This is a genomic window from Treponema berlinense (assembly GCF_052273165.1).
Classification (GTDB): domain Bacteria; phylum Spirochaetota; class Spirochaetia; order Treponematales; family Treponemataceae; genus Treponema_D; species Treponema_D berlinense_A.
On sequence record NZ_DAVZIU010000014.1, the window covers coordinates 10,995 to 57,737 of the forward strand.

Here is a 46,743-nt window from a genome sequence, read left to right on the forward strand (position 1 = left end):
AATCGAGAGCGCAGATGAAGTTGAACCGGTTGAGGAAGTCGAGAACGCAGACGAAGTTGAATCGGTTGAGGAAGCTGAAAACGCAGACGAAATTGAATCAGTTGATGAAGCCGAGAGCGTAGACGAAATTGAATTGGTAGATGAAATCGAAAACGCAGACGAAATTGAACCAGTTGAGGAAGCTGAAAACGCAGACGAAATTGAACCAGTAGATGAAATCGAGAGCGCAGACGGAATTGAATCGGTAGATGAAATCGAGAACGCAGACGAAATTGAACCAGTTGAGGAAGTCGAAAACGTAGACGAAATTGAATCGGTTGATGAGACTGAGGACGACACTGAAATTCAATTTGCTGATGGTGAAAAACTGGAGTTTAGCAGTCCAAAACCAAAAAAATTGGATTTTGATGAAGACTTTGAGTTTGCAGAAGATTTTAAAGTTGGTAAAATAGATTTTTCATTTTTGGACGAAGACGAGGATAATAGCGAAGAAGAACAAAAAATGCAAAAGCCAGAAGACGAAATTGTAGAACAGCAGAAAAAAACTGACTTTATAGAAATATCAGAAGATTCTCATGATTTGCCAGAAACTGAAGAAGTTGAAGAACTAGAAACTTTAGAAACTCTTTCTAATCAAGAAGCGACACGTCCGTTTATGTTTGCTGGATTTGCTCAGTCAAAAGATAATATTACCGACTTAACTTCGATAAGTTCAAAGGCTATTGTTGAAAGTGAAGACGGAACGTTCCATATAGAAGGCGAACCAGAAAAAACAGATTACGTTCTCGACAGAAATTTGGAAGAACTTGTTGAATCCGTGATTGGAAAAAAATAAAATTCGGACACTGTGAAGTTCTTTCTGGTTTAAGTACAAGGCTGAAAATTAAGTGGCTCTGGATGTTTAACAGCGATTGTAGTTACAATTATCATCGGTATAATTATTTATTTTGCAGTTATGATGATCTCTTTTCATACAACTTATTCTACAAAATTTTTCATTACCCAGATTTTATGACAGACTCTTGGGGAGCGACCGAACTTTAATCCATCTGTTGCAGTTCTATTGCAATTTCTTCCATTTCGCGGTCTGTCATGGCAATTGTTTCGGCAACGCGGAACAGTTCTCTGCGCACGCTTTCTGGAACCTTTGTCGAGGTTTTGTAGTGCAGTTCATGTTCAAGACTTGCCCAAAAATCCATTGCAATTGTGCGGAGTTGGATTTCGACTTTTACTTTGTGAGTTGTTTCCGAAAGATAAACTGGAACCTCAACAACAAGATGAAGGCTTCTGTAGCCGCTTTCTTTTGGAGCCTTTATGTAATCTTTTTCTTCAATTAAGTTTATGTCCGGTTGTTTTAAAAGAATGTCGCGGACTTTATAAATGTCGGAAATATAAGGGCAGATTACTCTAATTCCTGCAATGTCGTTGAGATTTTTTGTCATTGATTCAAAGTTGAACGGCAGATGCTTTTTTTCGAGTTTGCCAGCTATGCTCTGTGGACTTTTGATTCGAGTTTTTACGGTTTCGATTGGATTTCTGCGACCAGTAACTTTATTTTCTTTATTTAGAATGTCGAGTTTTGTTTCAAGTTGCTTTGTGGCGCTTTCGTAAATCATCATTATCTGCTGAAACTGGATTGCGATTTTGTAAACATCTTCCGGATTCGACAGAGTTTTTTCTATTATTTCGGGAAGTTTAATTTCTTCCTCAGTTACATTTTGCATTATTTTACCTTTTTTTAAGCTTTAACTCTAAAATAAAATATAATGATGAAAGTTACTTAAAGACAAGTTTTTTGCCTAATAAATTTTTTCCCCAGATTTTGCATCTTTTTTAAAGTCCTAAAAGTTCTTTTGCTGTTCCAAATGCCGTATTCTGTTCGAGTTTTGCTCCAGTTTTCTGAAAAAGAGGGATAAGACTGTCCGTAATTTTTTTATTTTGCTCGAAAACTTTTTCGTTTTTTGAACCGTAAACGAGAGTCAAAATTAAAAAAACTAGGGGAGTTATGTTTGAAGTTTCTGTTTTTTCTGTCATCTGTGGTTTTGCAATTTCTGGAAAATCATTCAAAAACATTTCGAGTGTATTCCAGCTATGAAAACTTATTAGCCTGTAAATGAACGTGTTTGGAATTGAAGTCTGAACTTTTGTTCCGTCTTTTTTTGTAAATGAAAAATCTGCACGTCCATTTGCCTTGTTTGTGGCAGCGCCTTTTTGAATTAACTTTTTTGCAGTTTCTACATCATCTGTTTCGGCGGCGAGATAAAGCGCGGTGTTTGACATTTTTGCGCCAGAATTGATTTTGAATTCATCTGGATTTTTTGTTGAGTCGATTATAAAGTCAATTATTTTGTTCAATTCGTTAAGTTTTGATTTAATTTCCTCGTCACGGCAATAATATGCATAGAACATGATTTTTCCAAGTCCAGATTCTATGTATGTTTGCTTCATGCTGTGGCTTACCGTCAAAAATGCTTCTTCCAGCCGTTCTTTGCTTGCGCGGCTTAGATCAAAACTTGAAAGCAACTGGTTTGTTCGGAAATCGGCCATTCCTTTTGCATAAGAACTGCTTCCGCCTTTTATTGTTGATTTTGTCTGGATTGCAAAGTAGAGCGGAGATATTCCTTCGATTAGGCGAGTGTTCAAATTTTCGCTTTTTGCCGCTGTTTTAAATTTTTTTAAGTCAGGATTTTGAATTGCTGATAAAAGCTTGTTTTTTGTGTTTGGCTTGTAGTCGGCAATTGCTTTTTCTTCTGCCAGTTTTTCGTTTTTAAACATTTTTGGCGCAAACTGAGTCCAAAACTGCTCTTTTTCGTTAAAATTTTTGAAGAAATTTTCGTCCAAAGGAGCGACCATTCTTTTAGAAACTCCGTATTCCCAGACTTTTAGAGCCTGCTTTTTATTTTCCGTGTACATAAAAAAGGTAAATGCCTGCTGGACAAATCTGCCTGTATATTCTTCTGCTTGAGAAACTGAATCGAATGCGTTTTTGTAAAATTCTGTGGCAGCGTTAAAGTCGAGTTCTGCTGTTGCGACAAAAGCCTTTAACCAGTTTACAAAAAAATCTGAACGTGCAGGCGCAATTTCTTTTGTCTGTTCATAAAATTTCTGCATGTCCTGGTTTTTGTAAATGTATTCTTGCATGACAGAGCGCCAGATATAAACAAGAGTCTGTTCTTTTGCAAGTTTGTATTCAAATGAATTTTCGATTTTTTCCGAATTTGAATTTTTGTTCTGGTTTTCGGTGTTTTTTTCAGTTTTTGTCATTTTGCTACCTATTCTTGTAAACTTCTAAAAAATGAGTTTTTTAGAGATACATTTTATTTTTTTTCTGTAACTTCTTTTGCGCGGTTTAATGCGGCTTCAATATTGTCAAAAATATTTTCACGACCGATTTTGTCTGCCATGCCAGTTTTTTCGCAGAGCATGTAAGGCTGTGTGTGAATTCCTGAGAGAATTATCTGAATTCCCTTTCTGTCGCAGGCCGCTTTTGCCTGTGTAAGAGCACGAATTCCACCAGCGTCGAGATAGAGAGTATTTCTCATTCTAAAAATAATTGCCTTGACGTCTGCTCCGGCTCTTTCCATTGCAAATTCAAATTTTCGTACTGTTCCAAAGAATAAAGGTCCGTCAATTTCGTAAACCATTACGCCTTTTGGAAGCTCAATATGTTCTTCGCTGCCGTTTCCCTTGATTCCTACGACAACTGTGCGACTTCCTGACTGCACTTCCGATAAATCAATCATCTTTTTGATAAAGAAGAATGCCGCAAACATAAGTCCGACACCGATTGCATAAGTCAGGTCGACAAAAACTGTAAGAAGGAAGGTTACTGCAAGAACGGTAATGTCTGATTTTTGGCCTTTTATGAGCGAACGGATTGCTGGAATTCCTGCCATGTTCCACGCTACCTGCATTAAAACTGCTGCAAGAGCCGCCATAGGAATATATTCAACATATTTTCCAAAGCAAACCATAATCAGAAGAAGAACAACCGCATGAACCATTCCTGCAACTGGAGTTCGTCCACCGTTGTTGATGTTTGTTGCTGTTCTAGCGATTGCTCCAGTAGCTGGAAGTCCCCCAAAAAGCGGACTGAAAATATTTGCAATTCCCTGACCGATAAGTTCGTTGTTTGAGTCGTGTTTTGAGCCAATCATTCCGTCTGCAACAACTGCAGAAAGAAGGGATTCAATTGCTGCCAGTACCGCAATCGAAACTGCCGTAGGAAAAACTGTTTTTATCGTTATTAAGTCAAGGGCTGGAAGTTTTGGAGATGGAAGTCCTGAAGGAATCTTATATCTGTCGCCGATTAAAACTGTCTGTAAACCGAAGTTTTTGTTCAGAAAAATATGGATTACGGTTGCAAGAATAATCACGATTAAGCTTCCAGGAACTTTTTTTGTAACTTTTGGCCACAAGAATATTGCTACAAGGCTTACGGCAGCCATTATAAAGGAATACCAGTTTATTGTGCTGAGAGAAGCCGCGTAAACAAGAATTTTTCCGGAAAAGGTTCCAGGCATTTTTGTGTATTCGTTTCCCAAAACCGTCATTGGAAATTCCGGAGAAAGTCCAAGAAAGTCGCCTATTTGGCCCGTTGCGATTGTGACTGCAATTCCTGCTGTAAAACCGACAACAATCGTATACGGAATGAATTTTACAAGTCCGCCGAGTTTAAAAGCTCCGAGAAGAATAAGAAGAATTCCTGCTAAAACTGTCGCGGTTGCGAGTCCTGAAAATCCAAGTTGCGGATTATTTACGATTGCATAGATGATTACGGTGAATGCGCCTGTCGGACCGCCAATTTGAACTTTTGTTCCGCCAAATGCTGCAATACAAAATCCAGCAATGATTGCCGTATAAAGTCCAGTTTCTGGACTGCATCCTGAAGCAATTGCAAAAGCGATTGAAAGAGGAAGTGCTACGATTCCAACGATGATTCCTGCAATAAAATCCTGCGAGAATTTTTTGAGCGAATAGCCTTTTAGAGAGTAAAGCAACTCTGGTTTGTACATCTTTTTCTCCGTGAATAAAAGTCAATGGTTTACGGGGGCATCTCCAAAAAAATAAAAAAATGGCGGTTCCCTTGGTTTGATTGAGATTTATTGAATGAATTTGTTTGTGAAAAATATAGAACATTATTGCGTTTTTTGCGTTTATTTTCAATTCATTGCAATTTTTTACAGTTTTTGTGCGGTTTTGAAAAATTGCAATTTTCAAATCTTCCCAGTACAATTTTTTCGTTATGAAAAGTTGTGCAGAGTTTTTTTTATTTTCAATTTTCTGTTTTTCTTCAATTTTTTCCGGCTGCAAAAAATATCCTGAAATGACGCTTGAAGAAATTGATGCCTTTCGCTCAAGTGCTTCCATCGGAATCCTCTCAAAAACAATCAGTAAACCTTTTAAGGATGAAAGTTGGAAAATCGGTAAGAGCGGTGGAGTCTGGAACGGAACGATTTCTGCCGATCCAAAAAGTTTTAATCTTTTGATTGCAGAACGTGATGCTGCAACTTCTGGAATTTTAAGTTATCTTACGGACAGCCTTGTCGATTACAATTATGTAAAACGTGAATGGCAGTCCAGGCTTGCAGATTTTGAAATTTCAACTGACGAAAAAAATGGAACTCTCGACGTAATCTACACTTTGCGAGATGATATTTTCTGGAGCTTCTACGGAAATTCTCAGCAAAAAGTAAAAGTTACCAGCGATGATGTTGTTTTTTGGTACGATGAAATTTACGGTGATGAAGAATGTGCTTCGTCGGCGTACAATTCGCGTTTTATGGCTATGCCAGACGGAAGCGAAAAAGAAATTACGATTGAAAAAATTGATTCACGAAAATTTATTTTTCATTTTCCGAGAATTGTGGCGGAGCCGATTTTAGCAACTAATATGAGTTTTGGTCCTGCGTTTATTTACAAAAAGGCAAAGGACAGTGGCGGAGTTTCTGCTTTAAGGCAGATTTTTAGCGTGGCGGACGATCCAAAGAAAATTCCTTCATGCGGAAAGTATTTTTTGACACAATATACGCCTGGACAGAGAATTGTCTATGAAAAAAATCCTGATTATTGGGAAAAAGATGCCGAAGGCAAGTCGATTGTTTATCCAGACAAAAAAATCTGTCAGATTGTGGCGGACAACAATACTTCGTATCTTTTATTTAAGCAGGGAAAAATTGAAGAATATGCGCCAGCTCCTGAGCAGCTTGAAAATCTTGTAAATGGAGCGGACAATTTTGGTGAAAACGGATATTCTGTTTTTTCGAGTGCGGGAAATCTTGACGCTGCGTTTTGGACTTTTAATCAAAATCCCCAGAATTCTGACAAAAAATACTACGAATGGTTTACAAAGAAAGAATTCCGGCAGGCAATGAGTTGTCTTTTAAATCGAGAACGAATTATAAGTCAAACTTACCGTGGGCTTGCTGAGCCAAAGTATTCATTTTTTCCAGTAGCGAATAAATTTTATAACGAGGAAATTTTCCTTCAATATAGATTTAGTCACGCTCATGCACAAAAACTTTTGGAAAGTGCTGGCTTTAAAAAGAAAGATGACGGTTTTTTGTATGATCAGAACGGAAATAAAGTTGAATTTGATTTGACGATTGTTTCTTCGAGCAACACTTTGTCGGATATTGCGCAAATAATTGTAGATGAGTGCAAAAAAGAAGGAATTGAAGTGAATGTGCGTCAGACGGATTTTCAGCGTCTTGTCGAGCAGCTTACAGCAACTTATGACTGGCAGAGCCTGATTATTGGTTTGAGTGGCGGAACAATCTTTCCAACTCAAGGCTCGAATGTCTGGCTTAGCGGCGGAAACCTTCATATGTGGTATCCTCTTCAAAAAACGCCTGCAACCGACTGGGAAAAACGAATTGACTGGCTTTACAACGAAGCGTCTTGTATTGTTGACGAAAAAAAAGCAAAGCCGTACTGGGACGAATACCAGAAAATTATTCTTGAGCAGTGTCCTGTAATTTATCTTGTGCGCGGACGTTCGTTTTATGCGCTGAATAACCGCTGGGATATGAGCAATGTTTATTTTGACAATGTTGGCGGTGCCGAAACAACGCATATTTTTTTGAAATGATTGACAGAACTGATTGTCAAAATAATGACGAAATGGATTTTTACAGATATACTGATTCTGTTTTAATTTTTTTGCATTTTTAAGGAGATGCACCTATGTTTAAAATTTTGATTACGGTTATAAAAATTTTTGCCTGGATGTTAAAACGGGAAAAACTTCGGCATCAGTGTTTAAAACTCGAAAAACAGGGAAAAATCGCAGAAATGGATGCGATTCTAGCGGATATTGTGCCGCAGTGGGCGCGTTTTATCTGCGAAATTACAGGAACTAAGGTTGTCATAAATGGACTTGAAAAACTTCCTGAAGATTCGGCTGTGGTTTTTATTGCGAATCATCAGGGATATATGGATATTCCTTCGATTTATGGTTATATTCCAAAATTTATTTCGTTTGTTTCAAAAAAAGAAATTGGTTCAATTCCGCTGATAAAAGACTGGATGCGCTTTTTGCACTGTACTTTGATGGATAGAAAAAGTCCGCGCGCTTCGGTCAAGGCTATTCGCGATGCTGCGGAAAATGTAAAAAAGGGATATTCGCAGGTGATTTTTCCGGAAGGAACCCGTTCAAAAGGAGGTCTTCATCATGAATTTAAGGCAGGAAGTTTTAAACTTGCCTTTTTGTCGCAGTCGCCGATTGTGCCTTTGACAATTGAAGGCTCATATAAGGTTTTTGAAGAAAAAAAGACGATAAGCCGCGGAAATACGATTTATATAACCGTACATGATCCAATTCCGACCGCGGAGCTTTCGCGCGAACAGCAGGCTGCACTTCCAGAAAAAATTGAAAAGATTATTTGCGAACAGCTTAAGCCTGCAGAAAAACTTTATATCGAATCCCAGTCTAAATAGATTGAGTTTTGGCGGGAGATTTTTGTGAAAAAATTAAAAGTTTTTTTTGAAGCTGCATATTCTTTAAAAGCAAAATTTCCGCTCGGTTCTTTTATTTTAACGCGTCTGGTTACAATGCTTGTAATTCTTTTTTTGCTTGGCTGGGCGCTTTTTGCGTTAATGGTCCTTGCGCCAGGCGATATTGTCGATCAGATGATGCAACAGCAGATTATGAGCCAGACTTCTGGAACTGGCGGAGCAAGCACTGCAAACAACAAAGTTTTTAATGAAGATCAGATGGCGATTTTGCGCTCGGAAATGGGGCTGGATCAACCTTTTACGATTCAATATTTTAAATGGCTAAAACGCGTTATTGTAAATCATGACCTTGGAGTAAGCCTTATAAGCCGCGCTCCGGTGAGTTTTTTGATAAAAAGCAGAATTGTAAATTCGATTACATTGAATTTGATTTCGCTCGTCTTTATTACGATTTTTTCGTTTTTGCTCGGAGTTTATTTTTCGAGCAAGGCAGGTACTAAAACGGACGTTGCGGCGACTTTTTTTGCGCTGTTTTTTCACGCTTTTCCAGGAATTCTTCTTTTGATTTTGTTTCAGCTTTTTGCGTCGGCAACTTCGCTTTTTCCAGTAACTGCCTATCCAGACTTTCCTTTTTCCGACGCTCCTGGAAAATTTGTTTTTAGCTATGTTCATCATATTTTTTTGCCGCTTCTGGCTTCGTTTTTGGGCGGAGTTGGCGGAACTATGCGCACAATTCGTTCGACAATGCTCGATCAGATGGGACTTCCTTACATTATGGCAATCCGCGCCCGTGGAATTTCTGAGAGACGTGTTTTTCTTGCCCATGCTTTTAGAAATACGCTCAATCCCTACATAACTGGAAGCGCAAACCTTCTGGCTGGACTTTTTTCTGGTTCTCTCGTCCTTGAAATTATTTTTTCTTATCCTGGAATCGGTCGTCTTATGTACGAAGCGGTCATGCAACAGGACGTAAATTTGGTTTTGGCAAACAGTATGTTTATTTCGGCTCTTGTTTTGGTCGGAATGGTAATAAGCGATATTTTGCTTGCTGTCGTTGATCCTAGAATCCGTTATGGAAAAGAATGATGAAAAAACTTTTTGATTACATAAAAGTCCGCCCTCTCGCCCTTGTTTCCGTGATTTTTATTTTGATTTTGTATCTTTTTATGATTTTTGCGGAATTTATTGCTCCTTATACACCTTCAAAGAGTTTTGAAGAAGGAACTTTTCATCCTGCAAATGTTGAATTTTCAAAAAAAGGTCTTGTTGCACGTGAATTCCGCGTTTTAAATCCGTCTTCGTGGCAGTACGCAAAAGTAAAGGGAATAAATCACAAAATTCAATTTTTTGTTAAGGGTGAAAAATACCGTCTTTTGGGAATTTTTCCGACAGAACGCCACCTTTTTGGAGTTCAGTCTGATGAATTGACCGGCGAAACTTATCCTGTTTTTTTGTTTGGAGCAGACAATCTTGGACGTGACATGTTCAGCCGGATTGTTTACGGAAGCCGAATATCTCTTACAATCGGTTTTGTTGCGAGCGCAATAAGCCTTTTTCTGGCGATTGTTTTTGGCGGTTTTGCAGGATTTTTTGGAGGAATTGTCGACTGGACGGTAATGCGCTTTTCGGAATTTTTTATGCTTATTCCGAGTCTTTATTTGATTTTGTTTTTGCGTTCACTTTTAAACGGAAGTATGGATTCTGGTCAGAGTTATATGATAATCACTTTGATTTTAAGCCTTGTCGGCTGGCCAGGCAGCGCACGCACTCTTAGAGGAATGGTTCATTCGATAAAACGTGAAGAATTTGTTCAGAACGCCCAACTTGAAAAAATTCCTTCGATAATAATTATTTTTAAGTACATAATTCCTCAAATTTCGAGTCTTTTGATTGTAAGTACAACTCTTTCGATTCCAGGTTTTATTATGAGCGAAACAACTCTTTCTTATCTTGGGCTTGGAATTTCAGATCCTGCTGTAAGTTGGGGCTCGATGATAAACCGCGAAATTTCAACACTGTCAAATCTTAAAAATTTTCCGTGGCTTTTGATTCCTGTTTTTTTGCTTTTGGGCGTAACACTTGCATTCAATTTTTTTGGAGACGCGCTGCGGGATTATTTTGATCCGTACAGTGTTGTTTTTAAGAGAAGAAAAATTCGTTCGGAAAAATCGAAAGAAAACGGACAAAAAAATGAATTTTTTAAGGGCGATGAAAAAAATCTACTCAGCGTGCGGAATCTGTGGGTTGAATTTTTAATTCAGCGTGGAAAGCAAAAAGTGAATGTTCAGTCTGTGCGCGGAGTTTCGTTTGACGTAAAAAAAGGCGAAATCTTAGGGATTGTAGGCGAATCTGGTTCTGGAAAATCTGTTTCTACAACCGCAATTACGGGGCTTTTGCCTTTAAATGCCAGTGTTTTTGGACATATTTATTTTAATTGCAGGAATGATGAAGAGCTTTGTCGCAAAATTTTTGAAAAAACTCCCAAAAAAACAGATGGCGTTTCGGACGGATTTATCGACCTTGCGGCTTTGAAAAATTCCCAGATGAGGTTTATCCGCGGACAAAAAATTGGAATGATTTTTCAAGAGAGTTCGCGAGCCTTTGATCCTCTTCAAAATATCGGCTCGGTCTTTTTTGAAACCCTAAAAAACCTTGAGCCAAAAATTACGAAAGAAGAATCTGACGAAAAAGCCTGTTCTCTTCTTGAAGAAACTGGAATTACAGATGCAAAAAATCGCTTGAAAAATTTTCCGCATCAATTTTCTGGCGGACAACTTCAGAGAATTGGAATTGCGCTTGCTCTTGCTCAAAACTGCGAACTTTTGATTGCGGACGAACCGACAACTGCTCTCGACGTTACGATTCAGTCTCAAATCGAGGAACTGTTGCGCACCTTGAATAAAAAACGCGGACTTTCAATTATTTTTATAAGTCACAACATTGAACTTGTTGCTCGGCTAAGCCACAGAATGATTGTAATGTATGGCGGAAAAATCATGGAAAAGGGAGAAAGCCAGACAGTTTTTAATTCGCCAAAGCATCCTTACACAAAAGCGCTTCTTGCTTCGACACCGCATTTTGGAATGCATTATTCTGAGCAAAAACTTTCGTCAATTCCAGGACGAGTGACTGATCCCGCAAAGCCAGAACCTGGCTGTCCGTTTGCTCCGCGATGTTTGTTTGCTAAAAAGCAGTGTAAAAATACGGAAAGCGAGTGTTATGTTGTTTCTGCCGGTGGAGAAAAGTCAGAATGAATGAAAAAGTTTCAGAAAAAAAAGACAATATTCTTGAAGTAAAAAATCTGACGAAAAAATTTTCGCTTGAATCAGGCTTTTTTGCCAGAAAAGACAGGTTTGTTTATGCGCTTAACAATGTGAGTTTTGAAATTGAACGCGGAAAAACTTACGGTCTTGTCGGCGAGTCCGGCTGCGGAAAATCTACGGTTGCAAAACTTTTGGTCGGAATGTACAAGCCGGATAGCGGAAAAATAGTTTTTAAAAGTTCAGAAAATCGAAAAAACGAAAATGAGAAGAATTCTTCACTGATAAAATATATTTTTCAGGATCCTGCGCGTTCATTAAACCCAAGAATGACAGTTTTTTCGATTTTGACAGATGGCTTAAAACACGAAAAAAAAGGAATAAAAAAAGAAGAACTGAAAAAACTGGCGGAAGAAATTTTGGAGGAAGTCGGTCTTGATAAATCTGATCTTGAACGCAGACCTTCGGAATTTTCTGGTGGACAGAGGCAGAGAATTTCCATTGCACGCGGACTTTTGATGCAGCCACAACTTTTAATTTGCGACGAAGTTGTTTCTGCCCTTGATGTTTCGATTCAGGGACAGATTTTAAATCTTTTGCAGGAAATCCGCTCAAAAAGAAATTTAAGTTGTCTTTTTATTGCTCATGACTTGCGCGTAAGCTGTTATTTTTGCGACAAAATCGGCGTCATGTACCGTGGTGTTTTGGTTGAAGAAGGAAATGCCGAAGACTTTTACAAAACGGCATTGCATCCGTATTCAAAACTTTTGTTTGCCGGAGCGGAAGGCGGAAAAACATCGTTTAAGAATGAAGGCGAAGTAAAAAGTTCTTTGGAAGCTTTGGAATGCTGTCCTTTTGCTCATCGCTGCCCAAAAAAAATAGAAAAATGTCAAAAATCTTTGCCGGAATGGGAGTTTTTGGAAAACGGACACAAGGTTCGATGTTTTTGTCTGTAAAAAAATTCTGCTTTAAGGGAAAGCTTAGCCCGGATCGGAACGGCGTAAGTTTTTGCGGTGATTGAGCTGTGCGAAATTGCCGCAAAAATGCAGCGGAAGCGGAACCGTGCAGAGCCGGATTGACAGAAAATGAGCTCCAAAATTTTGAAAATTTGACCTTTTGCTGTTTTTGTAAGATAATTGTTTCTATGGAACAGGACGAAATTTCAGAAAACGAACGCAAAGCGCTTCTTGATGACGGTTTGCGCGAAATGTGTAATTTAATTGCAAAAAACAATGATCCACAGACAATTTATGATTTTTTCGGTTGCCTTTTTACTCCTGCAGAAATGAGGGATTTTGCGACTCGTTGGCTTTTAGTTAAGGAAATTGACAAAGGCACTACTCAGCGCGAAATTGCTAGAAAATTTGGAATGTCGCTATGCAAAATTACGCGCGGTTCCCGGGAATTAAAAAAACAGAATTCGGCTTTCAGACGTTTTCTGGAACTTGCAAAAAAGTTGTAGGTTTTTCTTGATTTAGTATTCAACTTTTCTTAACTTCGATTTTTTTCTTCCGATAATTAAACAAAGAAATTTTACCTGAAAATTACGGGAGACAGCATGAAAAATTTAAAAATATTTAGTTTTTTTGCCTTATTTTTTTGCTTTGCTTTTTTCTCATGCAATTCGACGGCAGTTGAAAAAGATGAGTCTGTTCAAAAATTGCTGAAAGAAGGTCGTTACGAAGAAGCAAAAGGGCTTTTTATTACAAAAACCGACATTAACGCTCAGGATAAAAACGGCGACAGTGCTCTTCATGTCTGCGCACGAATTAACGAAGCTGATTTGATTGCTTTTTTTGCCTTTAAAAATGCCAGCACGGAAATTGAAAATGCAGACGGCGATACTCCGCTTTTGGTTGCGGTAAAAAATGACAATATTGAATCTGCAAAAATTTTAATTCAGATGGGAGCGAATATTTTTGCAAAGGATGCTTCTGAAAATTCTGCCCTCCAGCTTGCGCTCGCAAAAAATGAACTTTGGTATGAAGTAATGATTACCGAAAAAACTGGCCAGATTCGCGCTATAAATGGAGATTCGATTGTCCATTATTTTGTGCGGACGGACGACGAAAAAGCAATAGACTTTTGCATTAAAAAGCAGCTTCCGCTTTCTGTAAAAAACAATGAAGGCGACACTCCTCTTTCTCTGTGCTATAAGCGTGCAGACGAAACGATTCCTGTTAGAATTGCAGCTACGCTTTTACAGGCTGGTTGCGAATGTGAACGCGGAGAATTTTCTTATTTTGAAGATTCTGTACGCACCCACAATACGATGTTGCGTTTTGCCGACGGACAGACTCCTCTTCATCTTGCGACGATTCTCGGTCATACGGGAATTGTAAATTACCTTCTTAACGAAAAAACTCCTGTCCGTATTTCGGATATTTTGCAAGCTCAGGATATTGCCGGCTCAACTCCATTGCATGAGGCTGTTCGTTATGGACGCGTAGAAATTGCAAAGATTTTGCTCGATGCTGGTGCGAAGGTTGATGCCATCGACGCTGTCGGAAAATCGCCTTTCCTGCTTATAGTTCCTGAGGAAAAACAGCTTGAAATGTACAACGTGCTTTTGGCTGCGAGTGCCGATGTTACTCAGAAAGATATGTATGGCGATACGGTTCTTCATGTCTGCACAATGGCTGCTGTAAAAACAGAGGTGCTTTCTGTTCTGATAAACCATGGAGCGCCTGTAAACGAAAGAAATAAAAAAGGTGTAACTCCGCTCAGCCTTGCAATCGAAAAAAACAACACTGAACACGTTATTTTTTATGCCCGCGCAGGTGCAGATATAAATGCAGAGGATATGGAAGGAAACACACCTCTTACTCGTGCGCTCGAAAGTCCTTCGATTGGTATGCTCAAAACTTTAATTACTCCTCAGAACGTGCTTTCTAAAGACAGTGCAGGAAATACTCCTTTGCATATTGCTCTTATAAAAGACAGTTCGTTCGATTACATAAAATTTCTCGTAGAAACTGGAGCAGACGTAAACGCGCGTAATAAAGACGGAGATTCTGTTCTTTTCCTTGCAGTTCGCAAAAACAAAAAAGATGTGGGCGACCTTTTGCTTTCAAAAAATGCCGATATTTTTGCTTCAAACACAGAAAATAATTCTCCTCTTCGCATTGCCCTGACTCAGGGTGGAGAAGTGCAAGACTGGCTTATTACTAGCCAGACATTGAACGCTTCTGACGGTTCTGGCAATTCGCCTCTTCATTATGCATGCGAATGGAAACTCGACGAAGCTGTTTCTGCCCTTATTCAAAAAGGCGCAAATGTGAATGCTGTAAATGCAAATGGAGAATCCGCCCTCTTTGCAGCCGTAAAGGCTGATTCACCTTCGACAATAAATATTCTTGTCGAAAACGGAATAATTACGGACACCCGCTCAAACCTTACACGCGATCATCTTGGAAACACTCCGTTGCACTATGCTGTAAAATGGAACAGTCTTCAGGCTGCGCAGTCAGTAATTTCTCTTGGATTCGATATAAACTCTCAAAACCTTTCCGGAAAAACCGCCTTGAGCGACTGCTGCCGTTCGGATAAAAGGCAGATGGCTGTTCTTCTTATACAAAACGGAGCAAACGTAAATTCTACTGACGTGACAGGTCGTTCTGTTCTTGTGGATGCAATCCAGAGCGGAAACGAAGAAATGGTAAGCTTATTGCTCGAAAAAGGAGCAAATCCGCTTATTCAGGAAATGAACGGACGCAATTCGTTCCATGAAGCGGCCTTAGGCGGAAATATAAAAATCATAGATTTGATTCGTTCTGCAGGCGGAAATCCTCTCAGCCGCGACACTTACGGCGACAGTCCGTTCAGCCTTGTTTTGAATTATGATGAAACTGTACTGAAGGCTGTTCTCGGTACAAACCGCAACATTGTCGATTCTGACGGAAATACTCCGATTCACATTGCCGTAGAAAAGAAAGTTTCTGCGCAAAAACTCGATACACTTATAAAAATGGGCTATCCGGTAAGCCAGCGTAATGGAAAAGGCGTAACTCCGCTCAATATGGCGATTACTAATGGTCAAAAAAGCCTTGCCCTTACTTTGATTGAGCGCGGAGCAGACCCGTTTGCAGCAACGATAACTGGCGATAACGCTCTTACAAACGCATTTAAAAACGGAAATGTCGAAATTCTTGATGCAATTTGTAAGTACAACGCGCGCAAAACCGACACCGCCGGAGACTCAATTCTGCATTATGCGGCCAGACTTGCAAACGATGTTCAGGTTAGGCATCTTCTTGAACTTGGACTTGACCGTACTGCAAAAAATCTTAGCGGCGAAACTCCTTCAAAAATGGCTGCCCGTTGGAATAGACCTGAAATTGCAGAATTGCTAAAATAAAGAACCTTAAAGCAAAAACTCCAGAAGTTTGTTTTGGGCTTTTGGAGTTGCTTTAAAATCTGATTTTCGAGGTTTTTTTGCTTATGACACAGACAAAATCGCTCCGCTTGACAGTTGCGGAAAAATCACAGTTTTTGAGCCGTTGCTACGGCTGGATGGCATTTGCACTTTTTTTGAGCGCAGTTGTCGCTTATTTTACGGCTGAAAATATTTTTATCCAGACATCGGACGGACGCGCGCAGTTTTCATATCTTGGCAAAATGCTTTTTGCAGGACGTGGCATGGGCTTTAAGCTTTTGTGCTTCCTCGAAATCGCTGTCGTAATTTTTTTAACAGCAAAAATTCGTACAATGAGCGTCTTTACGGCAAGATTTTCTTTTATACTTTATTCTGTTATAAACGGAATTTCGCTTTCTAGTATTTTTGCAGTTTACCAGCTTGCATCAATTGCAAACGCCTTTCTTGCAACATCGGCTACTTTTGTCGTAATGTGCATTTACGGTTCAAAAACAAGAGCCGACCTTACAAAACTTGGCCGTTACTGTGTTATGGGGCTTTTGGGAATCCTTTTGGCAACTCTCCTTCATTTTATCTTGGGATTTTTTACAGGAGCGCCACTTGCTATGCTGGATTTGCTCGTAAGCATTGCTACAGTTCTTGTTTTTACGGGGCTCACAGCTTACGACAGCCAGAAAATCTTAAAAACAGCCGAAAATTCAAAAAACACGGACGATTACAAAAAAGTTGCAATCCTTGGTGCTCTTGAACTTTACCTCGACTTTATAAATATTTTGCTTGCACTTTTAAAACTTTTCGGAAAAAGAAAAGATTAGAAAAAACAGGGCGTTGCCTGCATTTGCAGGCCGCTTTGTCCAGGGTTCCGGCTTTCGCCTGCATTGCTCCACTTCGTTCCGCAACGTGCCTTGCACGCCCTTCCCGCCGCTAACGCATTTTTTAGCTTTATTTGTAAATTAAAAACATAGCAGGAATCTTTGAAATTTCAGGTTTTTGAGTTTTTTTCCACTGAGTAATTGTTTTTGTCTTTATAAACTGTTTTTCTGTTGTAATTCCAGCCGCAACGCAAAGTTTTGTTTCCGGACGGCAGCTTCTCAAAATTGCCTCAAACATTTTTTCGTTTCTGTAAGGAGTTTCGATAAAAAGCTGAGTCTGGTTTTCTTTGTACATTCTGTTTTCAAGCTGTTTAAGTTTTGATTCGCGTTCGCCGTTTTTGACCGGAAGATAACCGTTAAAAGCAAAATTCTGTCCGTTAAAACCGCTCGCCATAATTGCCATAATCATTGAATTTGGACCTGTCAGCGGAATTACTTCAAGATTTTTTTTATGGGCAATTTCAACAGCCCTGCTTCCAGGATCTCCTACGGCAGGACAGCCGGCATCGCTCAAAACTCCCATAGGTTCGCCTTTTTCAAGAAAACTTAAAATTTTGCTTAAATCTTTTTTTTCGTCTGTGTGTTCGCTTAGTTCTGTAAAAGTACATTCGTCTATCGGAAAATTTTTATCAAGTTCAATCAAAAATCTAACTGCGCACTTTCTGCTTTCTACAATAAAGTGTCGTATATTTTTTACTGTTTCGATATTTTTTGTTGGAATAACGCTTTCAATTTCTGTGTTTTCGCCAAGTTTGTTCGGAATTAAATAAAGGGCTGCTTTCATAAAAACTATTATAAAATTTGCCGAAAAAAATTGCAATTTTAGAGATTTGTAGTAAAAATGATTTACAAAAGAAACCTCTTTATATTTTTTTTGTTCTATAATTGATAATATCGAGAATTTTTTAATAGAAAATATTATAATCTAAAAAACTGTTTTATCTGATTCAGTTTTTATTTCAGGTAAAAATACAGGAGTTTATGTATGTTAAAAAAAATTATCGCATCCGCCGTTTTGTGTGCTGGTGCAGCCTTGTATGCGTATAATCCTCCAGCAGGCGGACAAAATCTTCTTCGCATTTCTTCTCCAGAACTTTTGAGCGAAGGAAATTCTTCTGCTGGTGGAGCTTTGTTTTCGGTTTCTCCAGATTCTGTCGTAAATAATCCTGCTCTTACGGCTTTTGAACAGCGCGCTGTTTTAAAGCTTTCAGGAACAATGCTTTTTGATAGCAAGGACGAATCTGATAAATCTGTAGGAGGAGCTTTTGAAGGCGGTATTCTTCTTCCTTCAAGATGGTGCGTTTCTTCATTTTTAGTTCAGGGCGTTTTTGTGCCGTTTTACGACATGCATTTGGGAAATTCTTTTAACTTTACGGCAAATGTTTCAAAGGATGTGACAGACAAGCTTTCTGTTGGAGTGAGTGCCGAGCTCGGAGTTTTTTACGGTCATAATTCTGATTGGCGTGGTGACGTAAATTTGGGTGCTTTTTATGAATTTGGCGAAGCTGGAATTCTAAAAGACATTCGTTTTGGCGCAGTTCTGTTAAATATTGGAAAACAACTCGGAAATACGACTGTTCTTGGAATTACAGGTAGCGAAGCGTCTGAATGGCCGGGAATTGCAACTCCAAAAATGGGAGCAGCCGCAACTTTCTTTGAGCAAAATAATTTTAAGGCTGGAGCAAGCCTTGATTTTTCTTTTCCTTCGTTCCAAAATTTTGTGTGCGATGCAGGTCTCCAGATGCTTTTTGCTGACGTTGTAAAAGTAAGTTCTTCGTGGGAATACGATGCCAGAGAATTTTCTGAAGGTTCAAAAAATATATTGCCTTCTGTCGGAGTAAGTTTCCAGTTCAAATTTAATTCTAAGGGTGGCTCTCTTTTGGCAAAAAAAGGCTGGGAACAAAGCGAAATGACCGTAAGTGGCGCCTGGAAGCAGTTTTACAAAAACGTGAATGCGGTCAGCGCTGGAGCAAAAATCAACCTCGGTCTTAAAGACACTCAGGCTCCAGAAATAATCCTTTGGGGAGAAAAATAGTTATGAATAAAAAATATTTTTTTGCAGCATTGGCACTTGCTTTTTCAGCATCGGTTTTTGCGGAAAAAGGCCCGGTTTATATTTCTCCAAACAACGATGGCGTTCAGGACGTTCTTGAAGTTCCTCTTCAGATAAAAGAAAAACGCTACGTGACCGAATGGAGTTTTACCGTAAAAAACGAAAAGGGCGAAGTAGTCCGCACAATCGGAAATAAAGAAAAACGCCCAGAAAAACTCGGACTCAAAAAGTTTTTTAAGCAGCTTGTTGCTCCAAAAACTGGTGTAACAATTCCGGAAACTGTAGTTTGGAACGGCGTTATGGATAACGGCGAAACTGCTCCAGACGGAACATATTACTATTCTTTCAGCGCAACCGACGACAACCAAAACACTGCTTCTACAAGAGATTTTGTCGTAATTGTTGATAATACTGCTCCAGAAATTGAACTTGTTCAGCCAAGCCAGGATGCAAAAATCTTTGGTGAAGGAGCAAAATCTGTTCTTACAATAAAACAGTCTGGTTCGCTTGAAGATTTATGGACTGGAACTTTTTACGATTCGGTCGGAGTTCCTGTCCGCGTGTTTAAATGGACAGAAAGCGAACCTCTGAAATTTGATTGGGCAGGAACTGACGACAACGGTGTTTTTGTAAAAGATGGTGTTTATTCTTACAGAATTACTGCAACAGACCGTGCGGGAAATGTTTCTGCGCCGGCTATGATTTCAAATATCATTTATTCCGCAGAAAAACCTGCTGTAAACATCACTCTCAGCGGAAACCGATATTTTTCTCCAAATGGTGATGGCGTAAACGATACTGTTTTATTCAATGTAAAAATTCCTGTTCCAAATCAGGCAAAAACAGGAAACAAACTTGTTGAATGGAAGGTTGCAATCGAAGACAAGAACGGAAACGCGATCCGCACTTATTCTGGAACTGACAACCCTCCAGAAAATATTGAATTTGACGGAAAAACTGACTCTGAACAGGTTGCTCCTGAAGGAACTTACTACGCGAAGGTTACGGCAAAATATCTCAATGGATTTGAACCTGATCCATTAAAGTCTCCTGTATTCACTCTCGACAACACCGCTCCGAGTGCGACTGTAACAATTAAAAATTCAACTTTCTCTCCAGACGGAGATGGCAATCTTGATTTGCTCGAAATTGCACAGGCGACAGTAAGCAATTCACTTTCGCCGATTTCGGACTGGACAGGAACAATTTTTGATTTAGAGGGAAATGTTGTAAAAAAGTTTGAATTTGGTTCATATTTGCCGGAAAAATTAAGTTGGGACGGACTTGATTCAAAAAATATCCTTTCAAAAGACGGAAATTATAAATACGTTTTGACGGCAAACGATGCTGCAGGAAATTCAACAAAAATCGAATCTCCTCACTTTGCGCTTGATACAAGCAAAACCGAACTTATTCTTACTGTAAGCCCAGCCGCATTCAATCCAGCTTCGGCAAGCGTTAAATTTGTTCCAGTAGTAAAAAGTGGCGAAATAGAGCATTATTCTCTTGAAATTCATGGCGAAAACGGAGAACTGGTTTGGGGTCAAAATTCACAAAAATCTCTTCCTTCAGAAATAAAATGGAACGGTCTTGCTTCGAACGGAAGCAGATGTGCAGACGGCAGTTATTCTGCAAAGCTTTCTGTAAAATCTAAAAACGGTTCCGAGGCTTCTGCTTCAAGCCAGCCGTTTACAATTGACAGCATTGCGCCTTCAATCGAGATTTCTGTTCCTTATACAGTATTTTCTCCAGACGGCGACGGAAACAGAGATGTTGTTCCTGTAACTGTAAATTCATCTTACGAAGAAAAATGGACTGCAAAAATTGTTGATTCAAAAGCCAATGTTGTAAAATCTTACGAATGGAAGGGCAAGGTTCCGAATTTTGAATGGGATGGAACGGACGACAGCGGAAACAAGGTTGTGGACGGTCTTTACAATATTGTATTTGCTTCGGTTGATGCCGCTGGAAACCGCGCCGATGCAAAAATTGCTGGTCTAAAAGTTGACAAGCGCGAAACAAAGGCTTATGTAACTGCTGATCTTGAATACTTTGCTCCAAACGGAGATGGAATTGCCGATATTCAGAAATTTACTGTAAGAACGAGTGTTGCCGATGGAATTTCTGAATGGAAATTTGCAATTACAAGCGCAGAAGGCAAGGTTGTAAGACAGTGGACAAACGAACTGTCAAAAGATTTGCCAGCCGTAATAAATTGGGACGGAAACGATGCTGACGGAAAAATTGCCGAAGGCGTATTTACTGGAAACCTTTCAATTTCTTACGAAAAAGGAAATACTGTAAATGCCGTTTCTTCTGCTTTTATCTGTACTGTAACTTCACCTCAGCTTTCTGTAAAAACAGCGCCCCGCTATTTCTCTCCAGACAATGACGGCGAAGACGATGACCTTTACATTCAGCTTAAAGGAAACAGCACTGTTCCGTTAAAGAACTGGTCATTTGTTGTAAAAGATCCAGAAAACGGAAAAACATTCTGGACTGTAAATGGAAAATCAACGATTACAGAACGGCTTGTCTGGGACGGACGCGGAAACAACGGTGAACTCGTTCAGTCTGCAATGGATTATCCTTATGTATTTACAGCAACTGATACTCTCGGTATGACAAGTACTGTAGAAGGAAAAATCAGCGTAGACGTTCTTGTAATCCGTGTTGGCGATGTCCTCAAGATGGCAGTTCCATCAATCATCTTCCGTTCAGACGCAGCAGACTTTAAGACCGAAGATGAAATAAAGGGCGGAATTACACTTGCTCAAAAGACAAACAACGAACGTGTTCTCAAGAGAATTTCAGAAATTTTGAACAAATTCAAAAATTACACTGTAACAATCGAAGGACACGCGAACAACGTTTCTGGAACTGAAACAGAAGAAATTGAAGATACTGTACAGTACGGAAAAGCTCTTAAACCTCTTTCCCAGGAACGTGCTGAGTTTGTAAAGGAACAGCTTAAGAAAAACGGAGTAGATTCTGTCCGGCTTACAGCTGTTGGTCGCGGTGGAAGTCAGCCAGTTGTTGCAAGAAGCGACAAAGACAACTGGTGGAAAAACCGTCGTGTTGAATTCATTCTTAACAAATAAAATTTAAACTTATACAAAAGCGGACTTGTTAAAAAGTAAGAGTGGTAGCGATGTTGGTAAAAAAGTCAATCGCTGTTAAAAATCGAACTTGTTTGACAGTCCGTTTTTTTTGGGGAAAGATTACAAAATGTGCCTGTCCTTAAAAGAAAAAATCATTTTACTTGCTGATAAATACGAAACTCCTGAATTTTTGCAAAAAGATCCATCGCAGTTTATGCATAAATTTTTGCCTCAAAACGGTGGAACTGTCAGAGATGCGGAAATTGTCGCTTTTTTGTCGGCAAATCTGGCGTTTGGAAGGCGGGAGCAGATTCTTTCTCATATTCAAATTATTCTTGACAAAATAAAAGAATCAAAAAAAACTCCAGCTCAATGGGTTTTAGACGGAGAATATGAAAAAATTTTTGATGAAAGCAAAAAGTCGTTTTACAGAATGTACACTTTTTTGGATATGAAGAATTTTTTTAGGAATTTGCAGATTTTTTTAAGTAAAAAAGAAACCTTAGGCGAATTTTTTAAGGAAAAATGGGAAAATTCAATTAAAAATATTCAAAATAAAGAAAGTGTTTTTCTTCATTCTGTTATTGCCGAAAGTTTTTACGGCAACTGTGCCTTGATTTGCCATTCAAAAAATGGAGCCGCAAAAAAATTGAATATGTTTTTAAGGTGGATGGTTCGCGAAAACTCACCGGTTGATTTGGGGTTGTGGAAATGGTACGACAAAAACAGGCTTTTAATTCCATTGGACACCCACGTAATGCAGGAAGCCGTAAAATTTTCACTTATCGAAAAAACTTCTTCTGCAAACTTAAAAACCGCTGTCGCACTGTCAAAAAAAATGAATGAATATTTTCCGGGAGATCCTGCACGCGGAGATTTTGCACTTTTTGGTCTTGGCGTGGACAATTAAAAAAAAATGCCTGCGCAAAAAAAAGCACAGGCATTTTCTAAAAGTTTGTATTCCAAATTTGAGGGACGTCTTACAGGATGTTTTTTCCGGCTCAAATCCGAAATGGCAGTATGAAAAACATTTTTTAGAAAATGTATGTCATAAATACACCACTTGACCAGCATTTGCGGTTTTCGCCGTCAAATGCAGTTCTCTGTTCAAAGTCGGCATAAACTGCAAAAGTTGTATTTTTTGAAAAATCGTATGTAAGTTCCGGACGGAGATTTAAAACATGACCACCGTTCCAGTTTTTTGAAACATTGTGATCAGCCCAACGGTCGTCTTTTGAACCCTGTGCCCAAGAGCCCCACAAATTGAATCCCGTTTTGTTGTTAATTGCAAACGAAAGCGCTGCTCCTGTGTACCAGGCAAAATCGTAATGGCTGTTTTCAAAGAAGTTTAAGCCGATTTCCGGGCGGAGGTTGATTTTTGTGTTTGGAATTATAAAGTTGATTGCAGCTCCTGCACCGTAGGCTTCGTCATCGTCTGCGTCAGAAAACAGGGAATCTGCTGCAATGTAAAGGTCAAGAACAAAGTTTTCAGCTCCGATTGTAGCGCCCGAATAGAAATTCGCCTTTTCTTCAAATGCTCCTTCGAGTGTTGCTGCAACGCTGAGCCATTTTACTGGTGCAACTTGAATACCAAGGTTTATAGCAGGATCGTCTGTGTTGAATCCGTTTGGAATTGCAGCTCCGACCTGAAATTTCAAGTCTTTTGAATTGTAATTGTATCGTACGCCGAGCGCACGTTTAGCGTATTTGTTTGCATAAGGAATAAATCCTACAACATCGGCAGAACCTGGTTTATCAACATTGAATTTATAAGAACCGGTCGCTTCTGAAGAAGTCTGGAATGCGCTGCCTGATCTGTCGTCGTAAGATGTTGAAAAACCGCCCTGACGAACGTGAGCATCTGATTCCCAAAGCCAGTTTCCGTAACGAGGGGCTGGGCCTACCTGCCAGTTGAGTTTTGTTCCAACGCCAATATCAAAATTCTTTTTAGGATGCCAGATAAAATTTACATAGTAAGAATCCTGGATTGTATTTGAAACATTTGCCTGATTGTTCAGAATTGTGCCTGTAGCAGTTGCAACCGCATAAGCATCCTTTGACAAGGTGTTGTCACCTGCATGATATGAAGAACTTCCCCTTGTGCCGTATTTGAGCGAAAGAGGGTTGCCGTTTGAAGTTCCAAAAACAAAATTATCTACATCGCCTTCGTTGTCGTAATTTGCAAGAAAACTCCAGTTGAGCATGCCTTCAATAGTAAAATTTCCGCGGTCAAATCTTGCTTGGAAAGTATCTGTAAAACCATAAAATGTTGCGCTGCCGTCGATTGGTGCTCCAAAACCAATCCAGGCCGTGTTTTTCATCTGCTGTGAACTTAAAACCTGCGCGCTGGCAACAGCTGTTCCAAAAATTACGGCAGATAAAACTGTTAAAATTTTCTTCATTTGCTTTTCCTCCGGAATTAAATTAAAAAATAGCATTTTATTCGTGCTATTATTTTACCGTATTTTAAAATTATAATACTTTTGGAGTTTTTGTGTCTGTTCTATGTATGTTTTCACATATAATATTTTGTGATATAATTTTTTTCATTATATTTTTAGTAACTGTCGCGAGTCAGTGATGGATTAGGAGGTAAGATAAAAACAGCCGAGAATGGCATCTGTTTTTATCTTTAAAAGTTTGCGTTGCAAACTTTCTTATAATAGGTTGTTTCTCGCTTCGTTGCGAAACAACTTAAAAAGTCAATCCTAAAACTGAAGTTTTAATCTTGACTTTTTATGGGAGATATTATGGCAAAAGAAAAAAAGGCTGCGGTTGATCCGCATGCATGTACGCTCGACAAAATCATTTCGCTCTGCAAAAGACGTGGCTTTGTTTATCAGGCTTCGGAAATTTACGGCGGTCAGGCTGGAGCTTGGGATTACGGTCCTTTGGGTGTAGATTTTAAACGCAATATTCAGAATGCGTGGTGGAAAGAAATGACTCAACTTCACGACGATGTGGTTGGTCTTGATTCTGCAATTTTCCAGCATCACACAACATGGAAGGCTTCTGGCCACGTAGATCATTTTTCAGACCCAATGGTTGACTGTCTTGAATGTCAGGCCCGTCACCGTGCAGATAAATTGATTGAAGATTTTGTTGCCGCAAATCCAGACAAAGATCCTGGAAAACCTGTTGATACAATGACTCACGAAGAAATGAAGGCTTACATCGATGCAAACATTGACTGCCCTGCCTGCCATTCAAAAAACAAAAAATACACGGCTGTCCGCGAATTCAACCTCATGTTCAAAACATATCAGGGACCGATTGCCGATGAAAGTCATTTGATTTACCTTCGTCCAGAAACTTGCCAGGGAATTTTTACTGATTTTAAGAACATTGTGCAGTCAAACCGCATGAAAATTCCTTTTGGCGTTGCACAGGTTGGTAAATCTTTCCGAAACGAAATCATCTTTAAAAACTTTATCTTCCGCACCTGCGAATTTGAGCAGATGGAAATGGAATATTTCTGTAAACCTGGAACAGAAGACGAGACTTTTGAACGCTGGAGAAAAGAACGCTGGGCATTCTACCTAAAATACGGTATTGCAGAAAATCACTTGAAATGGCATCACCACGACAAACTTGCGCATTATGCAAAAGATGCTTACGACGTTACTTACAAATTCCCAATCGGCTTTGAAGAAGTTGAAGGCGTTCACTCAAGAACAGACTTTGACCTTTCTCAGCACCAGACATTTTCTAAAAAAGATATGTCTTACATCGATCAGGAAGACGGAAATAAAAAATATGTTCCTTATGTAATCGAAACTTCTGCTGGACTTAACCGCAACTTCCTCATGTTCTTGTGCGAAGCTTACGAAGAAGAAAATGTCGGAAAAGATGGAAAAGAAGATTACCGCACAGTTCTTCACCTCGATCCTCGCCTTGCTCCTGTTACAGTTGCTGTTCTTCCATTGATGAAAAAAGACGGACTTTCAGAAAAAGCAAAGGAAATTCAGCATCTTTTAAAAGAAGATTTTGTTACAGATTTCGATACTTCTGGTACAGTCGGAAAACGCTATCGCAGACAGGACGAAGTTGGAACTCCATTCTGTGTAACAGTTGATTACGACACAATTACCGAAAAGAAAGAAGACGGTTCTACAAATGAACTTTTTGACACCGTTACGGTTCGCTTCCGCGACTCAATGGAACAGGAAAGAGTAAAACTCTCTGACTTGCACGCTTTCCTTTTTAATGCAATTAAAAATTACAAACCTGTTGTAAGAGATTAAAAAAAATAGGCTGCCAGAAAAATATTTTTTTGAATTATGTTTTTCTGACAGTCTTTGTTTCTGTTTTTATGGATTATGTAGCCCTCGGAAAATCTAATCTTCTCGTAAGCCGAACTGCATTGGGAGCAATGGCTTTAGCAAATGTTTCTGACGATGAGCAGGCTTCTCAAATTATAAGTAGCGCTTATGAAGGGGGAATCAATTTTTTTGACACGTCACGGACAAGCGAAGAAAGCGAAAAACGCCTCGGAAGTGCCCTTCATGGGGCAATCAGAAAAGATATTTTTATGGCGACAAAAACAAGAGCCACTGATTGCGATGAACTTTCCCGCGATATTGAATTGAGTCTTGCTGCCTTAAAAACCGATTACATCGACCTTTATCAATTGGATAATCCTTCTTTTTTGCCAAAACTCGAAGGAGAAGATAAAATCGTCAAAAAACTTTTAAACCTGAAAAAACAAGGCATAATTCACCATATAGGAATTTGCACTGAAAATTTTGATATGGCGCGCAATTTATTGAATGACGACGGTCCCTGGGAAACTTTGCAATATCCTTTTAATCTTTTGTGTCCTCTCGAAGTTCAGAAACTCGTTCTCGACTGCCGCGAAAAAGATATCGGTTTTATTGCAATGCAGCCGTTGTGCGGAGGCGTTGTCCAAAATATTCCTCTTGCGCTGGGATTTTTTAGCCAGTTTGATTCTGCAGTTCCTGTTTGGGGCGTCAATAGTCAAGAAGAATTGCAACAGATTCTATATTTTACAGAAAACCCGCCTGTAATCGACGAAAAATTTGAGCAGGAACTCGAAAAAGCAAGATTCTTTTTTAATTAGTTCTAAATTCTTCTTTATTTTTGAATATTCATTGTTTTGAGCATGTCCTGAGTTTCCTGTTTGTTTAAAACCCGGACAATTTTGTTTTTGTCGTTGTCAGTTTGAATCGTAACTGGATTTCCAAAGGAATCTTTTTCGCCAAGAATGGAAACAATCGGGTTTCCTGGAGAATCTGGACTTGCGTCCGTAACCTGGGCAATTTTTCCGTTGACAAGGTAAACCCACGCTCCAATTGGAAAAAGCGAAAGAGAGTAGAGAAGTGCCTTAATTACAGTGTCGTCAAACTGTTTTCCTTCATTTTTAAGAATTTCGACCATGGCAGCATAAGAAGAGCGAGCCTGTCTAAAATGTCTTGGAGCGGTAATTGCTTCAAAAGTGCAGGCAACACCAATAATCTTTGCAAAAATGTCAATCTGGCTTCCTTCGAGGCGGCGAGGGTAGCCTGAACGGTTTTCGCGCTCATGATGTTCTAGAATTCCAAGTTGGATTTGAGTTGGAAAATTATTTTCTTTTACAATGTTAAAACCCAAAACCGCATGGGTTGCAAGTTTTTGTCTTTCTGATGTAGAAAGTCGTCTGTCTGTCATATAAAGCTGCGGAGGAAGACGGATTTGCCCAATTTCGTGCAGTATGCAGCAAACTCCCAAATCTACAATTTTGGAAAGAGAAAATCTAAGCTGAAGCGCAATTACAATCGCAATTACGGTCGAACGCATGCTGTGGCTTATAAGATAGTTTTTTGTAATTGTATCTTGAGAAGGCGTAATGCGCAGAACGTAGCGGCGGTTTTCTTTTATAAAAATGCACAGTTCTTTGACAGTATCTGAAAGTTCTGTGTAATTTAAAACTTTGTGAGTTGCATAGCGCGTATAGACAGCGGTTATATAATTCATGTATTCGTTATAAACAGTTTGAACAACGTCCATCCGCGATTTTTCATTGTTTGCAAGACTTATTTTTGCGTCTTTAATTGCTTTTTTTGCATTTTCGCCAATTTTCGGCTTTTTATCAGAATCGCCCAGTTCAAGATCGTCAATAGAAACGTTTTTAAAATCTTCAGGAGCTGTTTTTACAGGAGCAGAACTTTGTTCAACTCCCTGAGAGCCTTCCGAATAAACGATTTTAAATCCCCATTCAAGAAGCGTTTTTTTTAGCGAATCCGTAAACGGACACAAAGAGTTTAAAAGCAGAAAATTTTTATCAATTAAAAGGTCGCGGTTAAAAAATGAGTTGTCTTTTATTGTCGAAACTGAAAACGAATTCATACTAAAATTATCGGCAGAATTCAGCAGATTATTAAGTTTTTATTGGGTGGCTTTTTGTTCCGCTCCGCTTTACAAAAACCGGGCTGTCCGTGGCTGCGGCGTCTTTCGCGCCTCCGGTGCTATGCACACGCTTCGCGTCCACTCCCATCCCTGCCACAAAACAAAAAAAAGAGAAGAAAACTTTCACTTTTTCTTCTCTTTTTTACATGGAAAGCCGGTTATTCGGCGCGTCTTTTATTTTTACAGGGCGTCTGGATGTTTGAAAAGCCTAAAAAGGTTTTTCACGTCCTGTTATTTCAACCAAAGACATTTAGATTATCGTTCCTTTGTAAATCTGACTTTAGTTTTTTTTTAAGAAAATCATTTTTTTTTCAAAAAATGTTGATATTGGCGCACTGATTTCATCAATTCTTCGTATACAATTTTTGAACGTGCAAAAGTTGCGGAAATTTTGTCCTTTGGTAAATTTTCAGAACTGAAAATTTCGTTGAGTTTTGTTTCAGTCGGAAAAACAAGTGAGGCAATTTGTGTAAACTGAGAATTTCTCAGTTCAAAATCAGTTTGCTCAAGAAGTTTTATCGTCGTTTGAATTTTTTCTGTAGAAAGATTTTTGTCGGAAATTGTTTTTTCGCAGGTAAAAAATGCTTTTTTTGCAAGTGAATAAAGGTTTTCAAGACCAGTTTCGAGTTCTTTAAATACAGCGTTAAAATTCTGCAAAAGTTTTTGCTGTTCGCAGTCTGGTTTTTGAGATTTTTTTTCGGCTTCAAAAAACTGGTTGCGGAGGCTTATTTTTTCGTTCTGTTTGAGCAAGGTCTGGACATCCGCGCAGTAAAAACCTGGAATTTTAAGGGAATTTTTGCTGAGCGAAAAAGAGACTGTTTCTGGATATTTTTGAGCCTGGCTTTCAAACCACCAGGCAAACATCTTCATTTTCGAATCTGTAATGATTGTGTTTTTTTCGTAATCTTGTCCCAAAACTGGATTTGCCGCAAAAATTGAAGTTGAAAGCATTTTTTCGGCAGAACTCAATCTTGTGCTTGAAAGATGCGCTTTTTCTTCAAAAAGAGAGCCTCGGATATGTGTAATTTTTTTTGGATATCCCAGGTCGAGTCCTGCACAATAAATTTCTTTTGCGCCAGTTATCCTGCAAAAATCCCAGGCCGTTGTTGCAACTGAGCCACCGCTTCCAAGTTTTCCTTTTTGACCGAGTTTTTTTTCAAAATACTGGCCGAGCGGAAAAAGCGATGAGCACAAGACGGTTTTTCGGCAGTTAAAGCGGTAAACTGGCGGGCAGACGGCGGATTCTGTAATCAAAACGCTGGATTTGCTTTTTAGACCTGCTATGTGCCTGTAGGCGTAGTATTGCGGGTCTGTAAGGACAATAAAATCGGGTTCGAATCCTGCTTTTAGGCAGGTTCTTAAGGCTGTGTCGACAGCAACTGTCAGACAGCGTTTTTTTAATTCTTTTAAAAAAGGCAGAATTTCTGAAAGTCCAGGCCCCGCGGCAATCAAAAGGCAGGGCAGATCTGGCGGACAGGCATTTTTGTAAATGTTTATTCCATCCAAAACAGCCAAAAACTGCAGGTTAAAGCAGGAATTTCTTAGCCAGAGTTTTGAAAATTTTTCTAGCGTAGAAGTGTTTATTTTTTCTTTTTGCTGATTGCGCTTAAAAAGAGAATGAAGGGATTCAAAATATTCTTTTGAATGTTGTGTCTGCGCTTTGTTTTCTATAAGCGCCGTGTGCGAAAATTGCGCAGAATGTTCTGTAAGCGTAATTACGTCGTGGAGCTCTGCCTGCAAAAGAACAATCAATTTTTTGTGCTTAAACAAAGGTTCAAAATCTGTGTATTTTAAGGCTGCAAAAAAATATTCGGGGTTTGGTTCTACAATGATTATCGAGTCGTCAGGAAAATTTTTTGCCCATTCTAAAGGTGCGTAGCCAAGTCCCATCGAAAAAAAAACGGCGCATTCTGTCTGTTCGTTTTTTGCATTTTTGACGGCTGAAAAAGCTTCTTTTTTTGGCGCATACGACGAATGAAGAAAAATTCCTTTTTCTTTGGCGGTAAGTTCTCCGTTTTTTGAAAGAACAACTTGCCAAAAATCAAAATCAGGTTCTTTTTGTTCATTTAGAGGAAAAGTTTTTTCAAGCTGTTCTGCGAGAAAACAAAAACGAGTCTTAAAAAGAGAAATGTTTTTATTCCAAAAAGAGTTCAATTTCGGTGTCCTGTGTGAGCGGAACTCCAGGTTCAGGCGTCTGAGCTGTAACCCATCCTTCGCCGTTGATTTTAATTTTTAAATCAGAGCGGTTTAGCAATGGCAGAAGATTTCTTTTTGGAAGCCCCTTAAAATCCGGAACAGTTTTGTCAATTTGAATTTCCGCATCGTTTTGAATTTTTATAAGTCCTGAATGTGCAAGGCTCGCTGCTCCTCCACGACTCATTCCCAGATGGTCGATTATTACGCTTGCCGCTTCGCCGATAACAGGAGCGACAATTCGTCCAGCGTATGTCTCTCCTTTTGCTTTTTCAATTACAATATAGAGTATTACTTCCGGATTTTCGGTCGGAAAAATTGCAATACAGTTAGAGATAAAGTCTGTTTTTGAATATCCTCCGTTTACCGGATCGGCCATTTGTGCAGTTCCAGTTTTTACTCCGATTGAAATATCGCTCAAATTTGCTCTTGAGCCGGTTCCTGTCTGTGCGACAGTTTGCATACAACTCAAGATGTATTTTGAAGTCTGCTCGTTTATTATCTGCGGTTTAAAATTTGGAGAGTGGGTGTATTCTTCAATTCCGGCCTGGTTTGTAATTTTTTTGATTAAAGTAAGTTGAACTGGGATTCCGCCGTTTGCAATTGCAGTTGCGGCTTCGACCATTTGCAGCGCACTTACAGAAATCTCTTGTCCGATTGCAATTGTCGGTTTTGAGCGGGCAGACCAGAATCTGTCGCTGGTATTGCGGACTGCACCTGCTGTTTCTCCAGGAAGCTCTATTCCAGTTTTTGAACCAAAACCAAAATTTCTCAGTCTGGACAAAAATTGTTCGCTTTCAATTTTTTCAGACATTTGCGCCAAAGCATCGTTGCACGAAAATTTGAGCGCTTCTCTGGCGGTAATCCAGCCGTGGTGGTCAAGGCAGGTGATTTTTATTCTTTCGCCACTGGAAGTCTTTTTTTCATAAATGCCGTCGCAGTAAAAAGTATCATTTTCAGAAATCGCGCCCGAGTCGAAAAATGCCGCAATTGAAAAAATCTTGAAAACAGAGCCTGGTTCATAACTTTCGGTTGCCGGCAAATCTTTCATTTGGGCGGGAGTTGCCTTTGAATATTCATTTAAATCTGTCGACGGAAGCGAAATGTAAGAAATGATTTCTCCGGTTTTTGCTTCTGCTGCGACCATCATCAAACTTGCCGCATGAGTCCGTTCAATCGCATTTTGCGCAATTTTTTCCAGTTTAAACTGGAGGTTTGCATCAATCGTCAGATAAATATTTTTTCCTTCAACATCAATCGGGGCATCTGGATTTACAGGAGGCGAAAGCAGGTTTTGTTCAGTGTATTCAATTCCTGCAAGCCCAGTTCCGTCGCTTCCCATGTAGCCGATTACCTGGCCTGCAAGTTCCTTTTCCGGATAAATTCTCCCTGGAACTCTGTCAAACCTAACTGCCGAAAAAAGTCCGTTTTTGTCCGTAATTTCTTTTAAAATTTCATAATCGTTTTGGTCGATTTTTTTCTTGAGGTAAACAAAATTTGAATCTGCATTGGCAGAAATTGTGTTTGCTAGCTGATGCTCTTCAATTTTTAGAACTGGTGAAAAAAGTTTTACAAAATTTCCCAAATCTTTGATTGCAGAAGGCGTTACTCCGACATGATAAAAATTTGTCGGAACAGCGAGAGGTTTTCCATTTTTGTCTAAAATTGAGCCTCTCTGCACAAGCGGAGAATAAGTTTTTGTTTCTGGTGTTTTTTTTAAGGCAAGAACCGCATACTTGAAGAAAATATAACCTGTAAACAGAGCTATAACGATGCAAAATATCAAAACTCGCCTTTTGTTGAAGTATTCGTTCATTTGCATAAAACTTTTCCCAACACATTTTTTACGGAAACAAAACCGTAATCACGCGAATCAACCGAAACTTCATAATTGTCGCCGACCGCCAGAATATAACCTTCTGGAACCTGAGCTACGTCTTTCAGCCGCATATACTGGCTTTCTGTAAGCGGAATTTCATTGTCTCCAACTCTTACAGTATATATCGGATTTGATGAATATTCTAGTGACTGTCCTTCGCAGGCAACGCACCTTTTTACGACTATTTTGTTGTTATATAAATAAATGACAACATCACCAGCCTTAGGCTCCTTCCATTGAACTAAAAGCGAATTTGAGAAAGGCTTGATAATTCCGTAAGCGAGTTTGTTTACAACGACAGTCGATTTGTCGTGAATTGCGCTTTCCATGGAAGTTCCAGAAACGTGGAGAACTTCAACTGCAAAAAGTTTTATGATAAAACCAAAAAAAAGACCGCAGCAGGTTATAAAAATTATAGATTTATTTGTTGAGGATAAATTTGACTTAGACATCTTTTTTCTAATATAACGAATTTTACGTTCCGATAATAGACGTATGCAGATAATCAGTTATGTTGGCAGTGCTCCAAAATCGAGAAGTTCTGCCAGAACCAAAAGTTTACTTTTAAAATTCAGAAGAAAGGCTTTTAAGTTTTCGGAGTTTGAACATTCTAAAAAAGTTTTTTCAGGAGCACGCGTTGTTCCTGCTTTTTCTGTTTCCTCTGTAAATTTCAGGAGTTTGATTCGTCCTGCACGCTTAAAAAAAATCTGCATCTTTTTGTTGCTATGCCTTTTCGTTCCTTATTTTTCTGTAAAAATTTTAAACTATTCTCAGGCTTTTACGGGTCCTTTGGAAATGGGAGAAACTTTTTCGAGTGAAATTGAAAATTTAAATAGCGCAATGTCAAAATTCGCAATGGCTTCTTCAGAAGCAAGTTTTGACGAAAACGGAAATGTTCTTTCTGACGATGGAAAAATCCTTACGCCAAGTTCTGTAGGACTGGCAAAGGCGATTTCTTATCAGTCGTACAAGGTAAAGAGCGGAGATACAATCAGTTCAATTGCCTTAAAATTTGGCCTTACAAACATTTCGACTTTGATTTCTGTAAACGGAATAGACAATGTTCGGACTCTTATGGCAGGACAGAAAATCCGTATTCCAAATCAGGACGGAATTGTTTATACGATTTCAAAGGGTGATTCTTTAAATTTGCTTTCTGTAAAATATCATGTGAGTGTTGAAGAAATTCTTGATGCAAATGAACTTACAAATGGAATTCTTTCAATTGGCAAAGAACTTTTTATTCCTGGTGCGAGAATGGATTCTGCGTCTCTCAAAAAAGCTATGGGCGAACTTTTTATCTGTCCGATTTCCCAAAATTATAAAATTTCAAGTTATTTTGGCCATCGTGCTGATCCTTTTACTGGAGTTCCTTCAAACCACACTGGCGTTGACCTTGCCTGTCCGACTGGAACTCCTGTAAATGCCACAATGAGCGGAAAAATTGTTCAGCTTGGCTGGAGTAATATCTTTGGAAATTATGTTATAATCAATCACGGAAACGGTTATCAGACTCTTTACGGGCATATGTCAAAAATTTTATGCCGAAACGGTCAGTATGTGAGCCAGGGAACGAGAATTGGACTTGTTGGTTCAACAGGATATTCAACTGGACCGCATCTGCATTTTACGGTCTACAAAAATGGCCGTCTTGTTGATCCTTTGTCATTGCTGAAGAGGTAAAAAATGAAAGCGGTTTGTGTTTGCGGTTGCTGCGGAAGAACTATTGATAAAGAATTTCTTTATTGTCCATGGTGCGGTCAAGAAAAGATGCACGATAAAAAAGATTCATTTGAAGCGATATTCAAAAATCTTGAAGAAAAACAGGCGGAAGACAGAGCGAGACGCGTTGTTGCTCTTGAACAAAAACTTGACGCCCTTGACCGCGACCTTTCGATTCTGGCTCTGAGCGTGGAGATGGCCAAGTGAAAAACTTAAAAAAAATTTTGTCAGCCATTTTTTTTTCAATCTCATTTTGTGCTTTTTCAGAAATTTCATTTGAAAATCCGGAAATCAACTCTCAGGATAAAATTCTTTTTACAATAAAACAAAGTATTACTGGAAGCCCGTCTTATTCAACTGCTTTTTCTGCCGATGCAAAAACTCTTTTGCCTGCAAAAATTTTAACCTGCTATCCAGAAAAAATGGAATTGCTTTCAAAAGGTTCTGTCCTGCAAGTTCGAAACAGATGGGGAACCGCAAGGTATTCATTTTCGGATTCGACTCTTTCATGGACTTCCCGTGTGGATTCAATTCCGGAAACTGCGCAAATTTTAAGTCCGCAGATTGCAAGCCCAGACGGAAAATGGCTCTGCTACATAAAAAAAACTGGAATTGCAGAAGGTGAGTTGATTTTAAAAAACGCTTTGACTTTGCAAGAAACTGTTTTGGACAAGAATGCGCAACCTGATTACGAGAAAATTCCTGTAAAATGGAATTCGGACAGTTCTATTTTTGTGTACGAAAAAAACGGCAAAGTTTATTTTTGTGAACCGAAAGTCGCCTTTCAAAAAGTCCAGCTTGCCGAAAAATTTCGCTTAATCGGTCGCGGAAACATAAATTCTGTCTGCTGGGCAAATTCAAAAAATTTGATTTATATTTCACGCGATTTAATTTATAGAATCAGTTCAAATGAACTTTATACGAGAGGTCTTTATTCTTCCGTAATCGAACCAGGAACAGTCTGCGGTCGTCTTCCAGTAATTTTTGACGAAAAACACGATGAATTTTCTGTAAACTCAAAGGCTTCGGCGATTATTTTCATTCAATCTAAAAAAATCATAAATCTTTTTAAATTGAACGAGTCTGGCTTTGAATATGTAAATCCTGTCGTTTCTAAAACTGTGACTGGAGCAGGCGGAACCGTAACTGCTTTAAAAGTTTTTTGGACAAGCGACACAAAATGCGTCTTATGGTTCAACTTGCTTTCTTACGAAAATGGTGCGCAAATATCGGCATTTTACAGCCTTGGAAGTGATTTAAAATTTCTTTCTTCGACAGATTCTGTAATTGAGCCTCAGTTGTCGCCTGATGGAAAAAAAATTTGCTTTGCAAAGGAAAATTCTCTTTTTGTTTTTGATGCGAATACCTGGACAGAACTTGGGCATCTTTTTGGAGAAAAAATTGTTTCGTTTGTTTGGGGCACGGATTCTTCGGTTTATGCTGGCGGAGAATCTACCGTAAAAAAATGGCAGCTTGGTTCTGAAAACGAAAAATCCTCGGTGTTGTTTCTTTCCGCTGCGTCAAAAGTTTTTTGGAAATCTGACACCGTTGTTTTTGCCGCAGATGCCGTAAAAAAAGACGTCTTTTACGAATTTGATGAATTAAAGGGAATCTGGACAAAATCCAGCGAAACTCTTGCTGCTCCTTTTTGTTCTGTTCAAAACGGAAAATTCCGCGTTTATACAGGAAATGCCGTAAATTCAAATTTTAAAAACGCACTTTTTGTGCGCACTCTTTCCGGAAAAGCGGTCACAAACGCTTATTTTCCACAGACAATGGAAAAAAGACAGGTTCCTGCAAAAATAATTCTTGCAGTCGATGCTCTTGATGATGCTTCCGGTTTGAGCTCGATTCTTTACGTTTTAAAAAAATATAAAATTCCTGCAACATTTTTTATAAATGGAGAATTTATTCGCCGTTATCCAAAAGAAACCGTTCAGATTGCAAAAAGCGGTTATGAATGTGGCTCGATGTTCTTTACGGCATTGGATTTAACATCAAAAGATTTTGTTGTTGACGAAGATTTTGTCCGCCGTGGACTTGCACGCAACGAAGATGAATTTTTCCAGACGACAGAAAAAGAACTGAGCCTTTTGTGGCATGCTCCGTTTTATAAGGCAGATTCCGAAGTAAAAGAAGCCGGAAAAAACTGCGGATATTCTTATGTCGAAGCTGGCCGCTTTAGTTTGGACACAATCACGCTTGAAGAAGCAGCCCGCGGAAAGCCTGGTTATCTTTCGGCGTTGGAATTGGTTTCGTTTTTTGCTCAAAATCTGGAGGATGGTTCTGTAATTCCTGTAAGCACAGGTCTTTCAAAAGGTACAAGAAGCGACTGGCTTTATGAAAAACTTGATCTTCTTGTAAGCCTTCTTTTAAGCAATGGCTACGAATTTGTAACTTTTAACGAAAGATTTTAATCAGCGGATTCTCAGATATGCGAGTTTTCCCCAGAATTGTCCCCAAAGTCCCGCTTTTTGCGCGGTTCGGTCGGCAACGAGGGGTACAGTTTCTAGGACAGTGTTTCCGAGTTTGTACTGAATCTGTCCGTAAACGGCTCCAAGTTTTGTTCCACCGTAGATGCATTTTGGAAGTTGAATTTCGGCAGTAACGTTTTCAGCATCTTCTGCCGCAGTTTGAGAACTGATGTGTGGAACTGTAACCGCATTTGTCCATGCAGGAACAAGGTTTACGAATTTTGCTTTTGCTCCTGGGACTGCAACTGGATAATTTTTTTGAATTTTATTTTCTGGAATGAAGTCTGCAAATGAAGAAAAAGCCCATTCCATAAGAGTAGTTCCGTCTTTTACGCGGTAGAAATTTCCCTGTTTAGAGCCGGTTCCCGGTCCTTTCATCGTAACAGACAGAAATCTTACTCCGTTCCGTTTTGCCGTCAAAGCAAGATTATAGCCACTTTCGTAAATAAATCCTGTTTTTAGCCCGTCGCAACCTTCCATTTTTCCAAGAAGCGGATTTGTATTTCTCTGGAAAATTGCCGTCGAATCACCTTTTGCTTTTTGCCAGCTCGGAAGATTTTTTTCGAGAGGGTAGAGAATTTCTTTTGTGCTGTGATAATCTCTCAAGCTTTCTGGATAGCGGTTTATGTATATTCTACAGAATTCGGCAAGTTCGCGCGCAGTTGTAACATTTTTTTCTGAATAGCCACTAGGTTCTTCAAAGTGAGTGTGCGTCAGACCCAAAATTTTTGCTTCATAGTTCATTCTTGCAACAAAATCTTTAGTACTTCCAGAAATTTTATATGCCAGTGCAAGGGCAGCGTCGTTTCCAGAAGCCACAGCAAGTCCAGTCAAAAGTTCACGAACCGTAACAATCTGTCCCTGCCCCAAAAACATAAGGCTTGCGTCAGACGGCATGTTTATTGCCCAGCTGTTTTCTGGCGGAGCAACAAGTTCGTCCAGAGAAAGGTTTCCGTTCTCGATTTCCTTAAAAACAATGTACATTACAAAGAGCTTTGTAATCGAAGCCGGCGGAATAACCTCATCTGCATTTTTTTCAAAAAGAATACAACCGTTTTTTGCATCGACAAGAATCGCCGCCCCAGAAGCAACTTCCAAATCTGCTGCTACAATCGGATACGGAAGCGGTTTGAGCGATTCGCTGCGTTTTAAGGAATAGGTTTGGTTTAAAAAAGCATTTAAAGAAGCGCTTTGTTCTTCCGAAAGAGGCTTTACCTTATGCGTTTTAAAAAACGATGCCGACCACAAAAAAAAGATTGCTGTCAAAATGGCAAATAACAGAAAAGCCGTTCCCAAAACAGCAGAAATTTTTTTAGAATTTTTTGGATTTTTTTTGTCAGAATTGCGTTTTTTTAAATCAAAATCGGATAAGTCAACATTAGAAAATTTCATTTTTATATTTTACCGTAAATGTGGCAAAGTGGGCAAATGGGCTTTAAAATTTCAAAAAAAAGACTTCCGGTCATAAATTTTTAACCGGAAGTCTAAAAAAAATTCGGGCGGTTTAACGGGCTGTCCGTACTTCCGCTTTCGCTCCATCCTCCTCGGCTAAAGCCTGCGGTGGATTGCTACGCAAGTACTACCATCCCTACCGCAAAAAACTATTTTCCAAGACTATCCATTACGCTCTGTTCGTAGCGAGTCCAGTATTTGTCATAGCTTTCCATTTTTCCATCTTGATCAACGGTAAACATAATTTTTCCATCGTTGTTTTCGCCCATCGCATTTTTCGGATGGATAATGCTTGGTGCAAGTGCAGGAATTTCTTTTTTAATTTCTTTTGCAAATTCCCCTGCAATTACAAAACCGCCGAGTTTATTGTTGTGTGTCGAATCTCCAGCAAACATAAGTTCTTTTGCTTCAATTTTGTTTCCGCAGTCAGAATATGCTTTTTCGTATAGTTTTTTTGTAATTTCAAAACCGTCAATCAAAAGAATTTTCTTTTCTTTTGCAAGCTGGCGGACAGCTTCTACATAGGCGTTGTTTCTTGTAATCTGAGTTTTTGTCGAAGTGTCTTTTGAGTCGTGGTGAGGAGTGATTCTTCCTTTTCCGTCAAAGTACATTCGGCTTACAGGCGTTACGAGCACAGGAGTTGCCCCTGCTTCGAGCGCAACATTTACGTACTGCATAAGATACCATTTGTAAGTTCCGCCACAGTCATAAGAATAGAACGAATTTCCATATTTTTCAAAATAACTGTCTGGAGTGCGGACTTTTTTGCCTTCATGAATTGGATAAATTCCTTTTTTATTTGGTTCTCCAAGCGGAACATAGCGATCTTCTAGGTAGCCTGCTCCGTTTGAACAGTCATTGTGTCCAAACTGAATAAAAAGATAGTCGCCCTTTCCAATCTGCTGCCTTATTTTTTCCAGCGAACCTTCGTTTATAAAGTTGCGGCTTGAGCGTCCTCCGTTTGCGTAGTTCTGAACTTCAACGGCACCGTTAAAGAAGCACTGCAAGAATTCTCCCCAGGCACCTTCGTTTCTTGTCTGACCGTTGTTCCACATTCCGAGCGCAGAATAATCTTTACAAGTCGAGTCAGAAGCAAGGAAAACATTTACCTTTCCTTCTGCACGCGGACGGACTGCCGTTGCTTTAGAAGGAATTGCATAGCCTTCGTTAATTTTTTTGTCCAGTTCAACAGTTACAGTTTTTCCAGCTTTGCCTGAATGGTTCATTGGAGTAATTACAGCTTTTAAGTTGAATCCGGAATCTGCTCTTGAAATAAGATAGGTTTTGTCGGCAAAACCAGTACTCTGTTTTATGAGCGTGTCTTTTTTATCTTTTGTCCTAAACCACTGAATCAGAGAACAGTCTTCTCCTGAACCGTTAAATTCGTAGTGAAGGGTGATTGTGTGTCCAGGATAAGGTGTATTTATGTCATCATCTGTTGTAAAACTTGCTTTTTTTATTTTTACATCAGACGACTTTGGAGCAGAATAAGATACAGGTGTCCAGCCGATAAAATAATTTGAAGGACTGTAAGCTCCAGCATCTGCAATGATTTTTCCGCCATCGCGGTGGCTTACATCAACGCCTGCATTGTCCCACATTGAATTATATTCAAAGAAATTTGCATTTTTAGGTTTGTTTCCGCTCATGCTTGTCCAGCCCTGCGGATTTATAATTCCTTCGTATGCAAAAATCGTATTTACAAATGCAACACTTGCCTTTGGTCCCCATGGTCTTCCAAAGTAGCCTGGAGACTGCATATTGTTTTGGTCTGCATTGATTACGCAGTTATAGAACAGATAGCCTTTTTCTTTTGCGTTGCGGGCTGCGGTTAAATATCCGCTGTTTTTTGAATCAGAATATCCTGCCCAAACAATTTGACAGTTTTCAAAAACAACATCTCCGTCACCAAAAATAAAGTCGGTATTGCCTTCAATATAGCAGTTTTTGTAATACTGTCTTGAATCTGCTCCTGTGTAGAGAGTATCCTGAGAACCAAGGAATTTACAGTTTACAAATTCAGCCTGATCTGCTTCTGTGCAGATTGCTGCCGCACGCTCTGTCGCTGTCTTTGACTGAACATCGGAATTGAGCTTTCTTACAAATGCGATTGTAGTTCCGTCTGGTTCTACACCGTCCTTTAATTCTTCGGCGGTAACATATTTGTTAAACGAAGTTTCAAAAGTGATTCCTTCTGCGCGGAAAAATTTAGCATCTTTTTTTACGTAAGTTGCAACTCCCCATTTTGCTACGCTTTTCTTTTCAAATTTGTCATAGGCTCTCTCTTCATCGTAGTAGCCGTTTAAATCTGCCGAGTAATAATTGTAACCGATTCCATAATACCAGGTGAGTTTTACTTCCTGGGCTGGAGTGTCATTTTTCAGGGTAATGTACGGAGTGTCGATTATAACTTGGTCGCGGTAAATTCCTGGAGCAATATGAATTGTAATTCTGTCGGCTTCTGATTTTGGAGCCATTGCATGAGCGGCTTTTACAGCCTGTTTTACAGATGAATAGTCCTGTTTTTTGCCTCCAACGTAAATGTCTTTTTTGAGAGGAATTTGATTTACTGTTTTGTCTTTTGCGCTCATCAAAATATCTTTTGTTACGTTTGAGCCGGAAACCGAGATGTGATTCATTGTCGCAGTTTTTTCAGTTTCGCACAAAACTTCGTAATTTCCGTCGCGGAGTTTTGTTCCGTAAATTCCGTTTGCGGCCGCTCCAGCATAAGTGTAGCCGTCTTCAAGATTTTTGAACGAAATCGAAGAAGGCATGATTGAAGTGTCGCCGATGAATTTTCCGTTTACGTTGTAAACCGGCTTTAATTCAACTTGAATATCCTTTGTAAAAGCAGCAGTTCCTTCAAAAACTGTGTCTTTTGCTACTGTGTAATCGTTTGCGCCTTCGAGAGAGACTGCGTATTGAACGGCAGGCTCAAGTTCGCCCTTAAAAGAAAACTCTCCGTTTGTATTCTGAATTTCGATTTCTATTGGAAGATAAAGAGAAGTTGCTGGAGGAGTCATTACGATTTTTGCAGATGATGAAGAAAAATCTTTTGCAAAACCGCTGATTTTTCCGTCGACAATGTAAGTTTTCATTTCTGAAGCGGTAAGATCCTTTTTGAGGGAAGCCTGCGCATCCTCAGAAATTGAAATATGTTTTGTGTCTGCCGAAATCCCAAATCCTTTAACGCCTTCCAAAACCGCCGTAAATGTAAATCCTGCTGGAAGTCGTGTTGTGTAGCTTCCTCCAGAAATTGTTGCTGGAAGTTGCTGTTTTGTTTCTGAAACAACAAATTTTAATTCGCCTTTTGAAGGAAGTCCTTTGATTGAACCGTTTACATTTACGCCAGAAGTGCGCGTAATGCGGTAATAAACCGGTTTTGCGCTTGTCGCTTCGCAGTAAACTTTATAAGAGCCGTCGGAAATTGCAATATAAGACCAGCGTTTTGATTCTCCGTTGAGCCAGGCAGATTCATCTTGAATTCCGTTTTTTTCGCCAGATTCGTTTACAGATGCAAAGTGAATTTTATCTTCTGAACCGTTTGAAGCCCGTCCGTAAAAAGTAACGATATCGCCAGCCTTTACGTTTTTTAAGAGCAGGTAGCGCCTGGCTTCTCCGCCTTTTCCGTTGCAGTAATAAATTCCGTCAGAAATGTAGCCGTCGCTAAATTCAAAAGAAGAATAGCCTTGGGTTCCGTAATTTTTTGAACCATTGTAATAGGCACGGTCATTTTTGTCGGTTTTTAAAGTAAGATCGCCAAAGGTGTATTCCCCAGCTTCGAATTTTCCGTCTGCGGCAAGTCCCGAAAGATTGTCCAAATCGGAAATTTTAATGTGATTGACGGCATTTTTTTCTTCAACGCCACCAAAATCCCAGACATCAACTTTGCGAGTCTGGGCAGATACCGAAACAGCTGCAAAAAAAGCCAGAACCGTTGCGGCAATTATGAAACATTTTTTCATAATAACTCCCAATTTTTTATAAAAAATTTGCACTATAATTGTAACAGTGTTTTTATAAAAGTGTAGTGAGAATTATGATGAATTTTTGAAAAAAACGGTGGAACTTATATTCTTCCGGCTTGGTTTTGCAAGAATAAATCACATAGAGTGACAGCCGTCATAGCTTCGATTACAGGAACAATTCTCGGGCAAAGACAGACATCGTGGCGTCCTTCGATTTTGAGGTCTTCGTTATGAAATTTGCCGTTTTCGTCAACAGAAACAGTTTGCTGTTCTTTAAAAATAGAAGGAACTGGTTTTACGGCAACTCTGAAGAAAATTTCGTTTCCGTTGGAAATACCGCCTAAAACTCCGCCAGCATTGTTTGTTAAAAATTCAACCTTTGAGCCATCAGAAGCTGCGCGCATAATGTCGTTATTTGTGCTTCCTGTTAAATCGGCGGCTTCAAACCCTGCGCCAAATTCAATTCCTTTAACTGCGCCTATGCTTAAAATTGCGTGTGCCAAAAGCGCATCAAGCTTGTCAAAAACACATTCTCCCAAACCTGCTGGAAGTCCTGTTACACGGCAGGCGATTATTCCGCCGACAGAATCTCCGTTTTTGCGGAGTTCTTCGATTTTTTCGTTCATTTTGGCCGCTGCGTCGTTGTCCGGGGCGCGAAGCGCATTCTGTTCAATCTGCGAAAAATCTGTTTTTTGAATGTTGATTCCAGCCGCACGCTGAGTGTAAGCGGTAATTTTTATTTGCGGACAGAAGTGTTCAAGCACCTGTCTTGCAACTTCTCCTGCGGCGACACGGACAGCGGTTTCTCTTCCAGAGCTTCGTCCGCCTCCACGGTAATCTCTAAAACCGTATTTTAAAAAATATGATAAATCTGCGTGTCCTGGTCTAAATGTATTTGCAAGGTTTGAATAGTCCTTTGAATGCTGGCTTTCGTTGCGGATTATAAAGCCTATGGAAGTTCCTTCTGATTTTTCTTCAAAAACACCGCTTAAAATTTCTATTTTGTCGGATTCTTTCCTAGCGGTAACAGAAGCGTTTGCCTGACCGCCTGCATTTTGTCCTGGTTTGCGCCTGTCGAGCGCCGCCTGAATTTTTGTCTGGTCGATTTTTATTCCTGCTGGAACTCCATCGAGTATTCCACCGAGTGCGGAACCGTGGCTTTCGCCAAAAGTTGTGATTTTGAAAATTTTACCAAAAGTGTTTCCAGACATATTTTTTTGCTCCAAATTTTATTTCGTAAGAATAGCATAATTGAAGATTTTGGGCAAAGAAAAAAATAATAAAGCACACGAGTGGCCTTATAGCCCGGCTTGTAACCCCAGAGTTGCCTTAAGGCAATGAGCGGTTAGCGAAGGGTGGAAAGCCGGTTAGAGAGAAGGTGTGCTCCAAAAATAAAAAAAAACGGCACCTGAAAATTCAGATGCCATTGTGTTAAATATTAAAGAGGGATGTTTCCATGTTTTTTGAGAGGTTTGTCCGAAACGCTTTTATTTTCGAGAAGTTCAAAACTGCTTAAGATTCGGGCGCGGGTTTCCTGTGGTTCGATTACGGCACTGATATAGTCGCGCTGAGCGGCAATTGTCGGTGTCATAAATGTTGCACGGTATTCCTTACCTTTTTCCTGTACGAGCTGGGCATTGTTCGGATCTTTTAATTCCTTTGCATAAAGGATACCAATTGCTCCTTCTGCTCCCATTACTGCAATTTCTGCTTTTGGCCAGGCGTAAACAAAGTCTGCACCGAGGTGTTTTGAACACATTGCAATGTATGCTCCACCGTAAGCCTTGCGGGTGATTACTGTAACTTTTGGAACTGAAGCTTCTGCATAAGCATAGAGAATTTTTGCTCCGTGGCGGATAATTCCCTTCTGTTCTTCTTGTGGTCCTGGGATAAAGCCTGGAACGTCAACAAAGGTCAAAAGTGGAATGTCGTAAGCGTCGCAATATCGGACATGGCGTGCAATTTTGTCGGAAGCGTCGCAGTTCAATACTCCGCCAAAGTTTCCCGGATTGTTTGCAACTACGCCGACTGTCTTGCCTTCGATTTTTGCAAAGCCTACAACTGCGTTTCCTGCAAATTCTTCTGTTGATTCAAAGAAACTGTCATCGTCTACAACGCGGTTGATTACTTCGCGGATGTCGTAGCCTTTTGTGCTTGTTTCTGGAAGAACTGAGTCGAGTTCAGCAGATTTTTTTTCTGTATATTTAAAGTCAACTTTTTTACCGAAAAGAGCCTTCTTTTCTTTTGGTTCAAAAGGAGTTTTATCGCCGTAATAGTGAGGAATATAATCGAGGAGTTTGCGTACTTTTTCGATACATTCTGCTTCTGTCGGGCAACGGTAGTGTGCAACGCCTGATTTTTGAGAGTGAATTGCAGCGCCACCAAGGTCTTCGGATGTAATGTCCATAAACATTACCTGTTTTACAACTTTTGGTCCTGTAATGTACATTTCAGAAATTTTATCAACTGTAAAAATAAAGTCTGTAAGTCCTGGAGAATAAACTGCGCCACCAGCACAAGGTCCTGCAATTACAGAAATCTGCGGAATTACGCCACTTGCGCGTACGTTCTGACGGAAAATTTCGCCGTAACCGCAAAGAGCGTCAACACCTTCCTGGATACGAGCACCGCCCGAATCATTGAGTCCGATTACAGGACAGCGACATTCAATTGCCTTTGCAATGAGCTCTGCAATTTTCTGACCGTGGACTTTTCCTAAAGAACCGCCTTGTACCGTAAAATCCTGTGCATAAACTGCAACTTTTTTTCCGTTTACTTTTCCAAAGCCTGTGATTACACCGTCATAAGGAATTGTTTTTTTATCCATTCCAAAACTTGTGCACTGATGCTGAGCATCTGCATAAATTTCCATAAAACTGTCTTTGTCGCAAAGAAGGTTGATTCTTTCAATTGCGTGAAGTTTTCCTTTTGCGTGCTGTTTTTCAAGATTGTAGTCAAAAGCCATCTTAATGCCTCGTTTTGTTAATTTCTAATTAGGAGAATACGACATTTTGTCAATAAATGTCAATATGACAAAAAGACTGAAAATGTCATTTTAAGAGAAAGAACAGAATGTTTGTAATTTTACTCAAACTCTTTTGCAGCCGAACTGTTATATTTTTTTATCATATACGGAACTTCGTCTTTTAGATCTATTTCTGATGGCACAAAGTCGTATTTTTGGCGAAGAAGCTCTGCCGCCTTTTTTACGTCTTTTCCAGTTTTTTCAAGACAGTCCAGATAGTCTTTTTTGTAATTTTTTACGCTATAGGAATTCCGGAATGTTTTTCCAGTTCCGCTGATTTTTCTTACAATCCAACGCTTTCCGTTCCACACAAGATTGACATTTTCTGTCGTCGCCAAAACCGTGATTATCGGTTCTCCTTCGTTGTAAATCAAATTGTAGCTTACTTCGTGGCTTATTTCGTCGCCTTTTTTTAAGGTTTTGCCGTTTTCTTCTTTGAGCGGAGTTTTTTTGTCTTTTCTTTTTGGATAATCAAAATTTGAAGAAGTTTGAATTCCATCGACCGTCAAATTTGTAATTCCGTATTGCCAAAAATCAGTCTTCCCTCTAAAAAACAGCCAGCCGGCAGGAGTTAAGGTTCCGTCTTTTTCGTCCATTGCAAGTCTCTGTTTGTTCGTAACGTAAAAACCCGAAACCTGCTGAATAAGGCTTTTTGCTTCTTTTCCTTTTGCAATTTCCTGAATAATCGTAACGTCAGCCTTGTGAATTCCTGTCAAAAGAGTCTGCACTGTCTGTTCGGATGTAAGTCCAATGCTTGTTGCAAGTTTTTGATTTTCTTTATTAAAACTGAACGCAACTGAAAAGCCTGCAATTACCGCCAAAACGCTTCCCCAAATTTTTTTTGAATTTCTTCGATAAAAACGTCCGAAATTTATTTTTTTTGCCTGTTTTTTTATGAATTCGCTGCGCCGCTCTAAAAATTTCTGGTCGTCTTGATTTTGAGAAAATCCAGACTTAAAAAAATCTTCCAAAAGTTTTGAATTAAACTCCATGGCTTTTTTTAGAATTTCAATGCGCTTTTTTTCGGTTTTTTCGTTTACAAAACGGCGCTCGCCAGGAATAATCCGTTTTTTTCTTTTTACGCAAAGCCCGGCATCCACCGACAACGCAAGTTTTTCGTTTACGACAGGAATTTCGTATTCAACAGGAATAAAATTCGAATCCGTAATATCCGCCTGTCTTTTTTCTAAATTTTCCTGACAAAAAGCATATTTTTTTGTGATTGCCCGGTAAGCGAGGGCGGCCCTTGTAAAAATCGCCGCTTCCAGACCTTCAAGTCCGCGGTGAACAAAAATCCCCTGAAACTTTCCATAATCTTTTGAATTTTCTGCACAACGCTCAAAAAGATTTCCAGGAAGGACAACCGCCCAAAAACTTCCATTTTCCTGTTTTTCAGAAACCAGAATTCCCTGTGCGCCCGGAAAAATCGTCAGTTTTTTTGTTTCGTCTTCATTTTGATTTTCACCAAAACCTGCATTTTTGAGAATTTCGTCCATCGTCTTAAAACCCGCAATAATTTTTTCGTTGCAGTTTTCTTTGTCCACGGTTTGTTTTTGGTCTTCAAAAATCCTAAAAAGCGGCTCAAAAACCAATTTGCCTTCGCCTGGCATTTTTCCTTCAAATGCGACAGACTTGTCTTCAAGAATTTTAATGGAATCAAAATTCCATTTTTTTAAAAAAATCTGTTCGTCAGCACAAATTTCTGCTACAAAACCGTCTTCTGCCAAAAGTTTTTCCAAATCAGTGCGCGCAAAACTCTGTTCAGCCAAAAATGAACGTAAAAAAAATTTATCTTCTTCAAAAAAAATGCAATCCATACAACCAATTTATTTATATTGAAGATAAAAGTAAAGTCAAAAATTTTATGGGCGGTCAGTCAAGAGCCTAAAACTCTTGACTGTCGCTATGTCCGCAACTTGCTGCGCGCGGTCCTCACTTTGTTCGGACTGCCTCCGGCATTGCTCCCAGCGCTACCGCATCCGCCTAAAAAAGTTCCTTTAGATTTTCT

The 46,743-nt window shown here is 39.4% G+C and carries 30 protein-coding genes and 1 pseudogene; 17 read left to right on the forward strand and 14 right to left on the reverse strand.

All coding sequences use genetic code 11. The annotated features are described in order from the left end of the window. Positions 1-835: pseudogene (locus ACT6XC_RS06175) on the forward strand (hypothetical protein); the annotation flags it as partial. 205 nt (positions 836-1,040) lie between these two features. Here ACT6XC_RS06175 and ACT6XC_RS06180 read toward each other — a convergent pair. The 3 genes from ACT6XC_RS06180 to ACT6XC_RS06190 all read right to left on the reverse strand — a co-directional run bounded on the left by ACT6XC_RS06180 (position 1,041) and on the right by ACT6XC_RS06190 (position 5,015). Then, a complete protein-coding gene (locus ACT6XC_RS06180) occupies positions 1,041-1,724 on the reverse strand; it encodes a GTP pyrophosphokinase (RefSeq protein ID WP_443741182.1) in 684 nt (227 codons plus the stop codon). Positions 1,725-1,833: 109 nt separating this feature from the next. Continuing rightward, complete coding sequence (locus ACT6XC_RS06185) at positions 1,834-3,264, reverse strand: hypothetical protein (protein WP_443741183.1); 1,431 nt, start codon at positions 3,262-3,264, stop codon at positions 1,834-1,836. Between the two features lie 53 nt (positions 3,265-3,317). Further along, positions 3,318-5,015: a SulP family inorganic anion transporter gene (locus tag ACT6XC_RS06190; protein ID WP_443741184.1), complete on the reverse strand. Its 1,698-nt coding sequence runs from the start codon at positions 5,013-5,015 to the stop codon at positions 3,318-3,320. Positions 5,016-5,245: 230 nt separating this feature from the next. On the opposite strand from ACT6XC_RS06190, the gene ACT6XC_RS06195 reads away from it, so the two are divergent. The 8 genes from ACT6XC_RS06195 to ACT6XC_RS06230 all read left to right on the forward strand — a co-directional run bounded on the left by ACT6XC_RS06195 (position 5,246) and on the right by ACT6XC_RS06230 (position 16,406). Beyond that, complete coding sequence (locus tag ACT6XC_RS06195; RefSeq protein WP_443741185.1) at positions 5,246-7,090, forward strand: ABC transporter substrate-binding protein; 1,845 nt, start codon at positions 5,246-5,248, stop codon at positions 7,088-7,090. Between the two features lie 95 nt (positions 7,091-7,185). Beyond that, positions 7,186-7,938, forward strand: coding sequence for a lysophospholipid acyltransferase family protein (locus ACT6XC_RS06200; RefSeq protein WP_443737865.1), 753 nt, complete (start codon positions 7,186-7,188; stop codon positions 7,936-7,938). A gap of 24 nt (positions 7,939-7,962) precedes the next feature. After that, entirely contained in the window at positions 7,963-9,042 is a 1,080-nt protein-coding gene (locus ACT6XC_RS06205) for an ABC transporter permease (protein WP_443741186.1), read from the forward strand. Next, the gene (locus ACT6XC_RS06210) at positions 9,042-11,210 is read left to right on the forward strand and encodes a dipeptide/oligopeptide/nickel ABC transporter permease/ATP-binding protein (RefSeq protein ID WP_443741187.1); all 2,169 of its coding nucleotides are present in this window, start codon (positions 9,042-9,044) and stop codon (positions 11,208-11,210) included. The genes ACT6XC_RS06205 and ACT6XC_RS06210 overlap by 1 nt, the downstream gene beginning before the upstream one ends. Then, positions 11,207-12,172: an ABC transporter ATP-binding protein gene (locus ACT6XC_RS06215; RefSeq protein ID WP_443737862.1), complete on the forward strand. Its 966-nt coding sequence runs from the start codon at positions 11,207-11,209 to the stop codon at positions 12,170-12,172. Before ACT6XC_RS06210 ends, ACT6XC_RS06215 begins: the two co-directional genes overlap by 4 nt. Positions 12,173-12,360: 188 nt before the next feature. Continuing rightward, entirely contained in the window at positions 12,361-12,678 is a 318-nt protein-coding gene (locus ACT6XC_RS06220; protein WP_078930435.1) for a Trp family transcriptional regulator, read from the forward strand. Positions 12,679-12,774: 96 nt separating this feature from the next. Continuing rightward, entirely contained in the window at positions 12,775-15,573 is a 2,799-nt protein-coding gene (locus tag ACT6XC_RS06225) for an ankyrin repeat domain-containing protein (RefSeq protein ID WP_443741188.1), read from the forward strand. Between the two features lie 83 nt (positions 15,574-15,656). Continuing rightward, complete coding sequence (locus tag ACT6XC_RS06230; protein ID WP_443741189.1) at positions 15,657-16,406, forward strand: Bax inhibitor-1/YccA family protein; 750 nt, start codon at positions 15,657-15,659, stop codon at positions 16,404-16,406. Between the two features lie 127 nt (positions 16,407-16,533). Here ACT6XC_RS06230 and ACT6XC_RS06235 read toward each other — a convergent pair whose 3' ends face one another. Beyond that, positions 16,534-17,247, reverse strand: a complete 714-nt coding sequence (locus ACT6XC_RS06235; RefSeq protein WP_443741190.1) for an SAM-dependent methyltransferase — start codon at positions 17,245-17,247, stop codon at positions 16,534-16,536. Positions 17,248-17,448: 201 nt separating this feature from the next. Between ACT6XC_RS06235 and ACT6XC_RS06240 the strand changes: the two genes are divergently transcribed. From ACT6XC_RS06240 to ACT6XC_RS06250, 3 genes are all read left to right on the forward strand, one after another. Next, entirely contained in the window at positions 17,449-18,498 is a 1,050-nt protein-coding gene (locus ACT6XC_RS06240; RefSeq protein ID WP_443741191.1) for a hypothetical protein, read from the forward strand. A 2-nt stretch (positions 18,499-18,500) separates the two neighbouring features. Continuing rightward, on the forward strand, positions 18,501-21,617 hold the full coding sequence (locus tag ACT6XC_RS06245) for a FlgD immunoglobulin-like domain containing protein (RefSeq protein ID WP_443741192.1): 3,117 nt from the start codon (positions 18,501-18,503) through the stop codon (positions 21,615-21,617). A gap of 127 nt (positions 21,618-21,744) precedes the next feature. Then, positions 21,745-22,527: a TIGR02757 family protein gene (locus ACT6XC_RS06250; RefSeq protein WP_443741193.1), complete on the forward strand. Its 783-nt coding sequence runs from the start codon at positions 21,745-21,747 to the stop codon at positions 22,525-22,527. A gap of 124 nt (positions 22,528-22,651) precedes the next feature. Here ACT6XC_RS06250 and ACT6XC_RS06255 read toward each other — a convergent pair whose 3' ends face one another. Continuing rightward, on the reverse strand, positions 22,652-24,019 hold the full coding sequence (locus tag ACT6XC_RS06255) for a hypothetical protein (protein ID WP_443741194.1): 1,368 nt from the start codon (positions 24,017-24,019) through the stop codon (positions 22,652-22,654). A gap of 348 nt (positions 24,020-24,367) precedes the next feature. Between ACT6XC_RS06255 and ACT6XC_RS06260 the strand changes: the two genes are divergently transcribed. Together ACT6XC_RS06260 and ACT6XC_RS06265 are read left to right on the forward strand one after the other, a co-directional pair. After that, a complete protein-coding gene (locus ACT6XC_RS06260) occupies positions 24,368-25,861 on the forward strand; it encodes a glycine--tRNA ligase (protein WP_443741195.1) in 1,494 nt (497 codons plus the stop codon). A 29-nt stretch (positions 25,862-25,890) separates the two neighbouring features. Next, positions 25,891-26,697 carry an aldo/keto reductase gene (locus ACT6XC_RS06265; protein ID WP_443737853.1) on the forward strand — a complete coding sequence of 269 codons (807 nt, stop codon included), beginning with the start codon at positions 25,891-25,893 and terminating at the stop codon, positions 26,695-26,697. 14 nt (positions 26,698-26,711) lie between these two features. On the opposite strand, the gene ACT6XC_RS06270 is transcribed toward ACT6XC_RS06265, so the two are convergent. The 4 genes from ACT6XC_RS06270 to lepB all read right to left on the reverse strand — a co-directional run bounded on the left by ACT6XC_RS06270 (position 26,712) and on the right by lepB (position 32,546). Next, positions 26,712-27,962: an HD-GYP domain-containing protein gene (locus tag ACT6XC_RS06270; protein ID WP_443741196.1), complete on the reverse strand. Its 1,251-nt coding sequence runs from the start codon at positions 27,960-27,962 to the stop codon at positions 26,712-26,714. Positions 27,963-28,322: 360 nt separating this feature from the next. Beyond that, positions 28,323-30,176, reverse strand: coding sequence for a motility associated factor glycosyltransferase family protein (locus ACT6XC_RS06275; protein ID WP_443741197.1), 1,854 nt, complete (start codon positions 30,174-30,176; stop codon positions 28,323-28,325). Continuing rightward, on the reverse strand, positions 30,157-32,037 hold the full coding sequence (locus tag ACT6XC_RS06280) for a penicillin-binding protein (RefSeq protein ID WP_443737850.1): 1,881 nt from the start codon (positions 32,035-32,037) through the stop codon (positions 30,157-30,159). The genes ACT6XC_RS06275 and ACT6XC_RS06280 overlap by 20 nt, the downstream gene beginning before the upstream one ends. After that, positions 32,028-32,546: a signal peptidase I gene (lepB, locus tag ACT6XC_RS06285; RefSeq protein ID WP_443741198.1), complete on the reverse strand. Its 519-nt coding sequence runs from the start codon at positions 32,544-32,546 to the stop codon at positions 32,028-32,030. The genes ACT6XC_RS06280 and lepB overlap by 10 nt, the downstream gene beginning before the upstream one ends. Before the next feature lie 43 nt (positions 32,547-32,589). On the opposite strand from lepB, the gene ACT6XC_RS06290 reads away from it, so the two are divergent. The 3 genes from ACT6XC_RS06290 to ACT6XC_RS06300 are packed head-to-tail and all read left to right on the forward strand — an operon-like array spanning position 32,590 to position 36,233. Continuing rightward, complete coding sequence (locus tag ACT6XC_RS06290; protein ID WP_443737848.1) at positions 32,590-33,777, forward strand: peptidoglycan DD-metalloendopeptidase family protein; 1,188 nt, start codon at positions 32,590-32,592, stop codon at positions 33,775-33,777. 3 nt (positions 33,778-33,780) lie between these two features. Then, positions 33,781-34,023, forward strand: a complete 243-nt coding sequence (locus ACT6XC_RS06295; protein WP_078930175.1) for a hypothetical protein — start codon at positions 33,781-33,783, stop codon at positions 34,021-34,023. Continuing rightward, a complete protein-coding gene (locus ACT6XC_RS06300; protein WP_443741199.1) occupies positions 34,020-36,233 on the forward strand; it encodes a polysaccharide deacetylase family protein in 2,214 nt (737 codons plus the stop codon). Before ACT6XC_RS06295 ends, ACT6XC_RS06300 begins: the two co-directional genes overlap by 4 nt. On the opposite strand, the gene ACT6XC_RS06305 is transcribed toward ACT6XC_RS06300, so the two are convergent. The 5 genes from ACT6XC_RS06305 to ACT6XC_RS06325 form a co-directional block, all read right to left on the reverse strand. Next, positions 36,234-37,682: a D-alanyl-D-alanine carboxypeptidase family protein gene (locus ACT6XC_RS06305; protein ID WP_443741200.1), complete on the reverse strand. Its 1,449-nt coding sequence runs from the start codon at positions 37,680-37,682 to the stop codon at positions 36,234-36,236. It abuts the gene before it with no gap. A 209-nt stretch (positions 37,683-37,891) separates the two neighbouring features. Further along, positions 37,892-41,707: a pectinesterase family protein gene (locus tag ACT6XC_RS06310; RefSeq protein ID WP_443741201.1), complete on the reverse strand. Its 3,816-nt coding sequence runs from the start codon at positions 41,705-41,707 to the stop codon at positions 37,892-37,894. Positions 41,708-41,811: 104 nt separating this feature from the next. Continuing rightward, the gene (gene aroC, locus ACT6XC_RS06315) at positions 41,812-42,921 is read right to left on the reverse strand and encodes a chorismate synthase (protein WP_443741202.1); all 1,110 of its coding nucleotides are present in this window, start codon (positions 42,919-42,921) and stop codon (positions 41,812-41,814) included. A 227-nt stretch (positions 42,922-43,148) separates the two neighbouring features. Then, a complete protein-coding gene (locus tag ACT6XC_RS06320) occupies positions 43,149-44,675 on the reverse strand; it encodes an acyl-CoA carboxylase subunit beta (protein WP_443741203.1) in 1,527 nt (508 codons plus the stop codon). Between the two features lie 119 nt (positions 44,676-44,794). Then, the gene (locus ACT6XC_RS06325; protein ID WP_443741204.1) at positions 44,795-46,552 is read right to left on the reverse strand and encodes a hypothetical protein; all 1,758 of its coding nucleotides are present in this window, start codon (positions 46,550-46,552) and stop codon (positions 44,795-44,797) included. Positions 46,553-46,743 lie beyond the last annotated feature (191 nt).

Coding starts and splice junctions, on each gene's coding strand:
- ACT6XC_RS06180 (WP_443741182.1), bottom strand. CDS start 1,724: ATGCAAAATGTAACTGAGGAAGAAATTAAACTTCCCGAAATAATAGAA.
- ACT6XC_RS06185 (WP_443741183.1), bottom strand. CDS start 3,264: ATGACAAAAACTGAAAAAAACACCGAAAACCAGAACAAAAATTCAAAT.
- ACT6XC_RS06190 (WP_443741184.1), bottom strand. CDS start 5,015: ATGTACAAACCAGAGTTGCTTTACTCTCTAAAAGGCTATTCGCTCAAA.
- ACT6XC_RS06195 (WP_443741185.1), top strand. CDS start 5,246: ATGAAAAGTTGTGCAGAGTTTTTTTTATTTTCAATTTTCTGTTTTTCT.
- ACT6XC_RS06200 (WP_443737865.1), top strand. CDS start 7,186: ATGTTTAAAATTTTGATTACGGTTATAAAAATTTTTGCCTGGATGTTA.
- ACT6XC_RS06210 (WP_443741187.1), top strand. CDS start 9,042: ATGAAAAAACTTTTTGATTACATAAAAGTCCGCCCTCTCGCCCTTGTT.
- ACT6XC_RS06215 (WP_443737862.1), top strand. CDS start 11,207: ATGAATGAAAAAGTTTCAGAAAAAAAAGACAATATTCTTGAAGTAAAA.
- ACT6XC_RS06220 (WP_078930435.1), top strand. CDS start 12,361: ATGGAACAGGACGAAATTTCAGAAAACGAACGCAAAGCGCTTCTTGAT.
- ACT6XC_RS06225 (WP_443741188.1), top strand. CDS start 12,775: ATGAAAAATTTAAAAATATTTAGTTTTTTTGCCTTATTTTTTTGCTTT.
- ACT6XC_RS06230 (WP_443741189.1), top strand. CDS start 15,657: ATGACACAGACAAAATCGCTCCGCTTGACAGTTGCGGAAAAATCACAG.
- ACT6XC_RS06235 (WP_443741190.1), bottom strand. CDS start 17,247: ATGAAAGCAGCCCTTTATTTAATTCCGAACAAACTTGGCGAAAACACA.
- ACT6XC_RS06240 (WP_443741191.1), top strand. CDS start 17,449: ATGTTAAAAAAAATTATCGCATCCGCCGTTTTGTGTGCTGGTGCAGCC.
- ACT6XC_RS06245 (WP_443741192.1), top strand. CDS start 18,501: ATGAATAAAAAATATTTTTTTGCAGCATTGGCACTTGCTTTTTCAGCA.
- ACT6XC_RS06250 (WP_443741193.1), top strand. CDS start 21,745: ATGTGCCTGTCCTTAAAAGAAAAAATCATTTTACTTGCTGATAAATAC.
- ACT6XC_RS06255 (WP_443741194.1), bottom strand. CDS start 24,019: ATGAAGAAAATTTTAACAGTTTTATCTGCCGTAATTTTTGGAACAGCT.
- ACT6XC_RS06260 (WP_443741195.1), top strand. CDS start 24,368: ATGGCAAAAGAAAAAAAGGCTGCGGTTGATCCGCATGCATGTACGCTC.
- ACT6XC_RS06270 (WP_443741196.1), bottom strand. CDS start 27,962: ATGAATTCGTTTTCAGTTTCGACAATAAAAGACAACTCATTTTTTAAC.
- ACT6XC_RS06280 (WP_443737850.1), bottom strand. CDS start 32,037: ATGCAAATGAACGAATACTTCAACAAAAGGCGAGTTTTGATATTTTGC.
- lepB (WP_443741198.1), bottom strand. CDS start 32,546: ATGTCTAAGTCAAATTTATCCTCAACAAATAAATCTATAATTTTTATA.
- ACT6XC_RS06290 (WP_443737848.1), top strand. CDS start 32,590: ATGCAGATAATCAGTTATGTTGGCAGTGCTCCAAAATCGAGAAGTTCT.
- ACT6XC_RS06295 (WP_078930175.1), top strand. CDS start 33,781: ATGAAAGCGGTTTGTGTTTGCGGTTGCTGCGGAAGAACTATTGATAAA.
- ACT6XC_RS06305 (WP_443741200.1), bottom strand. CDS start 37,682: ATGAAATTTTCTAATGTTGACTTATCCGATTTTGATTTAAAAAAACGC.
- ACT6XC_RS06310 (WP_443741201.1), bottom strand. CDS start 41,707: ATGAAAAAATGTTTCATAATTGCCGCAACGGTTCTGGCTTTTTTTGCA.
- aroC (WP_443741202.1), bottom strand. CDS start 42,921: ATGTCTGGAAACACTTTTGGTAAAATTTTCAAAATCACAACTTTTGGC.
- ACT6XC_RS06320 (WP_443741203.1), bottom strand. CDS start 44,675: ATGGCTTTTGACTACAATCTTGAAAAACAGCACGCAAAAGGAAAACTT.
- ACT6XC_RS06325 (WP_443741204.1), bottom strand. CDS start 46,552: ATGGATTGCATTTTTTTTGAAGAAGATAAATTTTTTTTACGTTCATTT.